Origin of the sequence: Olivibacter ginsenosidimutans (genome assembly GCF_039542865.1) — a bacterium.
GTDB classification, from domain to species: Bacteria; Bacteroidota; Bacteroidia; order Sphingobacteriales; family Sphingobacteriaceae; genus Olivibacter; species Olivibacter ginsenosidimutans.
On sequence record NZ_BAABIQ010000031.1, the window covers coordinates 1 to 57,671 of the forward strand.

At 38.8% G+C, this 57,671-nt stretch carries 58 protein-coding genes (1 of these 58 running past the window's edge); 31 read left to right on the top strand and 27 right to left on the bottom strand.

Annotated elements, in window-relative coordinates:
- Positions 1-347: 347 nt before the first annotated feature.
- From ABD930_RS09960 to ABD930_RS10015, 12 genes are all read left to right on the top strand, one after another.
- On the top strand, positions 348-818 hold the full coding sequence (locus ABD930_RS09960) for a GAF domain-containing protein (RefSeq protein WP_345231564.1): 471 nt from the start codon (positions 348-350) through the stop codon (positions 816-818).
- 51 nt (positions 819-869) lie between these two features.
- Positions 870-1,700: a hypothetical protein gene (locus ABD930_RS09965; protein ID WP_345231565.1), complete on the top strand. Its 831-nt coding sequence runs from the start codon at positions 870-872 to the stop codon at positions 1,698-1,700.
- Positions 1,701-1,823: 123 nt separating this feature from the next.
- Positions 1,824-2,726, top strand: coding sequence for a histone deacetylase family protein (locus tag ABD930_RS09970; RefSeq protein ID WP_345231566.1), 903 nt, complete (start codon positions 1,824-1,826; stop codon positions 2,724-2,726).
- A gap of 21 nt (positions 2,727-2,747) precedes the next feature.
- Positions 2,748-3,560 carry an alpha/beta hydrolase gene (locus ABD930_RS09975; protein WP_345231567.1) on the top strand — a complete coding sequence of 271 codons (813 nt, stop codon included), beginning with the start codon at positions 2,748-2,750 and terminating at the stop codon, positions 3,558-3,560.
- A 32-nt stretch (positions 3,561-3,592) separates the two neighbouring features.
- Positions 3,593-4,648 carry a nucleoid-associated protein gene (locus tag ABD930_RS09980; protein ID WP_345231568.1) on the top strand — a complete coding sequence of 352 codons (1,056 nt, stop codon included), beginning with the start codon at positions 3,593-3,595 and terminating at the stop codon, positions 4,646-4,648.
- Between the two features lie 12 nt (positions 4,649-4,660).
- Entirely contained in the window at positions 4,661-5,746 is a 1,086-nt protein-coding gene (locus tag ABD930_RS09985; protein WP_345231569.1) for a DUF3810 domain-containing protein, read from the top strand.
- A 255-nt stretch (positions 5,747-6,001) separates the two neighbouring features.
- Positions 6,002-6,250 (top strand): type B 50S ribosomal protein L31, encoded by a 249-nt coding sequence (locus ABD930_RS09990; RefSeq protein WP_345231570.1) that lies wholly within the window; start codon positions 6,002-6,004, stop codon positions 6,248-6,250.
- Positions 6,251-6,328: 78 nt separating this feature from the next.
- Positions 6,329-7,519, top strand: coding sequence for a putative sugar nucleotidyl transferase (locus tag ABD930_RS09995; protein ID WP_345231571.1), 1,191 nt, complete (start codon positions 6,329-6,331; stop codon positions 7,517-7,519).
- A gap of 13 nt (positions 7,520-7,532) precedes the next feature.
- Positions 7,533-8,297, top strand: coding sequence for a triose-phosphate isomerase (gene tpiA, locus ABD930_RS10000; protein ID WP_345231572.1), 765 nt, complete (start codon positions 7,533-7,535; stop codon positions 8,295-8,297).
- A 72-nt stretch (positions 8,298-8,369) separates the two neighbouring features.
- Positions 8,370-9,224, top strand: coding sequence for a 50S ribosomal protein L11 methyltransferase (prmA, locus tag ABD930_RS10005; RefSeq protein WP_345231573.1), 855 nt, complete (start codon positions 8,370-8,372; stop codon positions 9,222-9,224).
- Between the two features lie 3 nt (positions 9,225-9,227).
- A complete protein-coding gene (locus tag ABD930_RS10010; protein WP_345231574.1) occupies positions 9,228-10,586 on the top strand; it encodes a UDP-N-acetylmuramate--L-alanine ligase in 1,359 nt (452 codons plus the stop codon).
- 228 nt (positions 10,587-10,814) lie between these two features.
- Positions 10,815-11,159, top strand: coding sequence for a helix-turn-helix domain-containing protein (locus ABD930_RS10015; RefSeq protein WP_345231575.1), 345 nt, complete (start codon positions 10,815-10,817; stop codon positions 11,157-11,159).
- 26 nt (positions 11,160-11,185) lie between these two features.
- Here ABD930_RS10015 and ABD930_RS10020 read toward each other — a convergent pair whose 3' ends face one another.
- The 4 genes from ABD930_RS10020 to mqnC all read right to left on the bottom strand — a co-directional run bounded on the left by ABD930_RS10020 (position 11,186) and on the right by mqnC (position 14,675).
- Entirely contained in the window at positions 11,186-12,298 is a 1,113-nt protein-coding gene (locus ABD930_RS10020; protein WP_345231646.1) for a GNAT family N-acetyltransferase, read from the bottom strand.
- A gap of 98 nt (positions 12,299-12,396) precedes the next feature.
- Positions 12,397-12,591: a hypothetical protein gene (locus ABD930_RS10025; protein ID WP_345231576.1), complete on the bottom strand. Its 195-nt coding sequence runs from the start codon at positions 12,589-12,591 to the stop codon at positions 12,397-12,399.
- A 249-nt stretch (positions 12,592-12,840) separates the two neighbouring features.
- Positions 12,841-13,401, bottom strand: coding sequence for an SMC-Scp complex subunit ScpB (scpB, locus tag ABD930_RS10030; RefSeq protein ID WP_345231577.1), 561 nt, complete (start codon positions 13,399-13,401; stop codon positions 12,841-12,843).
- Between the two features lie 149 nt (positions 13,402-13,550).
- A complete protein-coding gene (gene mqnC, locus ABD930_RS10035) occupies positions 13,551-14,675 on the bottom strand; it encodes a cyclic dehypoxanthinyl futalosine synthase (protein ID WP_345231578.1) in 1,125 nt (374 codons plus the stop codon).
- A gap of 247 nt (positions 14,676-14,922) precedes the next feature.
- Here mqnC and mtaB point away from each other — a divergent pair, with 247 nt between their 5' ends.
- The 4 genes from mtaB (at position 14,923) to ABD930_RS10055 (ending at position 18,228) form a co-directional block, all read left to right on the top strand.
- Positions 14,923-16,245, top strand: coding sequence for a tRNA (N(6)-L-threonylcarbamoyladenosine(37)-C(2))-methylthiotransferase MtaB (mtaB, locus tag ABD930_RS10040; protein ID WP_345231579.1), 1,323 nt, complete (start codon positions 14,923-14,925; stop codon positions 16,243-16,245).
- A 28-nt stretch (positions 16,246-16,273) separates the two neighbouring features.
- Entirely contained in the window at positions 16,274-16,879 is a 606-nt protein-coding gene (locus ABD930_RS10045; protein WP_345231580.1) for a C40 family peptidase, read from the top strand.
- Between the two features lie 171 nt (positions 16,880-17,050).
- Positions 17,051-17,188: a hypothetical protein gene (locus ABD930_RS10050; protein ID WP_345231581.1), complete on the top strand. Its 138-nt coding sequence runs from the start codon at positions 17,051-17,053 to the stop codon at positions 17,186-17,188.
- Positions 17,189-17,241: 53 nt separating this feature from the next.
- The gene (locus tag ABD930_RS10055; protein ID WP_345231582.1) at positions 17,242-18,228 is read left to right on the top strand and encodes an exonuclease domain-containing protein; all 987 of its coding nucleotides are present in this window, start codon (positions 17,242-17,244) and stop codon (positions 18,226-18,228) included.
- A gap of 65 nt (positions 18,229-18,293) precedes the next feature.
- Here the strand turns inward: ABD930_RS10055 and dnaB are convergent, their stop codons facing one another.
- Positions 18,294-19,883, bottom strand: coding sequence for a replicative DNA helicase (gene dnaB, locus ABD930_RS10060; protein WP_345231583.1), 1,590 nt, complete (start codon positions 19,881-19,883; stop codon positions 18,294-18,296).
- 280 nt (positions 19,884-20,163) lie between these two features.
- Here dnaB and ABD930_RS10065 point away from each other — a divergent pair, with 280 nt between their 5' ends.
- Together ABD930_RS10065 and rlmB are read left to right on the top strand one after the other, a co-directional pair.
- Complete coding sequence (locus ABD930_RS10065; RefSeq protein WP_345231584.1) at positions 20,164-20,322, top strand: hypothetical protein; 159 nt, start codon at positions 20,164-20,166, stop codon at positions 20,320-20,322.
- 46 nt (positions 20,323-20,368) lie between these two features.
- Positions 20,369-21,133 carry a 23S rRNA (guanosine(2251)-2'-O)-methyltransferase RlmB gene (gene rlmB, locus ABD930_RS10070; protein WP_345231585.1) on the top strand — a complete coding sequence of 255 codons (765 nt, stop codon included), beginning with the start codon at positions 20,369-20,371 and terminating at the stop codon, positions 21,131-21,133.
- Between the two features lie 149 nt (positions 21,134-21,282).
- On the opposite strand, the gene ABD930_RS10075 is transcribed toward rlmB, so the two are convergent.
- The 5 genes from ABD930_RS10075 to ABD930_RS10095 form a co-directional block, all read right to left on the bottom strand.
- The gene (locus ABD930_RS10075) at positions 21,283-22,548 is read right to left on the bottom strand and encodes a nucleoside permease (protein WP_345231586.1); all 1,266 of its coding nucleotides are present in this window, start codon (positions 22,546-22,548) and stop codon (positions 21,283-21,285) included.
- Positions 22,549-22,590: 42 nt separating this feature from the next.
- Positions 22,591-23,196, bottom strand: coding sequence for a bifunctional nuclease family protein (locus ABD930_RS10080; protein WP_345231587.1), 606 nt, complete (start codon positions 23,194-23,196; stop codon positions 22,591-22,593).
- A 48-nt stretch (positions 23,197-23,244) separates the two neighbouring features.
- Complete coding sequence (locus ABD930_RS10085; RefSeq protein WP_345231588.1) at positions 23,245-23,580, bottom strand: hypothetical protein; 336 nt, start codon at positions 23,578-23,580, stop codon at positions 23,245-23,247.
- Between the two features lie 149 nt (positions 23,581-23,729).
- Positions 23,730-24,707, bottom strand: a complete 978-nt coding sequence (locus ABD930_RS10090; RefSeq protein WP_345231589.1) for an electron transfer flavoprotein subunit alpha/FixB family protein — start codon at positions 24,705-24,707, stop codon at positions 23,730-23,732.
- 57 nt (positions 24,708-24,764) lie between these two features.
- Complete coding sequence (locus ABD930_RS10095; protein ID WP_345231590.1) at positions 24,765-25,502, bottom strand: electron transfer flavoprotein subunit beta/FixA family protein; 738 nt, start codon at positions 25,500-25,502, stop codon at positions 24,765-24,767.
- Between the two features lie 372 nt (positions 25,503-25,874).
- Here ABD930_RS10095 and ABD930_RS10100 point away from each other — a divergent pair, with 372 nt between their 5' ends.
- On the top strand, positions 25,875-26,222 hold the full coding sequence (locus ABD930_RS10100; RefSeq protein ID WP_345231591.1) for a tetratricopeptide repeat protein: 348 nt from the start codon (positions 25,875-25,877) through the stop codon (positions 26,220-26,222).
- A 123-nt stretch (positions 26,223-26,345) separates the two neighbouring features.
- Positions 26,346-28,955: a DNA mismatch repair protein MutS gene (gene mutS, locus ABD930_RS10105; protein WP_345231592.1), complete on the top strand. Its 2,610-nt coding sequence runs from the start codon at positions 26,346-26,348 to the stop codon at positions 28,953-28,955.
- A 489-nt stretch (positions 28,956-29,444) separates the two neighbouring features.
- Here mutS and ABD930_RS10110 read toward each other — a convergent pair whose 3' ends face one another.
- From ABD930_RS10110 to ABD930_RS10120, 3 genes are read right to left on the bottom strand one after another with little or no spacing between them, the layout of a single operon-like run.
- Positions 29,445-30,152 carry a class I SAM-dependent methyltransferase gene (locus tag ABD930_RS10110; RefSeq protein WP_345231593.1) on the bottom strand — a complete coding sequence of 236 codons (708 nt, stop codon included), beginning with the start codon at positions 30,150-30,152 and terminating at the stop codon, positions 29,445-29,447.
- Positions 30,145-31,320, bottom strand: coding sequence for a nicotinate phosphoribosyltransferase (gene pncB, locus ABD930_RS10115; RefSeq protein ID WP_345231594.1), 1,176 nt, complete (start codon positions 31,318-31,320; stop codon positions 30,145-30,147). Before pncB ends, ABD930_RS10110 begins: the two co-directional genes overlap by 8 nt.
- Positions 31,321-31,351: 31 nt before the next feature.
- Complete coding sequence (locus ABD930_RS10120) at positions 31,352-32,107, bottom strand: SGNH/GDSL hydrolase family protein (RefSeq protein ID WP_345231595.1); 756 nt, start codon at positions 32,105-32,107, stop codon at positions 31,352-31,354.
- A 340-nt stretch (positions 32,108-32,447) separates the two neighbouring features.
- Here ABD930_RS10120 and ABD930_RS10125 point away from each other — a divergent pair, with 340 nt between their 5' ends.
- From ABD930_RS10125 to ABD930_RS10135, 3 genes are read left to right on the top strand one after another with little or no spacing between them, the layout of a single operon-like run.
- Positions 32,448-33,212 carry an MlaE family ABC transporter permease gene (locus ABD930_RS10125; protein ID WP_345231596.1) on the top strand — a complete coding sequence of 255 codons (765 nt, stop codon included), beginning with the start codon at positions 32,448-32,450 and terminating at the stop codon, positions 33,210-33,212.
- A gap of 3 nt (positions 33,213-33,215) precedes the next feature.
- Complete coding sequence (locus tag ABD930_RS10130) at positions 33,216-33,989, top strand: ABC transporter ATP-binding protein (protein WP_345231597.1); 774 nt, start codon at positions 33,216-33,218, stop codon at positions 33,987-33,989.
- 3 nt (positions 33,990-33,992) lie between these two features.
- A complete protein-coding gene (locus ABD930_RS10135) occupies positions 33,993-35,006 on the top strand; it encodes an MlaD family protein (RefSeq protein ID WP_345231598.1) in 1,014 nt (337 codons plus the stop codon).
- A gap of 144 nt (positions 35,007-35,150) precedes the next feature.
- Here the strand turns inward: ABD930_RS10135 and ABD930_RS10140 are convergent, their stop codons facing one another.
- From ABD930_RS10140 to ABD930_RS10155, 4 genes are all read right to left on the bottom strand, one after another.
- A complete protein-coding gene (locus ABD930_RS10140; RefSeq protein ID WP_345231599.1) occupies positions 35,151-36,155 on the bottom strand; it encodes a YihY/virulence factor BrkB family protein in 1,005 nt (334 codons plus the stop codon).
- Positions 36,152-36,568 carry an acyl-CoA thioesterase gene (locus ABD930_RS10145; RefSeq protein WP_345231600.1) on the bottom strand — a complete coding sequence of 139 codons (417 nt, stop codon included), beginning with the start codon at positions 36,566-36,568 and terminating at the stop codon, positions 36,152-36,154. The genes ABD930_RS10140 and ABD930_RS10145 overlap by 4 nt, the downstream gene beginning before the upstream one ends.
- A 1-nt stretch (position 36,569) precedes the next feature.
- The gene (mltG, locus tag ABD930_RS10150; protein WP_345231601.1) at positions 36,570-37,631 is read right to left on the bottom strand and encodes an endolytic transglycosylase MltG; all 1,062 of its coding nucleotides are present in this window, start codon (positions 37,629-37,631) and stop codon (positions 36,570-36,572) included.
- Positions 37,632-37,772: 141 nt separating this feature from the next.
- Positions 37,773-38,534, bottom strand: a complete 762-nt coding sequence (locus ABD930_RS10155) for a PASTA domain-containing protein (RefSeq protein ID WP_345231602.1) — start codon at positions 38,532-38,534, stop codon at positions 37,773-37,775.
- Between the two features lie 221 nt (positions 38,535-38,755).
- Here ABD930_RS10155 and ABD930_RS10160 point away from each other — a divergent pair, with 221 nt between their 5' ends.
- A complete protein-coding gene (locus tag ABD930_RS10160) occupies positions 38,756-39,760 on the top strand; it encodes a D-alanine--D-alanine ligase family protein (protein ID WP_345231603.1) in 1,005 nt (334 codons plus the stop codon).
- A 33-nt stretch (positions 39,761-39,793) separates the two neighbouring features.
- Here ABD930_RS10160 and ABD930_RS10165 read toward each other — a convergent pair whose 3' ends face one another.
- On the bottom strand, positions 39,794-40,210 hold the full coding sequence (locus ABD930_RS10165; RefSeq protein ID WP_345231604.1) for an acyl-CoA thioesterase: 417 nt from the start codon (positions 40,208-40,210) through the stop codon (positions 39,794-39,796).
- 511 nt (positions 40,211-40,721) lie between these two features.
- Here ABD930_RS10165 and rpsO point away from each other — a divergent pair.
- Positions 40,722-41,000 carry a 30S ribosomal protein S15 gene (gene rpsO / locus ABD930_RS10170; protein ID WP_345231605.1) on the top strand — a complete coding sequence of 93 codons (279 nt, stop codon included), beginning with the start codon at positions 40,722-40,724 and terminating at the stop codon, positions 40,998-41,000.
- A 54-nt stretch (positions 41,001-41,054) separates the two neighbouring features.
- On the opposite strand, the gene ABD930_RS10175 is transcribed toward rpsO, so the two are convergent.
- The 4 genes from ABD930_RS10175 to ABD930_RS10190 all read right to left on the bottom strand — a co-directional run bounded on the left by ABD930_RS10175 (position 41,055) and on the right by ABD930_RS10190 (position 44,816).
- Positions 41,055-42,623: a pectate lyase family protein gene (locus tag ABD930_RS10175; protein ID WP_345231606.1), complete on the bottom strand. Its 1,569-nt coding sequence runs from the start codon at positions 42,621-42,623 to the stop codon at positions 41,055-41,057.
- Positions 42,624-42,640: 17 nt separating this feature from the next.
- Positions 42,641-43,477, bottom strand: coding sequence for an SGNH/GDSL hydrolase family protein (locus tag ABD930_RS10180; RefSeq protein WP_345231607.1), 837 nt, complete (start codon positions 43,475-43,477; stop codon positions 42,641-42,643).
- A gap of 178 nt (positions 43,478-43,655) precedes the next feature.
- Positions 43,656-44,360: an alpha/beta hydrolase gene (locus tag ABD930_RS10185; RefSeq protein WP_345231608.1), complete on the bottom strand. Its 705-nt coding sequence runs from the start codon at positions 44,358-44,360 to the stop codon at positions 43,656-43,658.
- Between the two features lie 39 nt (positions 44,361-44,399).
- On the bottom strand, positions 44,400-44,816 hold the full coding sequence (locus ABD930_RS10190) for a VOC family protein (protein WP_345231609.1): 417 nt from the start codon (positions 44,814-44,816) through the stop codon (positions 44,400-44,402).
- A 255-nt stretch (positions 44,817-45,071) separates the two neighbouring features.
- On the opposite strand from ABD930_RS10190, the gene ABD930_RS10195 reads away from it, so the two are divergent.
- The 3 genes from ABD930_RS10195 to ABD930_RS10205 all read left to right on the top strand — a co-directional run bounded on the left by ABD930_RS10195 (position 45,072) and on the right by ABD930_RS10205 (position 49,391).
- Positions 45,072-46,052, top strand: a complete 981-nt coding sequence (locus tag ABD930_RS10195) for a GlxA family transcriptional regulator (RefSeq protein WP_345231610.1) — start codon at positions 45,072-45,074, stop codon at positions 46,050-46,052.
- 41 nt (positions 46,053-46,093) lie between these two features.
- Positions 46,094-46,636 carry an NADPH-dependent FMN reductase gene (locus tag ABD930_RS10200; protein WP_345231611.1) on the top strand — a complete coding sequence of 181 codons (543 nt, stop codon included), beginning with the start codon at positions 46,094-46,096 and terminating at the stop codon, positions 46,634-46,636.
- 193 nt (positions 46,637-46,829) lie between these two features.
- The gene (locus ABD930_RS10205; protein WP_345231612.1) at positions 46,830-49,391 is read left to right on the top strand and encodes a DUF3857 domain-containing protein; all 2,562 of its coding nucleotides are present in this window, start codon (positions 46,830-46,832) and stop codon (positions 49,389-49,391) included.
- A 72-nt stretch (positions 49,392-49,463) separates the two neighbouring features.
- Here the strand turns inward: ABD930_RS10205 and ABD930_RS10210 are convergent, their stop codons facing one another.
- From ABD930_RS10210 to ABD930_RS10230, 5 genes are all read right to left on the bottom strand, one after another.
- Positions 49,464-49,931, bottom strand: a complete 468-nt coding sequence (locus ABD930_RS10210; RefSeq protein WP_345231613.1) for a hypothetical protein — start codon at positions 49,929-49,931, stop codon at positions 49,464-49,466.
- A 219-nt stretch (positions 49,932-50,150) separates the two neighbouring features.
- Positions 50,151-50,960, bottom strand: coding sequence for a hypothetical protein (locus ABD930_RS10215; protein ID WP_345231614.1), 810 nt, complete (start codon positions 50,958-50,960; stop codon positions 50,151-50,153).
- A gap of 130 nt (positions 50,961-51,090) precedes the next feature.
- The gene (locus ABD930_RS10220) at positions 51,091-51,771 is read right to left on the bottom strand and encodes a LytR/AlgR family response regulator transcription factor (RefSeq protein ID WP_345231615.1); all 681 of its coding nucleotides are present in this window, start codon (positions 51,769-51,771) and stop codon (positions 51,091-51,093) included.
- Positions 51,768-53,282: a TlpA family protein disulfide reductase gene (locus ABD930_RS10225; RefSeq protein WP_345231616.1), complete on the bottom strand. Its 1,515-nt coding sequence runs from the start codon at positions 53,280-53,282 to the stop codon at positions 51,768-51,770. Before ABD930_RS10225 ends, ABD930_RS10220 begins: the two co-directional genes overlap by 4 nt.
- A 195-nt stretch (positions 53,283-53,477) precedes the next feature.
- On the bottom strand, positions 53,478-54,947 hold the full coding sequence (locus ABD930_RS10230) for a sensor histidine kinase (protein ID WP_345231617.1): 1,470 nt from the start codon (positions 54,945-54,947) through the stop codon (positions 53,478-53,480).
- 284 nt (positions 54,948-55,231) lie between these two features.
- Here ABD930_RS10230 and ABD930_RS10235 point away from each other — a divergent pair, with 284 nt between their 5' ends.
- The 3 genes from ABD930_RS10235 to ABD930_RS10245 form a co-directional block, all read left to right on the top strand.
- Positions 55,232-56,473 (top strand): thioredoxin family protein, encoded by a 1,242-nt coding sequence (locus ABD930_RS10235; protein ID WP_345231618.1) that lies wholly within the window; start codon positions 55,232-55,234, stop codon positions 56,471-56,473.
- Positions 56,474-56,744: 271 nt separating this feature from the next.
- Complete coding sequence (locus ABD930_RS10240) at positions 56,745-57,155, top strand: hypothetical protein (protein WP_345231619.1); 411 nt, start codon at positions 56,745-56,747, stop codon at positions 57,153-57,155.
- Positions 57,156-57,341: 186 nt separating this feature from the next.
- Positions 57,342-57,671, top strand: partial view of a hypothetical protein gene (locus tag ABD930_RS10245; RefSeq protein WP_345231620.1) — the 5' portion only. The gene runs 87 nt beyond the window's last position; the window shows 330 of its 417 coding nt (coding positions 1-330); the start codon lies at positions 57,342-57,344; its stop codon lies off the right edge, out of view.

The following is a 57,671-nucleotide window of genomic DNA, read 5'->3' on the forward strand; positions in this document are numbered from 1 at the left end:
CTTTCAGACATGACCATGCTATCGACATTAAACAGAAAAACAGCGATCAAGTGAAACCAAGCATGTTTTGTAAGAACATTGGGAATTTAACCGGACAACAATGAATTTTTATCACAGAGGGAAATGTAAATTTATTCACGGATTTTAAACATTTAATTGGTGTTCATGAGCCCTTCGGGGTTTAAACAAGGTAAGCTCTATCTGGCCGATGGATTAAAAACCGATTTGCGGTTCAGGAGTGCCAATAGTAAAAATAGCAATAGACGAATAATCATTTACAAATGAAAATTAATTAGGTAAATGTTAAATAGGTGCTTAAGTTTGAGTGATCAAAATTTAGTTATTCTATGGCGGAAAATTTAGTTGTTGGCACGGGAAGCAAAGAAAACCAATACCAATCGTTACTACCACAGATCGAAGCATTAACTTATGGTGAGCGTGATTTGATAGCCAATTTGGCTAATTTGGCTGCTGCCTTAAAAAGTCAATTTAATTTTTTTTGGGTAGGGTGGTATTTGGTAAAAGAAGATGAATTAGTTTTAGGACCTTTTCAAGGTCCGATAGCTTGTACACGAATTAAACGGGGAAATGGCGTTTGTGGCACTGCTTGGGAAAAAGAAGTACCTATAATAGTGCCCGATGTCGATCAATTTCCTGGACACATTGCCTGCAGTACAGCCTCAAAATCAGAAATTGTACTTCCTTTATGGAAAGAGGGCGAAATAATTGGCGTGTTGGATATTGATAGCGATCAATTAAACCATTTTGATGGGGTAGACCAACATTACCTTCAAGAGTTACTTGCTTTACTGTCCTGATAAGATTGAACTTTATGACTTTCTGTTTGTTATACCTTAAAGGGAGGTAGTATGCGTTACGTCAAGCAGTTAGCCATATTGAATTTGGTGACCTTTATCTTTGCTTTTGTTTTATCCATGTTAGGCCAGACAGCCGTTGTTGGGGTATATACGATGGCGGAGATGTCTGCAAAATATGAATCGGGGATAACGCCAGCTAATTTTGCCTTTTCCATTTGGCCGCTTATCTATTTAGCACTCGCAGCAATGCTCATTTACCACCTCGTTCAAGCTTTTAAACAGAATGAAACGTATATAACGAATAAGGAGATTGTGGTTATAGGACTTATGTTTGCTATTAATCAATTGGCTATTAGTGCCTGGATATACACTTGGTTAAATGATTTGCCCGGCGTCTCTTGCTTGCTCTTACTTGTTCAATGGTACACCCTATATTGTATTGATAGGCGATTGCAATTGCTAAATCCAAAAAAAGGAAAAACTTCTTTATTTATTACGCAATTACCACTTAGCCTTTATTTCGGCTGGATAACTGTTGCAACACTCACCAATTTCGCTGCTTGGTTAGTTAGTTTAGGTTGGTTAACCAATATCCAGATTAACTTATATGTGAGCTATACCTTGTTAATGGTTACAATTGGTATTGGTGCGGTAGTTGTTTATTTCAAACATAATATTTTTTACGGATTGGTTATTATCTGGGCTATCTATGGCGTCATTATGAAACAGTTGGAAATGGGTAATGAAGCGTTCCAATCCTTGGTTTATTTAGGTTCTTTTGGGATAATCATCGTTTTACTGGTGCTTATTAAAACGACAGTAGCCTATTCTTCCGTAGAAGAGAAGCCCTATCGGAAGAGAAAAAAAGCAATACCTTACTGATTTAAGGAATCCAATCCGTAAATTTAAGCCCGAATTCGCTTTAGGAATTTAAACGAAAAGGAATGCTCCAAAGCATTGATGATGCTGTTTGGATTCCTGGTTAAATCATCGAAATTTTCAATCTTGTTAAAAATAGCATTTGCCCCTCTCTATAATCATCCATTACCCATTGGGCACCGATTCCCGATGATGAAATACGAACTCATTCCAGAGCAACTTTTATACGAAGGCATTGTTGAAAAGGATAACTTCTTTGCCCCAAATGCTGTAGATGAACGATTTATTACCTTAGCACATCAAGCAGCTTACTGGGATCGGCTAAAATCAATGAAGTTAACCGCACAAGAAATAAGGCGTACTGGTTTCGCGTTGACCCAACAGCTTATTACACGCGAAATGTACATCGTTGGAGGAACGTTAACTGCCTGTGACTTTGCATTGGAAAATGGTGTTGCTTTCAATATCGCCGGAGGTACACATCATGCTGGTAGTTATTGGGGAGAAGGTTTTTGTTTATTGAATGATCAAGCAATAGGTGCATATTACCTTTTACATCAGCAAAAAGCGAAGCAGGTATTAATCGTTGATCTGGATGTTCATCAGGGAAATGGGACAGCAGAAATATGTAGACGCAAACCAGAAATATTTACATTTTCTATGCATGCCGAGCGAAATTTTCCTTTCAGAAAAGAGACGTCTGATTTGGATATCGGGCTGGCCGATGGTATAGGGGATGATGAATACCTGACAATATTAGAAAAGCAGCTAACATTAGTTATAGACCGTGTCAAACCAGACTTCATCTTTTATTTGGCGGGTGTAGATGTTTTGGCAACAGATAAATTGGGAAGGCTAAATTTAACGCAAAATGGATGTAAATTGCGGGATTATCTGGTGTTTAGCTGTTGTAAAAAAATAGGTGTACCAGTGCAAGTGAGTATGGGAGGGGGGTATTCCCCCGAAATCAAAAATATTGTCGATGCCCATTGTAATACTTTTAAAGTGGCGATAGAAACCTTAATTTAGTCAAAAAATCTTTTCAAGCAGATGAAGAAAATAATATTAGCCATGGGCTTTTTTTTACTGGGCTACCTGGCGCAGGCAGCTAAAGTAGATACGGTATTAACGAGAAGCAACGTAATGAGTAAACAAATCAAGGCTGTGGTGATTAGGCCGGATGCCTACGACGGAAAAACTGAACTCCCCGTCGTTTATCTGCTTCATGGCTATAGTGGTAACTATGCCGATTGGATTAAGCAGGTACCGGCTATTCAGCAAATGGCAGATCTTTACCAGTTTATGATTGTGTGTCCTGATGGGGGATTTGGAAGTTGGTACTTGGATAGTCCGGAAGATCCTAGCTTTCAATACGAAACATATGTTACCAAAGAACTGATTCCTTGGATTGATCAACACTATAAAACGATCAAAAATAGAAAAGGTAGGGCAATAACCGGCCTAAGCATGGGAGGCCATGGTGCACTATATTTAGCCTTTAGGCATCAGGATTTATTTGGCGCTGCTGGAAGTATATCAGGAGGAGTGGATATACGCCCTTTTCCCAATAATTGGGATTTGGCCAAACGCTTGGGAACCTATGCTGCGCACCCCGACAATTGGGAAAAAAATACCGTAACGAACCTTTTATATTTACTGGAACCTAATCAATTGGCATTAATGATAGACTGCGGAACGGAAGATTTTTTTTATGGAGTAAACCTGAAACTGCATCAGAAGCTTTTGAAACGCAATATTCCGCATGATTACATTGCCCGGCCAGGCGCACATACATGGACGTACTGGGCAAATAGTATACCTTATCAATTGTTATTCATGCACCGTTTCTTTACGGCCAAATAATTGCTAATTTAGTCGCCTTTATTGCATAAAACATGTTGTCATTTTTCGAAGCCTCTTTGGCAGAATTAGCCGTTCATCGAGTAGGTAATAAAATGCTGGATGAACATTATATATTATCTGATCATCCGTTGCAGCTGCAGGATGAGTTATTGCCCAAATTGCTGATGCAATACTTTCTATCCCCCTTTGAGAAAGTACAGGAAGTGTATCACCTTAGTCATAGCAGTGGTCATTTGGAGTTGAATGAATTATATCATTTTGCTAAGCTTTTTTTCGAGGGAGAAGCCGATTTCCATTATATAGGGCAGCAAATAACGAAGCACTTATATGAAAGTTCCAACCATCCAAAAATTAAGGCTGGTGAGGTTTATGTAGCGCATTTTGAACAGGTGCAATTAGAGGGTGAAGTAATTCAAGCGTTAGGCATTTTTAAATCGGAAACGAAGGAAACCTATTTGAAAGTTTACCCAGAACAGGGGGGATTTAAATTGGATTATGAGGAAAATGCGATTAACATTCAAAAGTTAGACAAAGGTTGCCTTATTTTAAATACGGCCAAAGAAGAAGGGTTTAACGTGTTGGCCATAGATCAAACCAATAAACAACAAGAAGCTGTTTATTGGAAAGATGATTTTATGCAGGTTCGTATTCGTAACGACAACTTTTACCAGACGGGAAACCTCATGCAGGTTTGCAAAAATTTTGTAAAAGAAAAATTAGAAGAGAACTATGAAATGGAGCGCGCCGATAGAATTGATCTGTTAAATCGTTCAATGACTTATTTTAAAGAAAAAGAAGTGTTTGAAGTGGATGATTTTTCAAACGAAGTTTTAGGTGATCCCAATGCCATAGCCTTATTTAAGGCTTATAAATCTGATTTTGAGGAGCAGCACGAAATTGCTATTGGCAATAACTTTCCGATTTCTGGAAAAGCGGTAAAAAAGGAGGCTAAAGGATTTAAGTCGGTTTTAAAACTAGACAAAAACTTCCACGTTTATATTCATGGGAAGCGGGATTTTGTCGAAAAAGGATTTGATGAAGATAAAGGAATGCATTTTTATAAACTGTATTTTGAACAAGAAAGTTAATTGGCTTTTCAGGTGAAAAAAGAGCTTTTTAAATCATTTAAAACGACCAGTATATTCCTTTTGATCTTGTTGGGTTTCTGGTGTTTTTCACAACAAGAAACGTTAGTAGAGCGCTTTTACAGCAATAAACTCTTTCCAGCATTTGCAATTATTGGGCAAACGCTTGGGGCGTGGATACCTTTTGATTTGGGTGATTGTTTTTATGGGGTTTGTATCTTATTCTTATTAGCGGCTTTTATCGTGCTCATTTTCTTGGCCTTTAAACGGAAATACAGACGGGCGGGTAAATTATTGCTACACCTGGTTAACGCTGGATTGTTAATAGCCATAGCGTTTTACCTTTTTTGGGGATTAAATTATTTCAGGGTGCCCTTAGAACGGCGAATAGGTTTAACTACGACGGTTAAAGAACCCTGTGAATTATTGGAAACTACCGTATTATGTATTGACAAAGCTAATGCTTATCGTGCGCGCCTAAGTAAACAGGATTTGCAACAAAGCAATCAAGAGATTTTTGATCAGGCACAAGACCTATTGAGCAACAATACCTTTTTAGCTTCCTATTTGTTTGTATTCCATCCAAAAGTAAAAGAGCCGCTAACTAATTTTCATGTCAACTATACCATGGTTGCCGGTTATTTCAATCCGTTTACACAGGAAGCACAGGTTAACACAGCAATGCCCACCTTAGCAAAACCCTTCACTGCCTGCCATGAATTAAGTCATCAGGCAGGTATTGGTTTTGAAGACGAGGCCAATCTTATCGGCTTCATCTTGTGTGCTTCTAGCGATAATAAACTGTTTAATTATTCTGCTTACTATCATGCATTATTTATGCTGTTAAACCAAGTTTTTCTGGAAGATAGGCAAAGTTATCAGAACTTATTAGCACAGTTAAGTCCTGCGGTTAGACAAGATGCCGAACAAGAAAATGCCTATTGGCAACAATTTGAAGGGATAGTGAATCATGCCAGCTCTAAATTTTATAATGAGTATCTGCAGCTAAATAATCAACCAGAGGGATTGAAGCGTTATAATCGCATGACTAAATTACTTATCGCATGGCTAAAGGATCACCCCATTTCAGAAGTACGCTAGTTTTAACTTTACAAACGATAATAATCGCGGCAAAATCGTTGGCAATCCGTTAAGGTACTTATCGTTGATATAAGGTAATGATAATGCTCCCTTAAAAATCGTTTAAATATTTTTTGATTGATATATTTTAATAACTATCTTTGCAGCCTTAAAAGAACGTAACAATTTAAAAATATATAGTTTTTTCGTAGCCGTACATGTCTTTCTAAGAAAAGAAGGGGGCATAACGAAAGGAACTGATAAAAGATTAGCACAATGAAGAAAGATTTGCATCCATCAAATTACAGATTAGTGGTGTTTAAAGACATGTCGAATGATTATGCATTTATCACCAAATCATGTATAGACACAAAAGAGACCATCCAGTGGGAAGATGGTCAGGAATATCCATTGGTTAAGTTAGAAATCTCACATACTTCACATCCGTTTTATACTGGTAAAATGAAGTTGGTGGATACAGCAGGACGTATTGACAAGTTCCGCAGCCGTTATACTAAAAAATAATTGGTGGCGATTTTAGCTATAGGGTCTCGGTAATTTATCGAGACTTTTTTATTTTTAGCCCCTATAAATTCGATACGAATGCATGTAGTAGTATATGACGACGAAAAACGCAGGGTTGATCTTTATCCATTAAGTTTGACCCGACCAATTGCTGATCTTCGCATAGGTATACTCACCATTGCGGACAAATGGACTAAATGGCTAGGTTTGCCCGTTTCCTATTCTACAGCTGATTATTTGCAACAAAAATATCCCTTAGCCTCAACAGACCATGATATCCTAGCTATTAATAGCAGTGTGTGCCCAGATGAGTTTTTGTGTGAGGCCTTAGGTAAGTTAAAATCCGGCGAACGATTGCTGGATATGGAACGTTGTATTGCTGCAAGAACATCGCTTGAAGAGTTAAAAATGCTAATTTCAACGGATTTTGCAGGATATAAATCGATTACTTATATAAACCAGTACATTAAAATTTCCTATCCGGAAGACATATTTAGTCAAAATGGGGTTGAACTCCGAAAGGATTTTGAATTATTGACCAAGGGTCGTACTTCTGCTTCCTTAGACAGTACCGTAACCGTGCTGGGAGAGGAACTATTCGTGGAGGAAGGAGCTACTGCTAGTTGCTGCACCATCAACACCTTACGAGGACCTGTTTACCTAGCCAAAGACAGCGAGATTTGGGAGGGGGCACTCATTAGAGGGCCATTTGCTTTAGGGGAGCAATCACAAGTAAAAATGGGAACAAAAATATACAGCAATGTAACCATTGGACCCGGATGTAGAGTGGGAGGAGAACTCAATACCTGTGTGGTGTGGGGTAATTCGTCAAAAGGACACGAAGGATATTTCGGCAGTGGCGTAATGGGGGAGTGGTGTAACTGGGGTGCCGACAGTAACAATTCTAATCTTAAGAATAATTACAAGCAGGTAAAGCTTTATCATTACGGTACGAAACAACTCCGAAATACCGGCCTCCAATTTTGCGGATTAATTATGGGGGATCATGCTAAATGCGCTATTAATACGGCCTTTAATACAGGAACAGTGGTAGGTGTTGCTGCAAGTATATTTGGCGGTGAGGTTCCGCCTACCTTCGTACCCGATTTTTCGTGGGGTATCGGTGAAAACGCAACGGTTTACACCTTACATAAAATGTTTGAAACAGCTGAGTTGGTTTTTGCTAGACGGAATCGTAAATTTGATGCCGTTGAACAACACCTTTTAGAAGCAGTTTATCAACAGACAAGAAATCAACAGAAACAATAATAAACAAGAAATCATGCGAAAAAAAATTGTAGCAGGTAACTGGAAGATGAATTTAGATTATCCAACTGGCGTAAGTCTTTTTTCTGAAATTGTCAATATGGTCAAAGACGAAATACACGGTGAGCAAATCGTGGTGGTATGTAGTCCTTTTATTCATCTTCATAGTATTTCCGCTTTAGCCAAAGACGTAACTAATGTGTTTATTGGTGCGCAAAACCTTCATCAGGAAGAAGCTGGAGCCTTTACCGGAGAAGTTTCTGCCAATCAAGTAAAGTCAACAGGAGCTTCTCACGTTATTTTGGGGCATTCTGAACGTAGGGCTTATTTTGGAGAATCCGATGAGTTATTGGCGAAGAAGGTAGACATCGCGTTGAAGCATGGTCTGACTCCTATTTTTTGTATAGGCGAGACGAAAGAGGAACGTGAATCGGGAGATTTTTTTCAAGTAATTAAAAGTCAGTTACAACAAGGCTTATTTCACCTTTCGGCAAGCGATTTTTCTGCTATCATTTTAGCCTATGAGCCTGTTTGGGCCATTGGAACAGGTTTAACAGCTAGCCCTGAACAGGCGCAGGAGGTACACGCCTTTATAAGAAAAGTAATTAGTGATCAATATGGCGCCGATGTAGCGGCAGAAACAAGTATTTTGTATGGTGGAAGCTGTAATCCCAAAAATGCCTCCGATTTATTTTCCCAAAAAGACATTGATGGCGGATTAATTGGTGGAGCATCTCTGAAGTCGAGAGACTTTTTGGATATAGCAAAGGTATTTAATTAATACACCATAATGGATAAAAAAGCAATCTATTGGCCATAATACCGATTAGATGGCTTTTTTACTTGTTGAACAATGGATTATAGTGAACTCACTTTTACCTGTATAGGTGGCGAAGATTGGCAACGTGATTTATTTATTCATGATCTTGCCGAGATGGGCTTTGACACCTTTGAAGATACTTCAACGGGGTTTAAAGCATATATAGCCACTGCTCAATTAGATTTTTCATCTATTGAGGCGCTTATACTTACTTTACCTGAAGATTTTCATGTTAGCTATGTAGCCAACACCATTGCGGCCAGGAATTGGAATGCGGTTTGGGAAAGTAACTTTGAACCCATAGTGGTTCATAATAGGTGCTATGTGCGAGCCACTTTTCATCAGCCAAGACCGGATATTCCCTATGAAATTATTATCGATCCTAAAATGTCTTTCGGCACTGGTCATCATCAAACCACTTCGTTAATGATAAGGTATATGCTGGAAACCACATTGATGGATAAAGCAGTCTTAGATATGGGGTGTGGCACAGGGATCTTGGCCATTCTGGCAGCAAAGATGGGCGCAAGCACTGTCACGGCGATAGATCTTGACCCAATATGCTATACAAGCGCCCAAGAAAATGTTGAACTTAACCAAGTTTCCGGCATCCGATTAGTGCATGGATCAAAAGAAGCTATACCGGAAGAGCCATATGATGTTATTCTGGCAAACATCAATAGAAATGTATTGTTAGATCAATTGGACGTTTATGCAGATGCGTTAAAGTCGCAGGGTAAGCTGCTGTTAAGTGGGTTCTATGATGGTGACGATTTGCAACAACTGGTGGAGGCTGGAAAAAAAGTGGGACTCTCTTATCACGATAAAAAAACACAGGATAATTGGGTGGCTGCTAAATTTGAGCGAAATAATAAAAGAAATTTTTAAGATATGCGTGTCCATTTTATAGCTATCGGTGGAAGTGTTATGCATAATTTGGCCATAGCATTAGCAAATAAAGGTTATTTAGTAAGTGGTTCGGATGATTACATTTATGAACCATCCAGAACCAATTTGGCTAATAACGGCTTGCTTCCTGAACGCTTGGGCTGGTATCCTGAGCGAATTACTGAAGATATCAATGCGGTCGTACTCGGCATGCATGCCAAGGCTGATAATCCCGAATTACTGAAAGCCCAAGAGTTAGGCCTTCAGATCTATTCTTATCCCGCTTATATCTATGAACAAGCCAAAGATAAAACCCGCGTAGTCATCGGCGGAAGTCATGGAAAGACAACCATTACTTCAATGATTATGCATGTGCTAAAATCCATTGGTAGAGATTTTGATTATGTCGTAGGGGCAAAATTAGAAGGCTTTGAAACGATGGTAAGCATTACGCAAGATGCGCCTTTAATGATTATTGAAGGGGATGAATACTTGGCGTCAGCTATTGATCGACGTCCGAAATTTCTCCTTTACCACGCGAATATTGCCTTGATTAGTGGTATTGCTTGGGACCACATTAATGTTTTTCCAACCTACCAGGAATACCTTGAACAGTTTGAGCACTTCATTGAAAGTATAGAAACCAAGGGAACATTAGTTTATAATAAGGAGGATAAAGAGGTACAAAAATTGGTATCCGACAATCATTCCAACATTAATAAGCACGGCTACAAATTACCTGACTTTACGATAAATAAGGGTATAAGCTATTTAAAAACAGCTAAGGGTGATGTACCCTTGCAGATTTTTGGAAAACATAATCTTTCGAATTTAGCTGGAGCTTTTACGGTTTGCGAATGGCTTGGTGTAAGTCGAGATGAATTTTACCAGGCTATCAGCACTTTTAAAGGAGCATCAAGGCGGTTGGAATATATTGCTGATCATGAAGGAAGCGTTGTATACAAAGATTTTGCACATTCTCCTTCCAAAGTTAGGGCTTCCATTAATGCAGTAAAGGAGCAATATCCTGAAAATAAATTGGTGGCCATTATTGAGTTGCATACATTTAGTAGCCTAAACGAAGCATTTTTGCAAGAATATAAACATACCATGGATGCTGCAGATGAAGCGATTGTTTTTATTGACCAGCATTCATTTAGACAAAAAAATATTAAGCCGATAGAAGCGGCGACTATTGCACATGCTTTTGGTAGAGAAGATATTCTTTACGTTAATGATGCCTTAATACTGGAAAGCCATATTGAAAAAATGAATCCTAAAGGTAAAAATTTACTTTTCATGAGTTCAGGAAATTTTGGCGGTCTTAATCTTGTTAACTTATCAGATAAGTTTTTTAATTGATTAAATTTATTGCTATATTTGATATGCAAGTGTCTGGAAAGGTAGCGTGATTGGCTGTGATACAAATAAGGTTTTTAAACGAACTTTTTATTTCAGTAAATGAGCACTTAACCTTTTAATGATAAAATGATATTCAAATGAAATCCATATGATTAACGTAGGTCATTAAAGGCTTGAAAATGATTAATCATGTGAGATGTTTGCGATTAAAGAACAAATTATTTTCGAATGAAATCTCTAGGAAAAAAAATACGATTATTACGCCACCAGAATGGATGGAGTCAAGAAGATGTGGCTAAGAAACTCGATATCTCTATCCCTGCTTTTTCCAAAATTGAAACGGGTATTACCGATATAAACCTCTCTAGGCTACAGCAAATAGCGAAGCTTTTTGATTTATCCGTTGTTCAATTGCTAAATTTTAATGATGCTGATGAACAAAAGAAATATAATTCGGATCTGGAATTGGCAAATAAAAAATTACAAGAGCGAAATAATGAAGTGATCGAACTACAAAAGAAGGTTATTGAGCTCTATGAAGAACTAAGAAAAACATACAAACATAATAGTTAGTTTTATCGAAGAAACAAGCCGTTTCCTTAAAATAGGTAGTCTAAGGTAGCATGTTTTTTCCCAAATTGTGCTCCTGTGGCTTTATGTATAGCCAGCATTTCTTTATTAAAATCACCAACCCAAGATAATTCTAGCAGTTCATATTTTTTTAAGGGGAGCACATATTCTTTCAGCTTAATAAATAAGGCGGATTCAATACCATGCTTTTGATAGGCTTTTTTTGTTCCCATAACAATAGCCCGCATTCGGTTAACTTTTTTGCGGCGATTCATGACAAATCGAAGAGCGTTCCAGATGTTCATCTTTCCGTTGAAATCTTTGATCAGCTGATTCGTATCGGGTAAAATCAAAATAAATGAAACTGGTTGATCATGAACGTAGGCGAACCAAATGAGCCGTTCGTCGAGGATGGGTTTCATTTTTTTAAACGACTCTAAGACGGTTTTCATTTGCATGGGATGAAAATTTTCAAAATCTTCCCACGCATCGTTGTAAATTTCAATAAAATCTTTTGCAAACTGCGTAAGTTTATCCTGTTGAAAATGCTTAAAGGTATATCCAGGCTTTTCCATGACCCATTTAGCGATGCGTGTGAAACGCTCCGGAAATGGTTTGTTTACATCAAGGTGATTGGTAATTTGTTCGTATGCTATTTTAAAACCGTAACGAAAAAAAAGATTTTGATAATAAGGCTTGTGGTAATTCATCCCATATGAGGGGCTACTAAAACCCTCTATGAGTAAACCCCAGAAACTATCGTTTTCACCAAAGTTGATCGGTCCCTCCATCGCCTGCATCCCTCGTTCTATCAGCCATGCTTTTGCTACGTTAAACAGCTCATTAGCAGCGTCTTGATCATCAATGCATTCAAAAAAGCCTATACCTCCTTTAGCAAGATCTTTCTTATATGCTTTCTTTTGGTCAATAAAAGCGGCTATACGGCCGATTGGTTCTTGATTGCTGTATAGTATCCACCGACAGCACTCTCCGTGTTGATGAAAATTATTTCTTTTGGGATCAAAAATCTGTCGGATATCATCATCTAACGGACATACCCAATGGTGATCGCCAGCGTATATCTTTTTTGGAACGGCTAAAAATTGCTTCTCTTGTTTTTTTGTAACCACCTCAACTATCATGTTCAAGTCCCATGCGCATAACAAAAAAGCACCCAGTATAAATACTAAGTGCTTTATATTCTTTCTATCTATAGAGCGATGACGTTTTGATAGAATGACTAATAATCGTCATCATCATCAAAATCATCAAAGTTGTCAAAATTATCCAAATCGTTAAAATCGAAATCGTCATCATCGTCATCATCAAAACGTCTCTTAGACTTTGAGTCTGCTGGATTGATTCCTGATTGGCCCGCTTTTTTTGCTGGATTGTTTGAACCTGTCTTTTTGTTTGTCTTCTTTGGCGTTTTCATTTTCCAATACTAAAATTACGCTTTTTATGTTGTTTGGTTTGTGTTGTTTAATCCAGAATCCGCATTAGCTCATGAGCTACTATAACGTGCTCCTTCACATTCAATCCCGGTATGGCTCAGTCAGTATTTCATGCCTGTTTTGCATTATGCCATTTCGTTTAAGTTCCTAACGTGGAATCTGCGTTAAAATTACAAAGATTTTAAAACAGACAAGAAATTTATTGAAAAATAAATTTAAATATGAATGGCCTATTCTGCCGATGTTCCAATGCTTTGTTCCTCCGTTAAGATGTCCTTTAATTTTGGAAGGTCGGCTGTTGAATTAATGCCAAAATAATCCATAAATAGCCTACTTGTACCGTACAAAAGTGGTTTGCCTATCGTTTCTGCCTTACCGTTAATTTGTATAAGATCTTTTTCGAGTAATTTTTGAATGGAATAGTCACAACTCACCCCCCGAATTTGTTCTATTTCTAATTTAGTGATGGGCTGCCGATAAGCGATGATTGCCAACGTTTCCAGGGCTGCCTGACTTAGCTTCTTTTTGGAGCGATGTACCTGAAGTTGATTAATTACGCTGTTATATGTTTTTTTTGTCAGAAATTGATAGCCACCATTTATATGACATAACTGTATAGCAAAAGCATCATCAGCATATTTTTGCTCAATGGTATGTAGGGCAGCATTTATTGCTTCGGTGGATAGTTCTTCATGGAAAGTTTCCCTGATCACTTGTTTAATATCAAAAATCTCTACGCTTTGCTCAGAGGCAAAAATCAAAGCCTCAATCTGTAGCGCTATATTTTCCATAATTACCAAACGAAATTTCTTCTTTTTACCATATCGAATGAACCCTGATTCCTTGAGAAAATCGAGACGTCTCCACTATGGTCGAAATGACGTATGGGAACGGTCGAGGAAATGTTTCCCATGCTTTTGGGCAGGTTTTCGATATCGGATTAATAATTAATTACTTGCTCCTGAATACCTTGGGGAATCTCTCTAAAATCGTACTTCTGCGTGCGTAACTGAGGTTCAAAACCGGCTTCCCGTATTGCATCTTGGATAGACCGTGACGTAAAACGATGGGGCGCACCTGCTGCTGATACGACATTTTCTTCGATCATGATGGATCCAAAATCGTTCGCACCTGCATGCAAGCAAAGTTGAGCCGTACGTTTTCCTACGGTTAGCCATGAAGCTTGTATATTTTTGATATTAGGTAGCATAATTCTACTCAAGGCAATCATGCGAATATATTCTTCCCCAGTAATAGTATTGGTAATGCCTCTAACTTTTTTCAATAAGGTGCCGTCATCTTGGAATGGCCAAGGAATGAATGCAATAAAGCCATAGGCATCTGCTGGTTTTTCGTTCTGTACTTCCCTAATCCAAACTAGATGCTCAAAACGCTCTTCAATAGTTTCGATATGGCCAAACATCATCGTAGCCGAGGTGGGTAGGTTAATCTTGTGGGCTGCCCGCATAATATCCAACCACTCTTTACCGCCACATTTTCCTTTGGAAATCAATCTTCTCACCCGATCATTCAATATTTCTGCTCCCGCTCCCGGAAGGGAGTCTAAACCGGCATCCTTTAAAGCTTGCAGCACTTCAAGATGTCCCATATTTTCCAGCTTAGCGATATGGGCAACTTCAGGTGGACCCAATGAATGCAGTTTAATCGTCGGGAACAGATCTTTTAACTGCTTAAATAAATTGGTATAGAAACTTAACCCTAAATCGGGATGGTGCCCACCTTGCAACAATAGCTGGTCTCCTCCATAACGTATGGTTTCCTCAATTTTGGTCTTATACGTTTCGATGTCGGTTATATAACTGTCTTCATGTCCCGGGCGCCGAAAGAAATTGCAAAACTTACAATTCGCAATACAAACGTTGGTTGTATTAACATTTCTGTCAATCTGCCATGTTACCTTACCATGCGGAACCTGTATTTTTCGTAATTCATTTGCAACGTAGCTCAATTCTGCGGTAGCGGCATTGTGGTATAAATGCACTCCTTCTTCTTTTGTTAGAAACTCAAAATTAAGCGCGCGTTGAAGTATTGTTGTTGTATTCATTCCATGTTCCTTTACCTTTGCAAACTTAGTTAAAGTTGAAAGGAAATCCAATGCTACCGTTATTACAGACAGTGAAATGACGAATTAGACATCAATACTATTCTAGAAGAACCTTAATTTTATGTCAAAAATATCGGCTTTTGAAGAAAAACTATGCTCATCATATCATAAGCTGTAGAAAAAACGTATTTTTGGCATCAAATACACAAATAGCTTTTTGCAGGGCAAAGACAATAAGTGCAGGCTAATGAAAAGAAAGAAAGTAGCATTTTACACACTCGGATGTAAATTGAATTTTTCTGAAACCTCATCTATCGGTAGATTGTTTCAAGACGCTGGTTATCAAACGGTCCCATTTCATGAACAAGCAGATGTTTATGTAATCAATACCTGTTCTGTAACCGATCATGCTGATAAAAAGTGCAGAAAGGTGGTCAAGGAGGCTTTGAAATATTCGCCTAAAGCCTACATTACCATCGTTGGCTGTTATGCACAATTGAAACCGAAGGAGATTGCAGAGATACCAGGTGTAGATATGGTTCTTGGAGCGGCAGAAAAATTTAACATTATTGCCCATATTAATGATTTAACCAAAGAAGAAAAGGCCATTATTCATAATGCGCCGATAGCTGATACCAATAGTTTCGTACCTGCATACTCTTTTGGTGATCGTACCAGAACTTTTCTTAAGGTACAGGATGGTTGTGATTATTCTTGTACCTTTTGTACAATCCCGCTTGCCCGTGGGGCTAGTAGAAGTGGTACCATTCCGGATATTATACGACAAGCTACTGAAATTGCTGCGTCAGGGGTGAAGGAAATTGTGTTGACAGGAGTTAATATCGGCGATTTCGGTATACGGTCCGGAAAGCGGGAAGATAAATTTTTAGATTTGATAAAAGCACTAGATACGGTTGATGGGATAGAGCGTTTTCGTATTTCTTCTATTGAGCCTAATCTTTTAAGCGATGAGATCATCGCCTTTGTGGCATCTTCAAAGCGATTTGTTCCCCATTTCCATATGCCGCTACAATCCGGATCTGACAAAGTTTTGAGCCTAATGCGACGTAGATATAAACGAGGCTTATACGCTGAACGGGTGAAACGGATTAAGCAACTGATGCCTGATTGCTGTATCGGCGTCGATGTGATTGTTGGTTTTCCCGGTGAAACACGTCAGGACTTTTTAGATACTTATGAGTTTTTAAACAGTTTGGATATCTCCTATTTACACGTATTTACGTATTCAGAAAGAGAAAATACCATCGCGGCACAAATGGAGGGTTCTGTTCCGGGTGCTGCTCGTTCTGATCGTAGTAAGATGCTGCATATATTATCAGATAAAAAGCGAAGATCGTTTTACGAAAGTCAGTTGGGAAAAACAGTTGACGTATTATTTGAAAGTGATATAAAGGACGGTTACATGCATGGATTCTCTAAGAACTATGTAAAGACGCGAATTTTATACGATCCTTTGTTGGTGAACGAAATAAAACCTGTAACGTTACTTGAAGTGAATACACCCAACGCTGTTGATGTTACCGAAGCGGAAACATGCTTGATTTCTTAAATTAGATTGATGCTGAAAACGGCTTTGAATGAATAGTGCTTATAAAAATACCTGTTTTCTATGGCTGATGCTAAGTTTACTTTGTACGCTCACCGGCTGTTTAAGTAAACGACGGGGACCCGCACCTATTCTTAGCAACGCGAATTATAATAAAGGAGATCATAATGGTATTCCAACAGACGTTTTGGGCTCTTCCGGTTTTTTCAACCGATCGGGTAATCTAATGCAAGATTATGCTGATTTAATGGAAGTGAATGTTCATGAATTGAAGAACGAACGGTTATATCAATTTATCAATAACTGGATGGGTACACCATATGCATATGGTGGCACGTCTAAACACGGAATTGATTGTTCTGGTTTTGCCGGCTTGGTCATGGATGAAGTATATGGCAAATCACTGCCCAGAAGTTCAGAAGAACAAGCCACGGTGATCAAGCGCAAATATGAAAGGCAATTGAAAGAAGGTGATTTGGTTTTCTTTAGTTTCGGCAGTTCAAAAATAAATCATGTTGGTATTTATTTGCATAACGGTCGATTTGTGCATGCTTCAACAACAAAAGGGATTATTATCAGCAACTTAAAGGATACCTGGTATTATAAAGCTTTTAAACGAGCCGGTACTGTAAAATAGTGAATATGCATACCGTACGCATCACCAACCGTCCCCCTATTTAAAATTTCATTTTATGATTGGGAAATGTAAATTATTTACGGCGTTTGACTATTAAATTGGTGTTTATAAACACTTCGGACTTTGGACATGAGTGCCAATTATAATAAATAGACGAATAATTATTTACAGATGAAAAAGGGAAAAAACAAAGAAGATTTCAGTTTCTGGACCCAATATAAGCAATATGCAGGCAATGAAATTTTATTATATGTCATTATGGTGGTGGGTATTTTACTGGGGATCGTTATTGTTGGGTATTTTTATTAATATTGCCCCCTTTAGCCCATACAATTAATAGAAGTAAATCAATAAAAAAAGAAATGATGTTAAACCTAAAACGCCCATTGGCATTTTTTGATCTGGAAACTACTGGTGTGAATGTAGCATCTGATAGAATAGTAGAAATTTCTATACTTAAAGCTATGCCTGATGGAAGTGAGGAGGTAAAAACGCTCCGGATTAATCCGGAAATGCCTATTCCGCTAACCTCGTCCCTGATTCATGGTATTTATGACGAAGATATAAAGGATGCACCTACTTTTAAAGAGGTGGGACAGGAAATTGCTGATTTTCTTGAACATGCCGACTTAGCCGGATACAACTCCAATAAGTTTGATATACCGGTCTTGATGGAAGAATTTTTACGAGCCGGAGTTGATTTCGATATTGAAAATAAAAAATTTGTAGATGTCCAGAATATTTTTCACCAAATGGAGCAGCGAACGCTAAAAGCCGCTTATAAATTTTACTGTGATAAGGTATTAGAGCAAGCTCATAGTGCTGAAGCAGATGTACGCGCTACCTATCACGTATTGTTGGCTCAGGTGGATCGCTATGCTGGAGTAGAGTGGGAGGATAAGAGTGGTAATAGATCAATACCGGTTAAAAATGATATAGATGCCTTACACCAGTTTACGAATATCAATAAACCAGTGGACTTTGCAGGGCGTATTTTATATGACGAAAATGGAATCGAGGTATTTAGTTTCGGTAAACATAAGGGGAAGAGCGTCTCTGAGGTCTTCCGTTCGGAACCGAGCTATTATTCTTGGATGATGCAGGGGGATTTTCCTTTGTATACCAAACGTTGTATTGAGCGGATCTGGACGGATCTGCGTAGCGATAATCAACACAATAGAGGTGCATCTATTAAACCATCAACTGCTGCTGACGTTTCAATACAACCGAAAACAAAACCCCACCAACATCAGCAATCGTATACGAAGCAACAGTCAAAACCAAAGGAAAAGGGTGGACCTATTACGAGCGATATGCTGAAGAGCTTGCAGGATAAGTTTAAGAAGTAATTATCATTTAGCTAATAGGCGCTAAATTGATAATCAGCTAATGTTTATTATAAAGTGTATACGCATTAAAAGGGAGCTTCATCATCCATATCGTTCATGCGTGATGGACGTGTAATAATGCCCCCCATTCCAAATTCAGAAGAAGGCATCATGCCTGCAGAAAAGGGATTATCATTGCCCAGTCCTGAATCTCCTCCAAAGGAATGGCCGCCGAAGTCTTCTTCAAGGTCTTGAAACTTAACATATTTACCCACAAACTTAAGGGGTACAATGTTTGTTTCCCCATGTCTATTTTTAGCAATAATAACTTCACCTACGCCCGCTGTTGGCCGTCCCTCTTCATCTTCTGTCATTCCGTAGTATTCTGGTCGATATAAAAATAGCACCATATCGGCATCTTGTTCAATAGATCCTGATTCACGCAAATCCGACAGCATTGGTCGTTTAGAAGCGCCAGGCCTACTTTCCACCGCTCTACTTAATTGGGAGAGTGCTAAAACGGGAATATTTAACTCTTTCGCAACTGATTTAAGCGCCCTAGAGATACTACCGATTTCCTGCTCTCGGTTTCCACCACCTTTACCCTCTGCCTTACCATGCATTAACTGCAGGTAATCTACGATGACCATCTGGATGTCATATTGTGCTTTTAATCGTCTACATTTTGCCCTAAATTCAAAAACATTAAGTGCGGGGGTGTCATCAATTAAAAGGGGAGCTTCCGTTAGTTTTCCAATGCGCGAATGAAGCTGCGTCCATTCATGATCGGCCAATGTTCCTTTCTTCAGTTTTTCCTGCTCAATTTCCGTTTCCCCTGAAATAAGGCGATTAACTAATTGAACAGATGACATTTCCAAAGAGAATACGGCCACAGGTTTATCATGTAACACCGCCGCATTTCTTGCACAGGTGAGTACAAATGCTGTTTTACCCATTGCGGGCCTAGCGGCAATAATAACTAGGTCGGAGGGTTGCCAGCCCGAGGTAATGCGATCTAAGGCCGTAAAACCAGAAGGTACCCCCGTTAACGCGTCTGTACGATCACGCAGTTGCTCTAAGTTGTTCACCGCCTCCCGCATAATGTCATCCATTTTACGTGTATCCCTACGGAGGTTATTTTGAGCAATGTCAAACAGGCTTTTCTCTGCGGTATCTAAGAGGTCAAAAATATCGGAAGTATCTTCATAAGCATTGTTGATGATCTCTGTGGAGATTTTAATCAATTCCCGTTGAATATATTTTTGCGATATAATGCGTGCATGATATTCAATATTGGCAGCAGATACGACACGATCGGTCAGCTGGGTAATATAATAGGCGCCACCAACCATTTCCAGTGCGCCCATTTTTCGGAGTTCCGCAGTAACCGTCAATAAATCAATGGGTGAAGATTTTTGAAACAGGTTAACGATAGCTTCAAAAATTTTTTGATGAGCGTCTTTGTAAAACGTATCTACTTTTAAAATGTCGATTACGGTAGATAAAGCATCCTTTTCCACCATAAGGGCTCCTAAAACGGCCTCTTCTAAATCTACAGCCTGAGGCGGTAGTTTGCCAAGGCCACTTATGGTGTTGCCCAGTCTATTTTTACGATCGGCAAATGACCCTTTTCTAACTGTATTTTTTGACGAATGGTTTTCGTTTTCGGAGTTCATGTCACAAATGTAATTAATTTATCATCCTTCGTCAGGTCGAGTTTCTCACAATGGTGGATAATAAAAAATGTTAAGCACTGAAATTACTTTGATTAGAAACGGATAAATTCCACATTTCGTGTGGATAAGTTGTTGATAGAGGGGATATCTGATTTATTATCAATGATTTTAAAATAGTGTTTATAACTTTTTGCTTGTTTATATCAGCTGCTTAATAGTAGATTTTCAACTATAAATTAGGGGGATAAAAACTTTCTTAGCTTGTAAAAAAATAGCTAATATGCAGCTGTTCCGTATCGATGGCGTTGCTTATACGGTACCGTTACCATTGGAGGAAGTTAAAGTTGTTGGTATAGGTTATTTCTTTAAAGGCATAGGCGCTGTTCGAAAAGTTCTTCTTGAAAATGATGGTAAAATTGAATTCAAAGATTTTTCGTAGGAAAAGAGACTGATTTAATTGGTAACTTGCACCACAATTTTGAAGCATGCACCATTTCTCAAAGACAGTAAAAAAAGAAGCAAATCAGCAAGTGTTCGGCATACGGGCAGTTATGGAAGCCATAGATAGTGGTAAAGAAATTGAATCATTATTTATCCAAAGAGGTTTGAGTGGAGAATTACTTAAGCAACTTAAAGCATTGCTCAAAGAACGGGACATAAACTATCAACAGGTTCCGGTAGAGAAGTTGGATCGTATGACGCGAAAAAACCATCAAGGGGTAATCGCTATCATATCGCCTATAAGCTATCAAAAAATAGAAGATCTAATTCCGGTGATTTATGAAAAGGGTAGGGTTCCTCTTTTTTTAATATTAGATGGTATTACTGATGTGCGTAATTTTGGTGCTATTGCAAGAACAGCGGCTTGTGCAGGGGTTGATGCGCTCGTTGTACCCAGCCGTGGATCAGCAGAAATTAATCCAGATGCCATCAAAACCTCGGCAGGTGCGTTATATAAAATACCCGTTTGCAGGCATGACAATTTAGCGCAAGTGGTCAAGTTTATGCAGGATTCTGGAATCCAAATCATTGCCTGTACCGAAAAGACAGATAAATCAATATATATTCCTGATTTCAAGCTACCTACAGCTTTTGTTATGGGAGCTGAGGATAAAGGAATTTCTGATCAACTGATCCGAAATGCAGATCATTTGGCGAAGATACCGATGTTTGGTGAAATCGATTCCTTAAATGTATCCGTTAGTGCCGGAGTGATTGTTTATGAAGCTATTAGGCAGCGCTTGGGGTAAGTTATGTGTTATGAGTTGCGAGTTATGCGTTGCCAGTTGTTAGTGCTGCATATAGTTGTTGAGTTATTGAGTCTACAGCTTACTGCTTATAGCCTATTGCCTATGGCTTACTCCCTATTCCCTTATTCCTAACTCCCAATAAAAAACACTTAGGCACCCGCTTCTTTGATCTCCTGAAGGGCGCTGGGATCATGCTTGTGTTTAAAGAGAAAAGAAAATAAAAAGGCAATAACGAGCGCATACGCGGCAAAACAAATCCAAATTTCTTGCCATTGCATTTGCCCCTGTCTACTGGTAAAATAATGTTCGATAATATAACCACTTACAGAGCTACCCAATATCGCGCCTAAGCCATTGGTCATCATCATAAATAAACCCTGAGCAGAAGAGCGGATATGGGCACTGGTACTGGTTTCTACAAAAAGGGAACCGGATATGTTGAAAAAATCAAATGCCATGCCGTAAACGATGCAGGATAGTATAATCATCCAAAGTCCATTAATGGGATTTGCATAAGCCAGCAATCCGAAGCGAAGTACCCAAGCCAACATACTAATGAGCATGACTTGTTTAATGCCAAAGCGTCGTAAAAAGAAAGGAATAGCTAATATAAATATGGTTTCCGATATTTGAGAAATGGATAATATAATCGTAGAATGCCGTACCACCAGAGAATCGGCATATGCGGCCTGTTTACCAAAATCTGACAGATAGGCATCTCCATACATGTTGGTTAACTGTAGTGCGCCTCCTAAAAATATTGAAAAAATGAAAAACAATGCCATCTTAGAATTACGGAATAACTTAAATGCATTTAATCCCAGTCGGCCGCCGAAAGACGCATTTTCAGCCTTTGATTTTAGTGGAGGGCATGGTGGTAGAAAAAAGGAATAAATGCCTAAGCCGATGGCGGCTATGGCGGCAATATAAAATTGGCCTACAGATGCTTTATTATGGGTAAGATCCGTCACCCACATGGCCGCAATAAATCCAACAGTGCCCCAAACGCGAATAGGAGGAAAGTCTTTGATAATATCGTATTGATGTTTTTTTAATAGGGTATAAGCGATAGAATTGGATAAGGCAATAGTGGGCATATAACAGAGCATAGCCAACAGGATAATCCAAAAAAAAGTATGTGGGTCTTGTACCTGTGGTAGGTAGAGAAAAATACAGCCAAATAAGATGTGTAGAATCGCATATAATAATTCAACATTGATCCACTTATCAGCAATGATGCCTGTTAATGCCGGCATGAGCAGTGAGGAGATACCTAAGGTAGAAAAGATAGCACCAAATTCGCTGCCAGACCAATGTTTGGTTTGAAACCAATATACACCAATGGTAATCATCCATGCTCCCCATACGAAGAATTGCAGGAAGCTCATGATGGTTAATCTGATTTTTATAGCCATATGAATTAGAATTCCAGGTTGTATAACAGATAAAGTAAATGGCTACGATGATTTCCTTCTTGAGATTTCGTCACGTATTTTGGCAGCTTTTTCATAGGCCTCATCATTAAGCGCTTGTTGAAGTGCACTTTTCAGTTCGTCATCGGTATAGGAAGCATAGGCGGTTTTTGATCCTTCTACATTTGGCTGCTGTTCTTCACGGGGTGTATCTATGTTTTCTAGAAAAACAAAATCGTTTCCTTCAATCACAATACCTGCCGAGCCTAGAATAAATTCATACGTGTAAATGGGGCAATCAAACCGAATGGCTAAAGCGATGGCATCAGATGTACGTGCATCGATTTCAATGTCTTTTTTACCATTATTACAGATTAACTTGGCATAAAAAATTCCATCCACCAAATTGTAGATAATCACTTCATGGATGGCAATATTAAAAGTAGATGCGAATGTTTTAAATAAATCGTGCGTGAGGGGCCTGCTCGGCGTTAATTTCTCAATTTCAATGGCAATTGCTTGCGCCTCAAAACCTCCAATGATAATGGGAAGCCTTCTCCGGCCATTCACTTCTCCTAATACCAATGCGTACGCACCCGATTGCGTTTGGCTGTACGATAATCCAACTATTTCTAACTTGATTTTATTCATTTTTCGCAGGCAAATATGCAAAAACCATTTGGTATACCCATGAGTTATTCAAACATAGACAAAATTGTTTTTATACACAATGCTTCCTTCGAGTTTATTCGAAGCAATTGCATGTAAGGTATCTTGTTGAAGATAATAAAGGAAGGATTTTATTAACACCTTTTGTCTTGACACAAAAGGTGACAAAAAGTCAAGGCTGTGGATGCTACGTTGCATCTGTTTGCAAAGCATCCATGGCGCAGATTGGAGCCGCCTTGCTTCCTCAATCCGCTTGGATAAAGCAAAATGAACGATTCTACCCATGCTTTGCTGCTCGCTGCTACCGTATCCTCCAAGGCCGTCGTTCTCACGCTCAAAGGCCAATTCATAATCGGTATCACCCATGTGTTATTCGCAACAGCTCTCCGTTCTGCTTAAAAACCGCCTTAGAGTTTGCGGTTTGCACTGGGAAGCACTACAGTTGTAGCAAAATCTACAGCGGGAGCTTTCTTTGGTTCTTTCTTTCGCGGAGAAAGAAAGAACATAAAAAGGTTCTATTTATTTTTATACGCCTTAACCGCTGCGGTAAGCTTGGGTACTAGTTCAAAAGCATCACCAACAATACCATAATCTGCTACTTTGAAAAAAGGAGCTTCGGGATCCTTATTAATAACTACAATAACTTTTGAGGAGCTAACGCCTGCCAAGTGCTGAATGGCTCCAGAAATACCTACCGCGAAATAGAGCTTGGGACTAATCGTAATACCCGTTTGTCCGACATGTTCCGAATGGGGACGCCATCCGGCATCTGATACAGGTTTCGAACAAGCAACAGCTGCACCCAGTGCTTCAGCCAAATCTTCAATAATATTCCAATTTTCAGGCCCCTTTAAACCCCGTCCACCAGAAACGACAATTTCAGCTTCTGGAAGCGCAACTTTATCGGTTGTTTGGATTAGTTCCTTTATCATCGCTTTAAAATCAGCCATATCAATAGCAGCAGGTTCTAAGGCAACGATGTTTGTGGTTGTGGGATCCTCTTTGCTTTCGATAGTATTGGCATTAACCGCTAATACTTTGACCGGTGAATGTAACGTTATATAAGCAAAAGCTTTGCCTGAAAACGCGGTTGTTTTCACGGTTAGCTGATCACCGTCGATCTCAGGAAGCGCTACGACATTACTGGCTAAGCCAGCCTGGAGTTTTGCCGCAAGGCGTGGAGCCAAATCTTTACCACTAAAAGAATTGGACAATACCATAAATTCCACACCTTCTTCCCGTACGGTATGGGCAATTACGGATGCATAACCCTGATTGATGAAGGAAGCTAATTTGTGGTGGTTTACGTGTAATATTTTACTCGCACCATATCTTCCTAAACGCTGTAATTCTTCGGTTGTGATGTTGCCTATTGCTAAAGCTGTTAATGGTTGATGAAGGTGCTTGGCAATTGCCTTTGCATAAGAAACCACCTCATAAGCCGATTTTTTAAATTGGCCTTCTGTATGTTCTACAAATACTAATACGGACATTTTTTTGTTTTAATAGTGTTAAATTGCCTGATCTACTTTTTAACCCGAAGCACGGTATTAAATGACACGAGCTTCTTGGTGAAGTAGTTCCACTAATTTTTCGGGTTCTGAGGCATCTATTAGCTTCACTGATCCACGCGGCACAGGAGCTTCATAATATGTAATTCTTCCTAGCTGGGGTACCTCGATAGGCTCTATAACCGTTAAAGGTTTGGTGCGCGCAGACATGATGCCTCGCATATTGGGTATCCGTGCCTCAGCAACTCCTTCAGCGGTGCCAATAACAAGAGGTAGGGGGATGTCCATTACTTCTTTCCCGCCCTCGATTTCACGTTCCACTGTAGCACGGTTCCCCTGTAATTCAACCTTTTTTGCAATAGCTACAGAGGGTAGGTGTAGTAGCTCGCCTAAATAGCTTGCAACCTGTGCGCTGTTATAATCAATCGATTCTCTACCCGTCAGGATTAAATCAATCTCTTTATCCTGTACATAAGCGGTTAATTGATTGGCCACAAACCAAGCATCTTGTGGATACGCATTGATCCGGATGGCATCATCGGCACCAATAGCTAATGCTTTCCGCAATGTTGGTTCCGTAACAGGCTCCCCAACGGTAATGACCGTGACCGTCCCCTTACCACCTTCAACTAAAGCTAGCGCCTTTGAAAGGGCTATCTCGTCATAAGGGTTAATGATATATTGTAGGCCAGTGGTATTAAAAGTGGTTTTGTCTTCAGAAAATGTAATTTTTGAAGTGGTGTCTGGTACATGGCTAATGCAAACAAGTATTCTCATATGAATTGTTTTTATTCGTGAATGACCATTTTTTTAACGTCTTAATAGCTAAAGTGTTTTTCCATAAAACATTTTTCTATTTTTAAGGAACACCTAATTAAATTCTTATTTGCGTAAAAGGGTAACTTTTATATAAAAGAAAGTTTATCTAAGTTTGAAAACGAAAGTGTTAGAGCTTGTATAAATTTGTGTGGTTACATTTTTTATAAGTTGTTTTTGAGCGAACCGAGGTAAATTATCTTCGGTGAGCACACTCCATTCGGTTTTGCAGTCCAAAAAAGACATAAAAAATGAATGGGTAAATTTTAAACAAGCTCTTAAAGGTAAAGATAAAAAAAAGCATTTAATTCGTAAACTTTAGCGGTACTGTATATGAGCACTAATCGTTTAGATCAACTGTTGAATTTTCTGGAAACTACTCCTGATGATCCCTTTATTCTTTATGCTGTTGCTTCCGAATATATGAAGCAAAAAAACTTTCCTAAAGCGTTGGATTATTTCCGAGAATTAGTAGGCAAAAGGCCTGATTATGTCGGAACGTATTATCACTATGGTAAATTACAGGAGCAATTAGGTAATGAAGACGAAGCGATCGCCATTTATCGGCAGGGCATGCACGTCGCCACTAAGGCTAACGATCTTCATGCATTAGCAGAACTCCAAGCCGTATATAATGCGGTTCTGGGAATAGAGCCTGATGATGAAGAGGATGAGTGGTGATTTGTTAAGTGGAAATAGTAGTTGAGTAGTAAAATAGCGTGCTCGCAACACGCAACCAGTAACGGACAACCAATACTAATAACGAATTTTATTTTATTTTTACGCCCCTAAAACAAGTGAATTTTGGCAAAGACAGCAAAGAAAGAAACCCCTTTAATGCAACAATACAATAGTATTAAAGTAAAATATCCAGGTGCTTTACTATTATTCAGGGTTGGCGACTTTTACGAAACATTTGGTAGCGATGCGATAAAGACGGCAGAGATTCTTGGTATTGTATTGACTAAACGAGGGAATGGTACGGCTTCCGAAACAGCTTTGGCTGGATTTCCACATCACTCGCTGGAAACGTATCTTCCCAAATTAGTGAGAGCTGGGCAACGGGTTGCTATTTGTGACCAATTGGAAGATCCTAAAACGGTAAAAACCATTGTTAAACGCGGTGTTACCGAATTGGTTACGCCTGGTGTTTCTTACAATGACCATATTGTTCAACAAAAATCTAATAACTACCTGGCTTCGTTGTTTTTTGATAAAGGCGTAACAGGCGTTTCTTTTTTGGACATCTCTACCGGTGAATTTTTAGTGGCTCAAGGAAGTAATTCGTATATTGATAAGTTATTGCAGGGATTCAAACCTAGTGAGATCATTTTTCCCCGCCGTGACCAGAACGACTTCCGTACACATTTTGGTGATCGTTTTTACACCTATATGCTGGATGAATGGCCTTATAGTGGCGATTATGCGAAGGAAAACCTGCTTAGACATTTTGAAGTAAATTCCCTAAAAGGTTTTGGCATAGACCGCATGGGCGCGGCTATTGTGGCGGCCGGTGTAGCCTTACACTACCTTAACGAAACAGAACATCGTAACCTACAGCACATATCGCAAATTGCTCGAATCGAAGAAGATCGCTATATGTGGCTAGATAGATTTACCATACGGAATCTGGAATTGATCGGATCAGCTAATGAAAATGCCTTAACCTTGGTAGATGTTTTAGATCAAACGGCCTCACCAATGGGTGCACGTTTATTGAAGCGTTGGATGGTTATGCCATTGAAAGATAAGCAACCCATCGTTGAACGTTTGGCTATTGTCGAGTACCTGGTCAATCAACCAGAACTTAGCGAATCACTTGTTCATGAACTCAAACAGATTGGTGATCTGGAGCGACTGATCAGTAAAATAGGTCTGCAAAAAGCGAATCCACGCGAGCTGGTTCAACTCAAAAGAGCGCTACTGGCTATCGAACAGCTTAAGCGATTAACGGCAGATGCAGAAGCTGAGGCCTTGAAAGTTATTGCTGAACAATTAAATCCTTGCAAATTAATGGTAGAACGCATTGCTAAGGAATTGCAGGCAGAACCACCGGTCCTGTTAGCTAAAGGTAATGTTATTGCGGAGGGTGTAGATGAAGAGTTGGACCGGTTGAGAAAAGTAGCCTTTGGTGGGAAAGATTACCTCTTGGAAATCCAAAAAAGAGAAGCAGCGCTAACCGGCATTCCCTCTTTAAAGATTTCTTTTAATAACGTGTTTGGTTATTATTTAGAAGTAACCAATGCACATAAAGACAAGGTACCATCCGATTGGATCCGAAAACAGACGTTGGTTAATGCCGAACGCTATATTACGAATGAGCTAAAGGAATATGAAGAACAGATTTTAGGCGCTGAGGATAAAATTCAGGTCATTGAAAATCGAATTTATAATGCGTTATTGATGGCACTGTTGGATTATATTAAACCCGTACAACAAAATGCCCAATTGATCGCTCAATTAGACGTGCTGCTAAATTTTGCCCATATCGCTAAGAAAAACCACTACGTTAAACCCATCATTAACGAGGGTAAGTTAATCGACATAAAAGGTGGTCGGCATCCCGTAATTGAGAAAACCCTTCCAATGGGTGAAGAGTATATTACCAATGATGTCTATCTGGATAGTGATGGGCAACAGATTATCATTATTACCGGGCCCAATATGGCGGGTAAATCTGCCTTACTTCGACAAACTGGATTAATTGTATTAATGGCACAGATGGGATGTTTTGTTCCTGCTAAGCATGCGGAAGTGGGTTTGGTTGATAAAATTTTTACCCGTGTAGGTGCATCTGATAACTTGTCGTCAGGCGAATCTACGTTTATGGTGGAAATGAATGAAACAGCAAGTATTCTGAATAATTTATCAGATAGAAGTTTAATACTTTTAGATGAAATCGGTCGTGGTACCAGTACTTACGACGGTATTTCGATTGCTTGGGCTATTGCTGAATATTTACATAACCACCCTTCAGCTAGAGCTAAAACCCTATTTGCTACCCATTACCATGAACTTAATGAGTTAACGAATACCTTTAGCCGTATAAAGAACTATAACGTTTCTGTTAAGGAAGTCGGAAATAAGGTCATCTTCTTGCGTAAATTGGTGCCTGGGGGGAGTGAGCATAGCTTTGGGATTCATGTGGCAAAGATGGCCGGTATGCCGGCTAAATTGATCGTACGGGCAAATGAAATTTTGAAACGCCTGGAGCAGGAACGAACGGGAGGGGAGCATATCAAAGATAGTATGAAGAAAATTCAGAAGCAAGCTTATCAATTGCAGATGTTCTCTATTGATGATCCCATTTTGGTGAAAATTCGTGATATGTTGAATAATTTGGATGTCAATGCATTGACTCCAGTTGAGGCTTTGATGAAATTAGATGAGATTCAGCGGTTATTAAAGAATTAATATTTTTCTTTAATAATGTTGTTTTAACAAGGTATGTGTTGAAATAAATAGAACCTTTATTTGTTACTTTCTTTATTCGTGTATCATTTGTTATAAAGGTACTCATGCTACTTCGTGGTTTCCGCAAAAGAAAGGTAACCAAAGAAAACTCTTCGCTTCAAAATTTACAGGAACGGCAGTGCATCCCATTGCAACATGTAAATTTTGGAGGCGAAATTTTCGGCGAACAACAGTAAGTGCTTTTAACCGTGCGTTCCACTTTTACCTATTTTCGCTATGTTACAGCATATTATGCTCGCTCTCCGGTTGCTTGGCAGGAAATCTCCGTTCTACTAAAATCCGCCTTAGAGTTTGCGGTTTGCATTGGGAGGCACTACCATTGTAGCAAAATCTACAGCGGGAGCTTTTTTGTTACTTTTTTCGCGGAGAAAAAAGTAAAATTAAAAGGTTCACTAAATTAACAGTATACTATACTGATAAGCAGTACCACTATGAACTCGTTAAGGATAAACGGACAAGATATTGGTCATTTTCATCCTCGTATAAAATCTGCACAACCCAACCATCTTCCCGCGCTATGCGGATCAGTGTTTCTTGATCGATGTAAAGCCAACCGAAAGGTGCGCCCGTCTCGTTTTTATAGGCATATTGAAATTTTACTTCGCCATAGTAGGTTGAAGGTAAGGGAGTTTCTCCTTCATAAAGGTATCGGATATCAGATGAATCAAATAATAACTGTCCGCCCTTCCGTAAAATTCGTTTACAATGTGCTAACAATTTTTTAAGTCCAGATAGATTTTCAGTCAGCCCAATACCATTCATCAAAAAGAGTAGGGTATCAAATTGCTCCTCTTTGTAATCAAAAATATCCGCATGCACCACTTTTTTCACTCCACGTTCCCGCATCACTTGACAAGCTAAAGGTGAAATTTCCAAAGCGGTTACATCAAAACCTTTTTCCTGTAGATAGAGACAGTGGCTTCCAGCGCCGGCGCCTACATCCAATACTTTCCCATCACATAAGGCCAATGCGATAAATTCCAGTTCGGGTAAATCGTCTGCCGTTCTGAAGAAAATATCCACAGGCATTTCTTCGTCCTCACCATAATTATTATGCAATACCAACGGTGCATTTTGTAATCCCTGGTAGTGAGCGAGCAAGACTTTGCCGAAAATATCGGAAGAAGTGTTAATCATGAATGCCCAAAATTATTTTACTCAATTCGATCATTTCTGCATTTCCTGTATACTTTCCTTTGACATCTGAAAGCTTCACTACCGGAATCCAATAGGCTTCATCCGGATGGGCCTCGGTCATCTTAATAACAATGTTCATGGGGGGTAAACCAACATCATTGGTGAAGTTAGTACCAATACCGAAAGAAATTCCGATTTTTCCTTTACAATGTTCGGCGATACGCGCTACTTTTTGATAGTCTAGCCCATCAGAAAATATAATCGTCTTGGACAGCGGGTCGATTCCTTTCTTTCGATAATGTGCAATGGTTTTGTCTGCAAATAAAAGTGGGTCACCACTATCATGCCGGACACCATCAAAAAGTTTCGTGAACATTTTGTCAAATTGGGAAAAGAAAACATCCGTTGTGTAGGTATCAGAAAGTGCAATACCTAAATCTCCCCGATACACATTTACCCAATGCTCTAAGCCAAGGCTATTAGCCATTTTAAATCCATATTTCGCCGCGTGGAACATAAACCATTCGTGGGCATGTGTTCCGATGGGCTTGGTTTGATTCAACATGGCCATATGTACATTGCTGGTTCCAATAAAGCTTCCTGTGCCAAATTGCTTTAATGTCTGAACAACCAATCGATGCGTATGGTACGAATGCCTTCTTCGGGTACCAAATTCCGCTATGGTGACACCCAATTGATTGTACTTTTCGATCTTGTTTTTAGCTGTGGCAACTACCTGTTCATCGGTATCACCCTGTAATTGATTTAACTTATAATAAAGTTCTGATATTAAAGACATTAATGGTACTTCCCATAGAATTGTACGATACCAATAACCCTGTATGGTTACGGATATTTTATTTCCCTGTTGCAAAATCGTGACCTCTTCGGGATCATAACGATAACCTTGCAGAAAATCCAAATATGTTGGATCTAAATAAGGGCAGGTTTCTTTGAGGTATTTTTTCTCTTCCCGTGTTAATTGCAAGCTAGGCATGTGATTAATGGCCTGTCGAAGCGCTTCGGCAAAACCCATAGGGAAATGATGGTTTCCACGATTAATGAAGGCGTACTTTGCCTGAGCTTTTGGGAATAATTTAAATACAGCATGTTGCATCGTGAACTTATAAAAGTCATTATCCAACATGGAATTAAGAAATGTATCCATTGAAGTTATGTAAATTTCTTTGGTCTATTTGCTAAATGCCTACTGCTTTAAGCCACGCTTGTGCCATTAGAGCAGCGCCAGCAAGTGAAGGATGTACACCATCGCCTGTCCAATAATTGGCAGGAGCATATTTTAGTGCTTCATCATACACTTGTTGATAAGGTACAAAAATAGCGTTGAACGTTTTGGCGAGTTCTCTGGCAGCGGCCCTATAACCGTCAAAGGTTGGATACCATTCATCCGTAACTGCCCGTACATGATTTACTGCATAGGGTTCTCCAATGACAAGCTGTACATTAGGTAATTCTTTTAAGGTATTATTCAATAGAGTTTTATAATCATTTTTATACGTCTCTAAAGTGCCTTTATAAGGATTTTCTTTGGCTAAAGTATGCCAATAATCATTCACCCCAACCAAAATACTTAACACATTTGGTTTAATAGCTAGGCAGTCTTCATTCCACCGTTCTGCTAGTTGATAAACCTTATTTCCGCTGATGCCTTTATTATAGATTTTTAGGTTAAGTGAAGGTTTACGTACGAGCAGTTGTGCCGCTGTTATGACGGGGTAACCGTGTCCGAGCGTTGCGGTATCATTGGGTTGATTTTTATTCCGATCTCTGCCGGCATCCGTGATGGAATCTCCCTGAAATAGAACAATATCGTCTGTTTTTAGTTTAATACCTTGTTTGACTTTTATTCCACTGGCAGAAACGATTTCTGGAATGCTGATGGCCATTGTAGTACCTAAGGCTAAGGTTTGAATAAAATTTCTTCTATTAGTCATGAATGTTTAAAATTAGTTTATGAAGATTTTGATGATAAACATAACCCATACGGTGTTTAAGGAGTATTTTATCAAATCTTTGCTAAATGTAAAAGTTTTACCTTGAAGAATAAAATCCATTATAACGATCTATGTCATACTTTTTTTTATTAAAAAGCCAAAATACATGATTCATAAAAGTAACATTAAAATTCATACCAATCTCATATTAACGGCAAAATGAACAAAGATTTAACTTTTATGTTATCAAGTCGGGAATTTAGGCAGGAAAAATTTACTTTTGCAAAAAAAAATCTGGCACTGGATATCGTAAGTGCTTTATCGCTGATTATTAGAACAAATGATCTCTAAAAAAATAGACCAGAAGCTTATTCAGCTGGGTAACGTACATCACTTCATCATGCGATTTTTTAAAGAGCTATTTATGCCGCCTTATGAATTTAAGGAAATTATCAATCAATGTTACGAAGTAGGCGTTAAATCTTTACCACTTATATCACTTACCGGATTTATTACCGGTATTGTATTTACCAACCAATCCAGGCCTTCATTAACAGACTTCGGTGCGACAGCAATGCTGCCTTCGCTGATTGCCATCGCGATTATACGGGCGCTGGCACCCTTAGTAACAGCGCTTATTGCGGCGGGTAAAGTAGGATCCAATATTGGCGCTGAATTAGGTTCCATGAAAGTAACGGAACAAATTGATGCCATGGAGGTTTCGGGTACAAATCCCTTTAAATTCCTGGTTGTAAGCCGAGTATTGGCTACAACCATTATGATTCCTATCTTGAGTTGTTATACGGGTTTTGTCGGACTGATGGGCTCTTTTCTGAACGTTTACCAGCATGAGTCGGTTAGCTTTGTCAGTTTCTTTGATGAGGTCTTTAATACCATCACCTTTCTGGATATTTTTCAAGCGATCATTAAAGCAGGTTTTTTTGGCTTCACCATCGGTATCGTAGGTTGTTTTCATGGATACAACTCCTCTAAAGGTACAGAAGGGGTAGGGAGGGCAGCCAACGCTGCAGTAGTAACATCTATGTTTCTTATTTTTATAGAAGAACAGCTGGTGGTTATGATCGTACAAAGCATAAGAGGGTAGGTTATGGAAAAAAAGTTGTCGCATATCAATTATCAAAATGCCGTTATTGATATAAAAGGCTTGCGTAAATCCTTTGGTGAACTTCATGTATTAAGAGGAGTGGATTTGCAACTTTTTGAAGGCGAGAATTTAGTTGTTTTAGGGCGTTCGGGTACCGGTAAGTCGGTGTTGATCAAAGTTATATCTGGGTTACTTTATCCTGATGAGGGATCCGTTAATGTGTTAGGACAAGAAGTGGAGGAATTGGATGAGAAGGCGCTTATGGCCTTACGGCTCCGAATCGGTTTTTCTTTCCAAAACAGTGCTTTATACGATAGTATGACGGTACGTGAAAATTTGGAGTTCCCCTTGGTGAGAAATAAACGGACGTTATCCCGAGCGGAGATTGATAAAGAGGTTGAGGAAGTATTGGATTCTGTTGGTCTGTTACAGGCCTTGAATCAAATGCCGTCTGAATTATCGGGCGGACAGCGTAAGCGGATCGGCATTGCCCGTACGTTAATCTTGAGGCCAGACATCATGTTGTATGACGAACCTACGGCAGGTCTTGACCCGATTACGTGTACAGAGATTAATAGTTTGATCAACGAAGTTCAGGAACGATATAAAACATCGTCTATCATCATCACCCACGACTTAACCTGTGCCAAGGAAACAGGTGATCGCATTGTCATGTTGTTAGATGGTAAATTTGAACGGCAAGGCCGGTTTAACGATATTTTTAACTCGGAAGACAGTCGGGTTAAAGCATTTTATGATTATAATTTTATTGCATAGTATATGGCTAATCACTCAGATAATAGAAAATCGGTTATTGTAGGATTGTTTACCTTTTTGGGAATTGTATTTTTTGTTGCGGCTATTTTTGTTTTAGGAGGTAATCAGAAGCGGTTTACCAAAACCATCACCCTAAAAACCGTTATGGATGATGCGGGAGGCTTAAAAGCAGGAAATAATGTTTATTTTTCTGGTGTTAAAATCGGGACTATAAAAAAAATTCGGTTAGTCGAGAATTCGCATGTAGAGATTGATTTCAATATCGAAGAAAAGTCACAAGATTATATTCGCAAAGATGCCGAGGTGCGGGTAAGCTCGGAAGGGTTTATTGGTAATAAAATCATCGTTATCCAAGGAGGGAGTTCTAATGTGGCTGTGGTAGAAGAAGGTGATTTATTACAATCGGTAAAAAGTATTGATACGGAAGAGATGATGGCTACCTTACAGGTCAACAATCAGAATTTGGTATCCATTACCAACGATGTTAAGAAATTAAGCGAAAAGATAGCCAATGGTGAAGGCACAATTGGTGCGGTATTGACAGATTCTGTGATGGCTTTGCAGGTGAAAGCAATTATGGCTAGTTTGACCCAAACGGCCGCCAATACGGCAAAGGTTTCGAGTGCACTAAATGCCTTTACGAATAAATTGAATACCAAGGGTTCCTTGGCTAATGAGCTATTGACCGATACGACTGTTTTCCAGAGTTTACGTACTTCGGCAGCACAACTACAGGGCGTTACCCAAAGCGCCAGCGCATTGACGGCTAATCTTTCACAAGCCAGTGAGAAGATGAATAGCACGGACAACACACTAGGCGCCTTATTGAATGATGGTGAAATGGCCGCTACCATGAAACAAACCATGGTAAACTTGGAAGAAAGTAGCGACAAACTCAATCAGAATATGGAAGCCCTGCAGCATAATTTTTTATTGAGGGGCTTCTTTAGGAAACAAGCCAAACAAAAAGAAAAGGAAGCAAAAGAAGCCGCCAAAGCAGCGGAAGGTAAAGAATAAATAGGAGGCACTGCCCTTGTAGCAAAATCTACAGCGGGAGTTTATTCACTACTTATCCGTTTTAAAAGGTGTTTATGAACTCCCTTTGGTCGGTTTTGTTTCTTTTTGCGGGAAAAAGAAAAAATAACGCCTTAATAATAATCGTTACTTTAACGTGTTTTTTATCGTTTCCTGATTACGTTTAGCTTCGGGTTTAAAACTATTAAATCGGGGTTTTACGATTTTTATACTTTGTTTGGAAAGCGCAATACTAGCATTTAACTCAAATCCAATCAGCAGAATCAAGGAATTCAGATAAAGCCAAATCATAATGACAATTAATGTACCGATTGATCCGTATAACTTATTATAGGTATTGAAACTATTGATATAATAGGTAAATCCCCAGAACGTAAATGCAGCGAGAATGGTCGCTAAAGTGGCACCCGGACTAAAAAAGCTCCATTTTTTTGAAGAAGAAGGGCCGTATTTATATAACATACTCAACGTAAAAAAGTAAATAGCCAACAGGATAATCCAACGTGTGACGTCAATTAGCCATGTCCAGAAGCTTTTGGTAATTTCCAGGGTGTTTCGTATATGGTTGATTACGAAAGAGGCTGCCGTAATAATACCCATGCCCACGGTTAAGGCCAAAATGATCATTAAGGCCAAAGCCAAGGCAACTAAACGTTGTTTAATGAAACTCCGGCTCTCTAGTACTAAAGAAGATTTATTAAAAGCACGCATTAAACTATGGATACCATTGGTAGCAAAAATCATGGCCATCAAAAAACCTAAGGAAAGCAAGCGGCTATTTTGATTGGTTACAATATCCAATAAAGTCGATTCAATGGTTTGATAGGCATTTGCAGGAAGAATCATCTGCATAAACTCCAACAGTTGTTCCTGAAAATCGTCTACAAAAAATTTAATATAAGGAATAAGGGTAAAAAGAAATATAATTCCCGGAAATATAGCCAACATAAATGAATATGCTAACGAGGAAGCTTTGTTCAGTAAGGATTCGCGTGCGATTTCCTGAAAGAAGAAAAGTGCAACAGTATAGAGTGGGAGTTTACCGAAACCGGGTAAAACAATAACTTTGGTCCATTCGATAAACAAATAGTAGGGTTTTATGTGCAGTAATTTCTTGTGTAACCAACTCATTCCTTCTCCTCAAAATAGGGGGCCAATCTGTTTAAAAAATCCTTTGGTGGTAAACATGGTTTGTTCTTGTCCATGTTGATAAACACTAGGGTTGTCTCTCCTATATTAATCAGCTCCTGCTGTTCATTGAATAACTCATATTCAAACTTGATACGAATGGTAGGTTTGACAGGAATGCTAACCTTGATTGTGATCAGTTCATCATATCTCGCGGGTTTTATGTAGTTGCTTTTCAACTCCAAAACGGGAAGCATAATCCTACCTTCCTCCATCGCTTTATAGGAAGTGCCCAAGCTACGAAGCATTTCCACACGTGCTACCTCATAATAGGAAGCATAATTACCATAATAAACATATCCCATTTGATCTGTCTCGCCATATCGTACCCTAATTTGTGTTTCAAATGTAAACATTTTATTTTTTGATGTTTCGTTCGTTCAGAGCCTGTTGAAATTTCCGTGCGTTGACTAAGTGTTCGGCCACATTGGTAGAGAAATTATGATAGCCAGAAAAATCCTCTTTGGCACACATGTATAGATAATCATGTTTTTCGTAGTTCAATACGGCATCAATAGCAGCAATACTCGGCATCATAATCGGTCCAGGAGGTAACCCTTTATAAATATAGGTATTGTATGGTGAGTTTACCCGTAAATGTTTATTAAGTACTCTGCGGATGGTAAAATCGTTGGTGGCAAATATTACTGTTGGATCTGCCTGTAATAAAATTCCTTTTTGCAGACGGTTGAGGTATAGGCCGGCAATTTTAGGCATTTCGTCTGTATGTAAAGCTTCTCCTTTTACAATAGATGCGAGAATACTAACGTCGATCGGACTCAAATGAATAGCTTCTGCCTTTTCCTTACGTTCAGCTGTCCAAAATTTTTCATATTCGGTATGCATGCGAGCAAAAAAGTCATTTGCAGAGATATTCCAATACATTTCATAGGTATTAGGAATAAACATTACGAAAAAGTTTTCTGTATTAAAGCCATATTTGGCGGCTAAGGTATCGCTGTTGATTAGGGAAATTAACGTTGTAGAATCGGGCTCTAGCTGGGTAGCGATATATCCCGCAAACTGGTCTTTTAAACGGATGTTCTGAAAGCGCAGTTTTACCGGTTCCTGAAATCCACCGCCCAGCATATTAATTAACGTACGGTTATTCATGCCTTTTTGTAAACGGTATTTACCAGGCTTCATGCGGCTGGGGTATTCCATTTGTTCTGCTGCCCATCTAAAACTGGCGGTATCTCTTACGATATTTTGATCGCCCAAATTTTGCATAAGTTCATCAAATGTAGCGCCAGTATGGACATATAGATACGTTTCTACATCGGTTACATTCGGTGCAAAATATCGTTTATAATAAGTGTAGGCAATCACGGCACCAGCGAATAGGAGCACTAATAGTATCGTACTCACCCATCGTTTGGCTGACGATTTCTTTTTCATTTCCGGGATAGTTTCTTCCATGCGGGTTAAGTAAAAATTAAAAAGTAAAAAATTAAAAAAGCCATATGGCTATAGGCTGTAAGCTATAAGCAGCACCAGCAATTTGCCAATAGGTGGACAGGCCCACAACTGGCAACGCATAACTCACAACGCACAACTCATTTAATTACTTAGCGCTAAATTTACCGGTGTTCCTATACTTACTTTGGCACCAGTACTATCTGCTATTGGTGTTTGACTCACTACCCGTGCACTGGCACTATCTACCACAGGCCCCATATATTTTACAGTACCTAAGGTCAACGAAGCACCTTTTATTGAAAAAATAGCTTCATCTAAGGTATAACCTACCAGATTGGGTACTGTAACTTCACTTTCGCCCATGCCGTTTCCTAATACTAAATCTATTTTACTTCCTTTTGGGATGGGTTGTCCAGCGTTTATTTTCTGCCCACCGTATTTAATGTCTAATACACGGTCACGGGCAATGTCGGGGATATAGATCGTGTCGCCCAGTTTCAAACCATAATTATTTAAGGTCGACACCGCTTCTAATAAAGCCATTTCAGTCAAGTCAGGCAATTGTACTTCAGGGGCATTTTTCGTGATGATGGTTAAATAAAGTGTTCGGTTTTGTTTCACTTTAGTACCTTCATCAGGATCTTGCTCGATTACTAGACCGGGTTGCTTATCGGCTTGATAAACCGAATCAACTTGATATCTGAAACCCTGACTCTCTAATTTTTTAACTGCATTGTCTATCGTGATACCCCTCAGCGCTGGTACTTCCATAAATTCTCCATGTCGGGTGTAAAAGCGTAAACTGTAAAAAAGTAATAAGAGAAAGACTACTCCAGATATGATGGCAATAATGAGATTTTTCCTAAACGTCTGCGTTCCTAGATATTGAAATAATTTGTTCATTGATGTGCTTTGCTTATTAAATGCTTTACGTTAACACCAAGCCTGTAAAAAGTATGCCAATCTTAGCGTTTGTTTAAAATTTACCGCATTAAGTTTTTATGCCTTTTTGGCTGCACTTTCGTTCGATCAAGATATTAACCATACCATATAAACTGTCTCTTAAAAATAGATCGCTAAAGATAAAGATATTCGATTATCTTTGCTCAGCTCAATGTTTATTTATGAAGGCAAAAATAGCATTAATTACCGGTGGATTTACAGGCGAGGCAGAAGTTTCCTTAAAAAGTGCCGCTTTTGTAACAGAAAAATTAGATACAACTCGTTTTGAGGTTTATAAAATAATATTGACACCACAGAGTTGGTATTATGTGGATGATGCTGGTATTAAACGTGAAATAGATCGTAAGGATTTTTCGCTTCCCCTTAAAGATCAATTGATCAGATTTGATCTAGCCTTTATTATGCTGCACGGTTCGCCGGGAGAAGATGGTCGCTTACAAGGTTATTTAGATATGGTTGGACTGGGCTATACGAGCTGCGATACCTTAACCTCAGCGCTTACCATGAATAAAGCATATACAAAAACGTTACTTGGTGATATAGAAAACCTATATTTGGCTAAATCGGTATGTTTATCGGCCGATGATCGGGCAGAAAAAGAGCAACAGCTAAAGCACCTATTAAAGTTACCTTATTTTGTGAAGCCAAATGGTGGTGGAAGCAGCATCGGCATGACAAAAGTAAAAAAGATCGAAGCATTGGCTGATGCTATCGATCGGGCATTACATACAGAAAATGCAAATAAACAGGTGCTCATTGAAGAGTTTGTTCGTGGCCGGGAATTCTCCATCGGGGTTTATATGGGTAAACAGAGCTTGCAGGTACTTCCCGCTACAGAAGTTGTTACTACACGGGAGTTTTTTGATTTTGAGGCCAAATATATACCCGGGCTTACGGATGAAATTACACCCGCAGATTTAACTATTGCACAACGGGACCGCGTAAAAGGTCTGGTAAAAGAAATTTATAAACGCTTAAACTGTAAAGGTCTGGTTCGAATCGATTTCTTTCTTGAGGAGAATACCGACCATTTTTATTTTATTGAGATTAATACCATACCCGGGCAAACCGAACAAAGTTTTATTCCGCAGCAGGTACGGGCTGCCGGAATGAATGAAACCGATTTTTATAGTGAATTGATTGACGTCGCTCTCGCAGGAAAGTAGTAAGGGGAGGAAGGATGTTGTCGCTTGAGTCGACTAAATCGAGTATTTCTCGAACATCTCCTCGGTTATAAATGTCGATTTTCCGGATTTTAAATCAATTAACGCATAATCAAACCAACCATCGCAGGAAACTTTTCCGGAGTCTTTAAATCGTATTTCAAAGGTTACGACACAGCCTTTGTCTTTCATTTCTTCCACACCTGTTTCTACAATAAAATACTGCCCAAGTTTAAGTGGTCTTTTATAATTAACATGCGCCGTGCGGACTACCCATCCAAAACCTTGCTTCATAAATTCTTCCATAGTCATGTCATAGCACAACTCCATTTGCTCGTATCTTGCCGCTAAGACGTAATCAAAATATTTGCTGTTGTGGACATGCTGAAACATGTCTATATCATCGGGGCGGACTTTAAATTCGCTTTCAAAGCGCGTATAGTTATTCATCATTCTCAGCTAAGATAAGTAAAATTTTGCATAGGTAAAGACAAATTCTTTTTCTAAATTCGATGTGTGATACCATTAAACTGGATTCCTTTTTAACGTTTCCTCTTACTAATTTCGTATTAACGTCATGCCAAGCTTACACCAACTTCATACTTTCTTCGACATAATAGTAGGATATTTACAGACTTTATCCGGGGTGAGTCCAGGTTTTTATAGTAAAAACCTGGACTCACCCCGGATGGAATGCGGACTCACCCCGGACTCACTACAAAGAAGGTATGAAGAAAATAGAAGAATGGTGCGAACAGTATACGAAGTGTTAACAAATCGGATGGAACGGACGAATGATGTTGCAAGATAAAATTTTAGTGATCAAAAACAATACACACAGAGGAATCATTGACGTCTTAAGATGCTTTAAATAATTTTAGGCACTACTTTGAACACGTATATAAAAAAGCTACCTTTGCATACAATTAATAAAATTTTTTAACGCTTTAATATTATTCACGTAATGTATTTAAGTAAAGAGTACAAAGCAGATATTTTTGCTGAATTTGCAGGAGATGCAAAGAACACCGGTTCTACCGAAGGTCAAGTAGCTTTATTCACTAAACGTATTGCCCATTTAACTGAACATTTGAAGAAAAATCGTAAAGATTTTGGTACACAGTTGGCTTTACAGAAATTGGTAGGTAAACGTCGGGCATTATTGTCTTATTTATATAAGAAGGATATTGAAAGATACCGTGCAATTATCAAAGCTTTACAACTGAGAGATATTATTAAATAACTTTTAGTCAAACAACGAAAAGCCATTTGTTAAGAGCAAATGGCTTTTTTTTGCTTATGGTTTTTTAATAAAACCATAGAAATGCTCTTCTTTTCCGGAATATGAAGAGTGAATAATTTTGGAGTGTCCAGCAACATCAGTAATAACGACTTGAAGAAACCTCGGCCGCTTAAAGGGTAAATGGTAATACCATAAAAGATCATGAGCAAAATTACTGTTCTTGTCTTGTAATAAGCTCGTACCTATTATTTTGGTGGTTTTGCTGTCTAAAAAAGTTACTTGGGCGATTGAGAGTCTGCTGCGTACCCAAAGCGTATCTCGTTTGATCCCTGCTTCGATAAGACTCGAAGTAAGCTGTTTATCTCCATATGGAGAGGCTTGGACAGTGACATAATTAAAAGCGGTGTCGTTATTTGTTGGCCCTCCATCGGCTCCTTGTATAATCTTACTGTTGGGTCCGCAAACGATGTTCATGGTTAGGTAACCTTGATATAATCGATCAGTTCCAATAGCAGCACCCCATCCGGTGCTATTGTTTATTTTTTCTACAGTAGAGATAACAACGTTACCTTGAACCAATACACGGTATCCGCTTACTTCAAGCCCATAACCCAAATGTCCCTTTTGGTAGGTGCAGCATGGTATATTATCAATTACGGTATTGTTTATATATATTCCTTCCTTATTCTGATCGATGGGCCAGCTGAATCCAAAAGTTGCTGCATTGGCATACCAAAAATCATGTGCATAGTTGTTGGCCAGATAGGGTGCGATAACCGAACTTCCCTCTTGACCTTTTAATAAACAGCCATTGTCATTATTACTACAATGCTGAAATTCGGATGCTATACGGTGAATCCAAGCAAATTCATTGTTGGTACTCTTAAAATCATGACTGATATCGGGGCCATTAAAAAAACCTTTAATCCCATTGAAACCCATATGTTCAAAATAGTTGAAACTGATATCGATGTGATCACCAAAACCATATGCCCAAAATCCACTTCCATTTGGATTCCAAGGTACTCCCCGATAGTTGCGCCATCCGCCCTCTTGTTCAATGATGTCAATAAACTGGTTCCCTCTTAATGTAAGATCCGCAACATACTTGAACGTTACTCCGTTAGATCCATCCCAAATATGTCGAAAAACATTTCCTACGAGCTGTACGTGCCTATTATATCCATTGATGTCTCCCTTAAAATCGATTCCTTTTCCTTCAAAGGTTATCCCATAAGAGCCTATATTGTTTGCACTTTCGGCAGTAATACCGTTGCGTCCTGTCATTTTTAATATCGGCTTTCCAACCCCATATAAAATAAAACCGTCGGAAAACTGGAAAGGCGTTGTGATGAGGTAAGTTCCTGAAGTAACCTGAATCGGTTTGCCTGTTTTCGCTGCACGAATAAAGGCTTGGCTATCATCGCTAATGCCATCACCTTTTGCACCGAAGGCCTGACGAATATCTAATGCGTTAGCAGGTGCTTGTGGCACCGGTATGTCTCTCCAAGTCGCCGGACCATCGAATGCAAAATTTCTGATACTTATACTTAAGCAAAGGATTACAGTAAAGCAAATACAGCTTTGGATGCTGTTTGTTAACCCTGTTAAGCAGTTGTTCATGAGTAAAAGTGAAACGGTTAATGTCTCAAATGCATATTTTTTAAACTTTTTACTAAGAGACTGGCGATAACCTGATTGCCTTTATCGGAAGGATGCAAGCCATCATAAGTCAGGGCAATTGCTTCTTTCGGATAAGGGTATTCATCTGTATCTGGATGGAAAGGAATAGTTGTATAGGCCGGGTAGGTATAGTTTTTATAATTTTCAGTCCCTGGCTCCTTTAAGCGTTTATATTTAATTAATTTTTCCAACGCTAAGCGTTCCTCATGATAAAGATCGATAACCTCCAACTGTTCTAACTGGCCAATGGTTTTTACAGCTTCCGCAAACTGTGCCAAAGACTGTCCATTTTTTTCCCGGTATGATCCCCAAGCATTATTATGTGCATCATTAATGTATACAAAGTCGGCGCGTTGCATAGGCGTAATGAGTATAATTTTTGCTGTGCCGTTTAAATTTCGGATTTTGTTAATAATAGTGCGAAAGGCTCCATATACCGTTCCATTTCCGGTGTTTTGTTGGTAGTCTTTTATCCAACCTAAGGGTAGACCGGCCCACCAATCGTTGGTTCCTAAAAAAACGGTGTAAACATCTGCTTTAATAAGATGAAGGTTTTCAATTTCCTGTGCAATACGCACGGCTGTCCAACCATTATGTCCTTGATTAATATAGTGCATCTGCGGAAATTTTTCGGTGACCCTTGTTAAGTAACCTTTGGTAACCCGATGTCCAGTTTCATCCAGATGGTCGTTTAGATAAGTAATGGAGTCACCCAAAGCAAGCCAAGTCGTTTCTTTTGGCGCAAACGAGCTTAATATAAAAAATAGAGCAGCAATTAAGGCGGTTCTCTTCATAAAATGGTTTGATTTAAGTTATAAATTTATGCAAAATAATTTAGTACTTGACAAAAAAAGTTTTTCGTCATTGCTCCTCGCAATGCGTTTTTTATGTTGTTTTTAATTTTATGGCTATCAGAAAAAATAACCAGTATAAATCCGTCATCTCTACCGAAGTGGAGAAATCGTGTTCTTATCAAATAGACCTCTTAATTACATCCGATTCCGAGCACTTGGGAGGGTAGACCGTTGGAAAGAAATGGACTATAGCATGGCGAATAGCTTTCGATACTTCTTTCGCTTTGTTGATGGTCATTAAATGTTCTCCGCCATCGATAATGATGTCTGCATTCACAAAACGAAGTGGTAAGAGGCGGTCTTTAGTGCCATGAATATGAATCAATCTGTTTGGAATCTCGGTGTTTTTCCAGGATAAAATGACGTCAAGTGCCCAAGTTAAGAAAGGTATATCTGTATCCTTTAAAATGGTAGCCATTAGTTTTTTTTCAGCCTTAGTCTTGGCACCAAAAATCCAAGCACTCCAAAAGTGGGGTTTGGCGAGCCAAGATGTTGGTACAAGGTGGTGTAATCTCAATTTCCCAATCCATCGGTAATAAAAGGGAAGTTCGGAATAATTTTTAATAGACGCTAATAAAATAATACCGTGTACAGCGACCTGCTTAGCTACTTCAATGGCGAGGATACCTCCAAAAGATAAACCAATGAGAATAGCGTTAGGTGCGGTAATGGGTGCAGACAATCTTTTAGCATAGCTTTCGATGTGCTCATGTGCCAAGGGGGTGATCCAGGGGATATGCACGACATGGAATCCCGAAAGATCAAGGTATCGAAAAGCTCGATAATCGGCGCCTAAGCCGCTGAAAAGATATACCGTTATCATAAAAAGTACCAAAAAAGGAAAGATGATCCTTTCGCAAAACTAATCTTTTTTGTTTAGTTTATCCTGATAATACAACAACCAATTATTACCATATTTATCGGTTAAACTACCAAATAAGGCATTCCAGTAAGTTGGCCCAAGAGGACGGAGACTAGTAGCTCCATCTGCGAGTTTCCGATAACAATTCTTTAATTCATGGATATTTTGACAATTTAGCATAATCGATACAGCATTTCCTCTTTGTAAGCCCATTTCGTCTACCAAGTCAGACGCCATGATCGTTAAGCCGTCATGAATAAGGGTAGCATTAACGATAAGATTTTCTATAGGACATATAGTTGACGACCATAAAGAATCAAGCGTTTGCAAATGGAGCTTTCCACCTAAACAATACTGATAAAAAGTCATTGCTTCCCTGCAATTTCCATTAAATGTGAGGTATATATTGATTGTCATAGATATGTTTTTCTTGTTAACCTGGTTTTAATTTGCTACCGAACGATCCTATAAAGATGCGGTAGTTAAAGGGAATTCGCAGCGTATAAAAGTGCCTATTTTGCTGGTCAATTATGACAAGTGCTTTCGTAAGGAAGGGCAGTCATTCACATTAAAAATTATTGTTAGTATTCGCGAATACCGGGCATTTTACATAAGTTTGTTAGGCAATTAAACAGAAATTCCATAAACCAATTAAAAATAGATTGTTTACGAATGAAGCGTATATCCATATTTGTTCCACAGTGCGCGGTGATCGAATCGATTACGCCGCCATACCGCTTGTTTAAGACTGCAAATGAGCTGCTTATTGCCTCAGGAGAAAAAGCTTTATTTCAGGTAGAATACGTGGGAATAAAAAAAAATATTGCTGCAAATGATGGGGAATACGTGATCAAGATTGACCGACTCTTGGATGAAGTGGACCATACGGATCTAGTCATTATTCCCGCTTTATATGGTAGGATGCGCGATGCCGTAAAAGCGAATGAAGAAGCCATTCCGTGGTTCATAAAAATGCACCGTATTGGAACAGAGATCGCTAGTTTATGTTTAGGCGCCTTTCTATTGGGAGCTACGGGCCTGGTAAATAATAAAAAGTGTTCTACGCATTGGGCTTATTACCACGAATTTAAGGAAACTTATCCAGACATACACTTAGTTGAAGGTACGATCATCACTGATGAGGGAAATATTTATTCTAGTGGGGGTGCCAATTCTATCTGGAACTTGCTACTATATTTACTAGAAAAATATACTGATCGTAATATTGCTATTATGGCGGCAAAATATTTTGCCATAGATATTGATCGGAACAGTCAGGGAGCATTCACTATTTTTTCGGGTCAAAAAGATCATAAAGACGAAGAAATCTTGCTGGCACAGGAATTCATTGAGCAAAATTACGCCAATAAACACACTATTGAAGACCTAGCCGCAAAAGTGAATATAAGTAGAAGAAGCTTTGAACGGCGCTTTAAACATGCCACCAATAATACAGTGACGGAATATATTCAGCGCGTGCGTATTGAATCGGCTAAGCGTAGCTTTGAAGCCTCCAGAAAAAACGTATCTGAAGTGATGTATGATGTTGGGTATACGGATACGAAAGCATTTAGGGATGTATTTAAGAAGGTAACCGGACTTACACCTATCGAATATCGAAATAAATACAGCAAAATGAACGTGAAGGTTTAGAGCCTGTTTAATTTGTATTGTTAAATTTTTAGCTCTTAACGGTGAAAAGGAATATCGTAGCGATCATAGGAAGTTTGTGTAAAGATTCTTCCAACATCAAATTGGTTAACAGAATTGCCGAACTTACAGAGGCTTTTTTTACGATTACGCTTTTTCAGGATTTGGCTGATTTACCTCACTTTAATCCGGATATCGATCAGGATAATCCACCTGCATCGATTGCAAGCTTCCGAACGTTAATTGCCCATGCTGACGGTGTGCTCATTTGTACGCCTGAATATATTTTCAGTTTGCCAAGTGGCTTAAAAAACGCATTGGAATGGTGTGTTTCTACTACAATATTCACAGAAAAAATTGTTGGATTAATCACCGCATCGGCATCGGGTGAAAAAGCCCATGAAGAACTCGGCTTAATTATGCATACTCTGGGCGCTCGTTTTAATCCAGAAACAACCTTACTCATTAAGGGAATTAAAGGGAAACTAAATGCCACCGGAGAGCTTCTGGATACCGGAATACAATATGAAATCGAATGTTTTATACAAGCATTTGCTAAAGCACTAAATGTGCAAAATTTGTTATGATAAAAATTTCAGGTGTCTGCTTGTCATCTGTTTTATAAGCTTGTTCTTTCTCGTGAGATAGCCATTAATAGGTAGTTGATGGAATGAAAGTTTGGGTGGGAAATACCTACAGAGAAAATGAGCAAAATAAAGTAAATTGTCTTTGTAAAAATTCATTCAATCATTTATATTTGGAAATATAACTTAAACCTTAATGAAATTAACTTTAATCAACCTTTTAACTTTTCTTTCCTTTATAATAGCTCCAAAATTTATATGTGCAGCACATGCCTTGCCCAAACTAACAAAAGCTATCGTTCCAGATTGGGTAAAGGAGGCCAAATCTACTAATACAAAGCCTGCTAACAGGGAAATAAGAGATGGATATTATATTAGTTACTATGATTACGAAGTAGCCGTAGAACAACAAGTGGCCTATACCAAAATAGTAAAAAACATTGTTTCAGAAAGTGGCATTCAAAATACCGGTGAAATTTATATTAATTTCAATCCATCCTATCAGCGTTTAGTCCTACATAGTGTTAATATTCTACGCAATGGCCAAATAAAAGATAAGTTGGATTTGGCGGCATTTAAAGTCATGGCTGATGAGCAAGAACTTGCTCGTTCCATTTACAAAGGAAGTTATCTGGCATACTTAATTTTAGAAGATTTGAGGGTAGGTGATCAAGTTGAATATTCGTATTCCCTTATCGGGCGAAACCCTATTTTTGGGAATCGTTATGGTGACGATTATTACCTGCAATCTGGAGCACCGCTAGGTCAAATCCAAGTTCGTGTGTTAGCGAACAAAAATCGTCGCTTACATTTTAAAGGTTTTAATGGCGTTGGCTTACCCACAAAAACGGAAGAAGGAAATCAAATCAGTTATGAATGGCATGCAACAGGAGTTCCAGCTTTAGATTACGAAGACTATCAGCCTTCTTGGTACGATAATTATCGCCATGTGCAATGTACTGAATGGAGCAGTTGGGAAGAAGTGGCCTCTTGGGCTGCGAAAGTAAATCCGGTAAAAGCAAACTTATCAGGCGACCTACTGGACAAAGTCAATGAGCTGTTAACCTTGAGTAAGGGGAATCTTTACCAATTTCTTGCATCGGCGATAAGACTTGTCCAAGATGATATTCGTTATATGGGAGTAGAAGTTGGTGAATATTCTCATCGAAGTAATGCGCCTGAAAAAGTTTTTAATCAACGTTACGGTGATTGTAAAGACAAATCCTTATTGTTAGCTAGTATTTTAAGATACGGCGGGTTGAAGGCTAATTTGGTATTAGCCAGCACGCAGTTAGGTAGATCCTTAAAAAATTACCTGCCTACACCTGACGTTTTTAATCATATGATTGTATATGTGGAAATAGATCAACGAGGTCAATATGTTGATCCTACGATTTCCGGCCAAGGAGGGAATGTAAAGGAGCTGTATGTGCCAGATTATGGTACATGTTTACTGGTTTCTGACGAAAAAACTGGTCTAATGAGAGAAATCGGTTCGAGTGTTAGTGGCAAAGTCTGTATTGAAGAGACCTATAAAATATTGGGTCGAGATAGTACATCAGCTATTTTAAACGTTTGTACACGTTATACTGGCTCTCAAGCTGATGCCAATAGATCCTCGTTTACCGATATGGGATACGCTCAACTGGAAAAAAAATACCAAGAGTACTACGGTAAATTATACTCCTTTGTTAGACAGGAGGATTCTTTACAGATTAAAGATGATCGGGAAAAGAATGAATTAACTGTTGTCGAAAAGTATTACGTCAGTGGTTTTTTAAAAAGAAATGAAGACACAAAAGTTCATCAAGCATCTTTTTTTGCTAATCTGATTTCCGAGCAATTACCTGCAATTACTGGGAATAGAAGAGTTCCGGTGGCAACGAACTATCCTTTGGATATGTCTTACACGATTAAGGTTATCTCACCCATTGGTTGGAATATTCGAGAAGAAAAGACATTCTTTGATCGTAAAGATTACCTTTTTGGATCTCGAACCGCAGTTATCGGTGATACGCTTATGTTGGATTACCAATTTGCTTACCATTCTCCAGTTGTAGGATTAAAGGAGTTGCCACAATTCGCATCAGACTTGAGGGAACTTAATGACCGATCGTTAAGTTATTCTTTTTATATCCCCCCTTCCCATGAGGTGTCTGGAATAAGTTTCCTTGCTGTTCTTTATAGTATCGTTGTGCTGATTATTACGGTTTACTGGTGCTGGAAACGGTATAAACATAAAATAGAACGCACGCTAGAAGACCATTTTGTATATGAAAAATTAGGCGGATGGTTGGTATTACTCGCTATTTCCATTTTATTTACGGCATTAGGTCAATTGGTAAGTCTCTTTACCACAGGTTACTTTTCTTCAAGCTTATGGGAAGCAATGAATTTAAAGGGACCGGAAATGGCCATGGCCTATAAAATAATGGTAGTGCTTGAATTTACCGTTACAATTTTCACAGGACTATTGGCAGCTTTCACTTTTTATTTAATGTTAAAGAAGAGGGATATTTTTCCCAAAACAGCCTTGCTGCTTTACGGGATACTAATTGTTTTTAATATTGTAGAGATTTTTGCGATGTATGGTTTTGAATCTTTGGCTGCAAATATCTCCCAATTGATCAAAAACGTTATCATAAGCAGCATTTGGTTTATCTATTTGTTGAAATCGACGCGGGTTAAAGAAACTTTTGTCGTAGGTTATGAAGAAAGTGAAAAGCGAATGGAAAGCTTTGATGCACGCTCCATATAATTAAAAGGCTATTCTGGTTTTTTACCCATGTAGCCTTTTAATAGGGGTTCCTAAATAAGGTTTTTGCTTTTGTTAGTTATCTGCTGTATAACTGAAACCTTTCGTGTAAATCTCATCCTCCGCTTTTATGGCTACATTTTCTTCACTGTTTTCGACCTTACCATCGATCTCAATTTTGTAGCTGATGTGAAAGGTAGAACCATTAGTGGAACCTCCCAGTGTTATCGCTAATCCATAAAAAGGCTCATCGGCTTGAATGACATAGGTGGCGCCTCCCTCAAAATCGTCGGTGTCTAGTTCAACATTCTGATTCTTTAGCGTTTCATCATTAACTTTCCATTGGGAAATATTCCCCGTGATATTACTTGCAACAACAGATGTGTTAAAAAAGTCACCATCCGCTTTTCTAAAATCGTCTGATACCGTTATGGTTATTTTTGCCTTTTTAAATGTTCCAACGCTCGGTGTTTCATCATCTTTATCAGAGCAAGATGAGAACAGTAATACACCAGCTAACAGTCCGTAAAATAATTTCTTCATAGTAATATGTTTTTTAATTCAAAGGTAAGTTGGTCCTACCTTTCGGACAATCGGACAAAACCTGTAATTTTTTCTACTGGTTTATGGGGAGCTTAACGAGGTGATCCGGTGTTGACGTATGGGCCACGGGTTTAGCTCAGAAAGCTTGGATGAATAAACGAATTGGTATCGCTTGGTTAAAGCTATAAGGTTTTTCAGTTAAAAACGATATTGATGCCCTTATTTTTTGTATAATGGTGTACGCTTAGCCAAATAGTCGATGGTTTTTTGATAACCGTCAGAAGTATGCCAAATAGAGGTACGGTCCTTGCCAAACAACCGTTTGCCATCCCGGTCAAATATATTGAGCATAATATTCGTGTCATAGTCTGTTGCTCCTTTGCTAACTTGGGTTATCGATTTAACATCGTCTTTATGGCTTGCTTCAGCATGTGCATAGAAACCTGCATTGGTATTGATTGTCGCAACCGTTTGGACAAGGTAATTTACACCTAATAGCTGGCAGAGTTCTTCCATGGTATAACGATTGATTTCGCTTCCGCTAATCCCTTGTTTAAGCAGTAAAGCATTTGTTGTGTTCGGAGAGACAAAGATGAGATCTTTTGATTTTTCTGACAAGGCATTAAAACAAGCTAATTGAATTCTATTGGAAATCTCGCCATCAACCGTCTGAAAATCGGTAATTACGCTGGCAGGTAATATGGCCACTTTGTTTTGATAATCTGTCGGTGGCGCGTTGTCGGATCGTGTTTTAGGTGAGTTGTCACCAACTGGACTGATGATTTCTGTACGGCCGTTGGCAAAAGTAATTTTTTGAATGCCGGTTTTTTTTACGGTGTAAAGTACGGTTTCTTCAGGATAACAGAATTTAACTGCTTCATCGGTTATTTCCGTAATCGTACCCTTCATTTCCTGACCATCATGCTTTAAAATGATGTCATACTTTTTATGGTCATCCGCTTGTGCCAAACTGATATGGCTCCAAAAAAGAATCGAGACTATCCAAAAAGAATAAAATGTGTTGCTCATAAATGGAATGCTTAGTATAGTATATGACATCAAAATACAGTCAAGGTTTAACAGGGTTTCTACATTTAGCAAGGAAGGATTATAGGGCTATACTTCAATCGAATTTAGGTGAGATTTGGTTGAATAGAGGCTATAAGCTATTTAAGAATTCTTTTCGATAGGACCCCGCAAGAGGTAATATATGGCCCTGAACGGTAACCTGGTGACGTTCTAATTTATCTAAGGCATTTCGGTTAATAATGAATGAACGATGAATCCGTATAAATTGGGATTTTGGTAGCAGTGCCAAACATTCTACAAGTGTCATTCTGCTATTAACATGTTGATTTTTAGTAACGAAAGTTACGTAATTACCGGTAGCTTCCAGGTAATAGATATCATTTAGCACGATCTTAATGAGATCATAACCGCATTTAACAAATAGAAAATCTTCTTCCTGTTGTTTCGCATTTCTTATTTCCAAAACTTCGCCTACTTTGTTGCAAGCTTTTAAGAAACGTGCAAAGGAAAAGGGTTTAAGGAGATAATCAACTGCATCTAACTCAAATCCGGTTAGTGCGTGTTCGGCATAAGCTGTTGTGAAAATAACGAGCGGTTTAATGGGTAGACTATTAAAAAAATCGATGCCCGAAATATCAGGCATCTTAATATCTAAGAATAAGAGGTCAACACGTTCGTTTCGGAGAAAGTCCATCGCATCGAAGGCATTCGTAAACGTTTGCTTCAATTGCAAAAAAGATACTTTTTCTGCCAGTTTCTCTATAACTTCCAGTGCAAAAGGTTCGTCATCTATAGCAATTGCTTTTATCATTTAAGGTATAGGGCTAATTGTTGGTATAACGTTTCTTGATCGCTTGGTCGTTTTGCCTTCCCTTTAACCAAATTCCCTTGCTTATCAAAAATGAAATAACTAGGATATTGACCTCGCAGTTCTACCTGATCAGGTAGCAGTTCATTCCATACCGATTGGATTGCCTTATTATTCATACGTAGGTGTATACCCGTTATATTATTGACATAGATAAAATCACGCCATAACTGATCGCGTGCATCGTCATCCATGTCTAGGTATACAAATATAAGATCTTGGCCGTTGAATTTATCCTTTAATTGTGGGAGATAGGTTAATTCTTCTTTGCACGGGCCACACCAGGTACCCCAAATGTCCAAGTATACTACTTTTCCTTTGAATTGACGGAGAACTTTCGTAATTGACTTTATTGAATCAGGGCTTAGTAGAATTTCAATTGCCGCATTGCCTTGATTGGTGGATAGTTTATAGTTGAGCGTATCCGCATATTGTTTTAACCACTTGCCTTGTACACTATGAGGAAAATGGTGTTCAAACGTTTTGAATAAAAAGGTGAAGTCATGATAGTTACCATCAATATATTGATCCGATACCTGCTGGGCCAAATAGTGTTCAGCGGTACCCTGATCAAAGGTATGGTATATAGCCAGCCAGGCAAGATAGTTTTCTCCATGAGCCTTGGCAAGTACCATTGCGCTATCCATAGGGATGTTAAGATAAGGCAGCGGCCTGCTCTTTTGCGTAGTGTCTTGTTGATATTGTGCAAGTGCCTGTCCCAGTAAGTAACGGGTATAGCGTTCTACAAAAAGGTAATATTGAAAACCCGTGGCCCGCTTTGTTTGTGCAATGTCTACTGTGTCATATAATTGCGTTAGAAACTGGCTCCAATCGGCGCGTTTCCATCGTGCGATCGATAAAGCAAAATCAGAAAGATAATTCAAGGTGTTGTATTGAACTTCTGCAGTTAAGATAGACTGATCGTTTTTGCTCAGGTTACTTTGACGAATCAACTGGAATTTTTCTTCCCGTTCGGCAAGCCAGGGCCGGACAATACTATCTTGCGCACCTGCAAAGGTAATTGCAGCATAGGGATAGTGTTCATTCTCCCTTTTCATAAAAAAGGGGGAAGCGGTAAAGTTTAGGGATTGCAGCAATCTGTTTTCTGTTGCGGCACTTCCTTGAAACAGGTCCACATGATTACGACGACCATCGATGGTCAAGTCGAGTTCTTTATTCGGTTTCAACCATAATAGGTATTTTTGATCACCGATAAACAGGTAAGCAAAATGAGGTTCATCCAACGGGGTCTGCCATGTAAACGAACCATCAGATTTAATGGAAATTTCCTGATTTGCATTGGTGCGGCTCGGCACAGCATATACTAAGGGAATGCTAATAGATAATGATAATGGTGTTTGTTGATAGGCATTTATCTTACCACTGAGTTTAAAATGGGCTAGGCAAATAATGCTGGTGCACGATAGGAGTAAGGTGGTCAGTAATACTTTCATCTGTAAATAATTTGTCGTCTATTATTGTTTTTTTATTGGTACTCATGAAACGCAAAGCGTTTTTTAATCCATCAGTCAGATGGAGCTTACCATGTTCAAACCCCGGAGCTCATGGACACCAATTGAATGTTTAAAATCCGTGAATAAATTTACATTTCCCTGTGTGATAAAAATGAAATTTTAAACATGAACGGTTCATAATACTAGCGTTAAATGGATAAAATATTCCTCATTGGTTTGACGGATGGTTAACTCGTGTTTAGCAGGATATAATTGTTGCAAACGTTGTTGTACAATCTCGAGACCAATACCATTCCGATCTTTCTCCGGATCATGAATTGCTTTTTCGTGGATGCTGTTATAGACGTCAAAGTACAGGATACCGTCTTTTACATAGAGATTAATCTTAATCCACGAACGTTCCTTTAAGCTGATACCGTGTTTAAAAGCATTTTCTACAAAAGGAATAAGCAACATGGGTGCTATTTGGTAATTACCATCGACCTCTTGCAACTGATGTTCCACTACAATGTTATTCGATAAAGCTGTGCGTAGCTTTTGCAGGTCGATATAGTGTTGTACATAGGCTAACTCACGTATTAAAAGAATGCGGTCTTGCATGTTTTCATGTAGCATAAAGCGCATCATGTCGCCTAATTTTTGTATGCCTGATGCAGTCATTTCTGCTTCTTCTACCAAGGCTGTACCATATAAGGTATTTAATATATTGAAGAGGAAATGTGGATTGATCTGGGAGCGTAAGAATGATAAATCAGCAGTACTTTTGCCCAATGCTGTTTCCAGATTCAGTAATTTTGCAAGATGCCCGATTTGTCGCTTGTAAATATGGCGTACCGTTGGAATTAATAAAATATTCAGGCAAAGCCAAATGACAAGAAAACCACCGAAATTTATTCCAGCGGGAAGAGCAAATAGCAGACCGAAGGGTATATAGAGGATTAAAGATAATGGAATTCGGATGAATAAGTAGTTTGTTAACGGATAGTTTCTCCGTGTGCAATAAGGAAGTAGCAGATAAATATCCAGACAATATACCAAAAACGTATAAAGAGAAATGATTAGCCAAAATATGGCGAAAAAGGGGCGGACGGTCATTAATAGAAGAGCTATTGCTGCGATAATAGCAGCGGCAATTAGACTTTCGCGAACAATACGTGATGTTAAGTTGCCTTTTTGCCTCAATAAATAGATCACGCCATATTTTAATAAGCTATAGACCGTCAAGGTAATCATAATAATGAAAACAGACCCATACGTTTTGCCGTTCCCAAGATAAGACCATAAGGTATGTCTTTCGTAACGGTTTTGTGCCCACTCACAGTAAGCAAAACTTACCCATAGTGCAAATAAAGTTATTAACGAAATAATTAACCCTTTTTCATAGCGCTTTTCTTTTAAGAGATAGGTTGGAATAATCCAGTTATTAACTAATAGAAAAGCAATATAGTATAAACTGAAATAAATGATGACAGGTATTAAATGGTTCGTGTAAAAACTGAAAGACACCCCTTGCTCGTTAAAGGGTTTCATTAAAAAAAAGCTAGTTTTTTCTTCCCAATTTTTCATCTGCTGTCCATAAACCATTGTGATGATGAAGAGGTAAATGGCAGTAGCTGCAATAGCTTCTATGCGTCTTAGTTTCATGTTGCGTGATGTATTATTTCCTGCAAGCTTAGCCAATTGTTGATAAAGCTGCAATAAAATGGGATGAATGCATTGTTTTTTGGGATGAGTCTAGTTGTTGATCACTAAACCTATCTACATTTATTACCGAATAAAATTATAATAGCTTGATAGCCATTAAAAAAATATACAGGCATAAGTAAAATATTTTATCTTTAAAAAGAAATTTAGGATCAATACGAAAGAAGTATCCTTGGAGATGACGATATCGTCATACAGATGGTTGTACCCAAATGATTAACCACATGAAAAATCTATTCGTTTTATTATTGATGTTGCCCTTATTGGTGGTAGCACAAGAAGAAGGGGCTCATTTTGAGCATGGCCTTAACTGGCAGCAAGTTAAAGAGAAAGCCAAGAAAGAAAACAAATATTTATTTGTTGATTGCTTTACGACTTGGTGTGGTCCGTGTAAATATATGACCAGCACGATCTTTCCCCAAGAAAAAGTAGGGACATTCATGAACAAGAACTTTGTGAATCTCAAAATACAAATGGATAAAACAAAAGACGATAGTGAAGAGGTGAAGAGCTGGTATGCTGATGCAGATGCTATCGCAAAAGAATACAGTGTAAAGGCCTATCCAACATACCTTATTTTTGCACCTAACGGCGATATTGTTCATCGTATGGTGGGTAGCGATGAAGCAGATAGTTTTATCGCTCGTTTAGGAGAGTCGTTAGATCCCGATAAGCAGTATTATACCTTATTGCGTAAGTATGAAGCAGGGAATAAAGAGCCAGAATTTTTAAGACGCGTGGCCTTGGCCGCAAATTCCTCTTATGATCAGGCCACAGCCAGCAAAATTTCTGAGGAGTATCTGAATACCCAACAGGATCTATTCACCAAAGAGAATCTGGAATTTTTAGGTGAGTTTACTAGAAGCTCAACAAGTAAGGGGTTTCAGTTGATGTTGAATGAACCGGAAAAAGTTGATGCGGTGTTGGGAAAAGGGAAAGCTGCAGATAAGGTCGCTTCCATTATCCTAAGGGAAGAAGTTTTTTCAAAGGTGAATCCCAAAACAACGACAAACTTGGATTCCTTTAAAACCGTAATCAAAGAAAAATACCCAAAGATTAACGTTGACAAGCAACTGGCGATGGCCGAGATTCAATTGATGCAGTATCGGAAGGACTGGAATGCGTTTCAGCCAGCAATACGCAGTTATATGCAGCAGTATGGTTCTGAAGTGAAGCCAGAACAACTCAATTCTTTTGCCTGGGCAGTTTTTGAAAATTGTGAAGATCCAGACTGCGTAGTAGAGGCATTGGCATGGAGTAAACGTAGCATTGATGAAACGGAGGAAAAATCACCTGCATTTTTGGATACCTACGCGAATTTGCTATATAAAACGGGAAAAACCGACGAAGCATTGGTTTGGCAGCAAAAGGCTGTTGATCTAGCATCGGAAGGGGAAAAAACGGCTTTAAGGACGACGCTCGAAAAGATGAAAAAGGGCGAAAAGACGTGGAGAGAAGCCGACTAGTAGACCTCACACCTTGCCACAAATAGCAATAGGCGGATGTTGTCACAACAGCATCCGCTTTTTTATTGGATACTTGTGATCTCCGGGGCATAGATAATTAATTCCTGTCCGGGATCATTTCTTATGAGCCAAACCATTCCTTAATTTTTTAAAAAGTTGTTTCCATAAACCTTCTTCATGACGACTAATTTATAAAGCACGTATAAAAGCGACTGCTGGACGTTGAAACTCATCGTCTATTAACATATATATCGTCTTAAATTAAATCATTATGAAAACTAAATTCATCTTATTAAGCCTATTATGCTTAGGTATCGTTTATCAAAGTTGGGCACAATCCCCTGTAAAAAGTACTGCGAAAAGTCAGGTTCGCCCACTAACCGGAGTCTCTAAAGCAGATCAAGAAGCGATTAAACAATTAGCTGGCGACCAGTTTAATGTCAGTTTTACCGGTAATACAGCCATTTTTACGGAAAAGGTGAAATTGACTGATGTACGTGTATCGGGTGGAAAACAGCTAGGTGGAATTGGAAATGTAGCTGTGGTTGTACTAGATACTGATGTAGCCTCTATTGGTAGCCTTGTCAAAGGTAGCGGCAGTATCAACATGGGCGTTTTAAGCAGTCGTCTTAAGGCACAGAATATTCGGCAGATTTCCGCCATTATGCAGAAATATCAGTAGTCATTTAAAGGATAAGCTTTGGGATTTAAGGCCGTATGCTGATAGTCATTTTATTTTCTAAAAGTTGTTTCCATAAGCCTTCTTCATGACGACTAAAATATAAAGCGGTCGCATAAAAGTGACAGTATAGATTTTGAAACTCATCATCTATTAACATATTAATTAATCATTTTAAATTAAATCATTATGAAAACTAAATTCATCTTATTAAGCCTATTATTTTTAGGTATCGTTTATCAAGGTTGGGCACAATCCCCTGTAAAAAGTACTGCGAAAAGTCAGGTTCGCCAACTAACCGGAGTCTCTAAAGCGGACCAAGAAGCGATTAAGCAGTTAGCTGGCGACCAGTTTAATGTTAGTTTTACTGGCAATACGGCGATTTTCACAGAGAAAGTAAAATTGAATGATGTACGTGTATCTGGTGGGAAACAGTTAGGTGGAATCGGGGATGTGGCCATTATTGTAGTAGATGTGGCCAATCAGGGTACTAATAACACCAACAACACCAAGAACAGC

Excerpts from the sequence above, each read along its gene's own strand:
- ABD930_RS09960 (WP_345231564.1), top strand. The coding sequence starts at position 348 with ATGGCGGAAAATTTAGTTGTTGGCACGGGAAGCAAAGAAAACCAATAC.
- ABD930_RS09965 (WP_345231565.1), top strand. The coding sequence starts at position 870 with ATGCGTTACGTCAAGCAGTTAGCCATATTGAATTTGGTGACCTTTATC.
- ABD930_RS09975 (WP_345231567.1), top strand. The coding sequence starts at position 2,748 with ATGAAGAAAATAATATTAGCCATGGGCTTTTTTTTACTGGGCTACCTG.
- ABD930_RS09980 (WP_345231568.1), top strand. The coding sequence starts at position 3,593 with ATGTTGTCATTTTTCGAAGCCTCTTTGGCAGAATTAGCCGTTCATCGA.
- ABD930_RS09990 (WP_345231570.1), top strand. The coding sequence starts at position 6,002 with ATGAAGAAAGATTTGCATCCATCAAATTACAGATTAGTGGTGTTTAAA.
- ABD930_RS09995 (WP_345231571.1), top strand. The coding sequence starts at position 6,329 with ATGCATGTAGTAGTATATGACGACGAAAAACGCAGGGTTGATCTTTAT.
- tpiA (WP_345231572.1), top strand. The coding sequence starts at position 7,533 with ATGCGAAAAAAAATTGTAGCAGGTAACTGGAAGATGAATTTAGATTAT.
- prmA (WP_345231573.1), top strand. The coding sequence starts at position 8,370 with ATGGATTATAGTGAACTCACTTTTACCTGTATAGGTGGCGAAGATTGG.
- ABD930_RS10010 (WP_345231574.1), top strand. The coding sequence starts at position 9,228 with ATGCGTGTCCATTTTATAGCTATCGGTGGAAGTGTTATGCATAATTTG.
- ABD930_RS10015 (WP_345231575.1), top strand. The coding sequence starts at position 10,815 with ATGAAATCTCTAGGAAAAAAAATACGATTATTACGCCACCAGAATGGA.
- ABD930_RS10020 (WP_345231646.1), bottom strand. The coding sequence starts at position 12,298 with ATGATAGTTGAGGTGGTTACAAAAAAACAAGAGAAGCAATTTTTAGCC.
- ABD930_RS10025 (WP_345231576.1), bottom strand. The coding sequence starts at position 12,591 with ATGAAAACGCCAAAGAAGACAAACAAAAAGACAGGTTCAAACAATCCA.
- scpB (WP_345231577.1), bottom strand. The coding sequence starts at position 13,401 with ATGGAAAATATAGCGCTACAGATTGAGGCTTTGATTTTTGCCTCTGAG.
- mqnC (WP_345231578.1), bottom strand. The coding sequence starts at position 14,675 with ATGAATACAACAACAATACTTCAACGCGCGCTTAATTTTGAGTTTCTA.
- mtaB (WP_345231579.1), top strand. The coding sequence starts at position 14,923 with ATGAAAAGAAAGAAAGTAGCATTTTACACACTCGGATGTAAATTGAAT.
- ABD930_RS10045 (WP_345231580.1), top strand. The coding sequence starts at position 16,274 with ATGAATAGTGCTTATAAAAATACCTGTTTTCTATGGCTGATGCTAAGT.
- ABD930_RS10050 (WP_345231581.1), top strand. The coding sequence starts at position 17,051 with ATGAAAAAGGGAAAAAACAAAGAAGATTTCAGTTTCTGGACCCAATAT.
- ABD930_RS10055 (WP_345231582.1), top strand. The coding sequence starts at position 17,242 with ATGATGTTAAACCTAAAACGCCCATTGGCATTTTTTGATCTGGAAACT.
- dnaB (WP_345231583.1), bottom strand. The coding sequence starts at position 19,883 with ATGAACTCCGAAAACGAAAACCATTCGTCAAAAAATACAGTTAGAAAA.
- ABD930_RS10065 (WP_345231584.1), top strand. The coding sequence starts at position 20,164 with ATGCAGCTGTTCCGTATCGATGGCGTTGCTTATACGGTACCGTTACCA.
- rlmB (WP_345231585.1), top strand. The coding sequence starts at position 20,369 with ATGCACCATTTCTCAAAGACAGTAAAAAAAGAAGCAAATCAGCAAGTG.
- ABD930_RS10075 (WP_345231586.1), bottom strand. The coding sequence starts at position 22,548 with ATGGCTATAAAAATCAGATTAACCATCATGAGCTTCCTGCAATTCTTC.
- ABD930_RS10080 (WP_345231587.1), bottom strand. The coding sequence starts at position 23,196 with ATGAATAAAATCAAGTTAGAAATAGTTGGATTATCGTACAGCCAAACG.
- ABD930_RS10085 (WP_345231588.1), bottom strand. The coding sequence starts at position 23,580 with ATGGGTGATACCGATTATGAATTGGCCTTTGAGCGTGAGAACGACGGC.
- ABD930_RS10090 (WP_345231589.1), bottom strand. The coding sequence starts at position 24,707 with ATGTCCGTATTAGTATTTGTAGAACATACAGAAGGCCAATTTAAAAAA.
- ABD930_RS10095 (WP_345231590.1), bottom strand. The coding sequence starts at position 25,502 with ATGAGAATACTTGTTTGCATTAGCCATGTACCAGACACCACTTCAAAA.
- ABD930_RS10100 (WP_345231591.1), top strand. The coding sequence starts at position 25,875 with ATGAGCACTAATCGTTTAGATCAACTGTTGAATTTTCTGGAAACTACT.
- ABD930_RS10110 (WP_345231593.1), bottom strand. The coding sequence starts at position 30,152 with ATGATTAACACTTCTTCCGATATTTTCGGCAAAGTCTTGCTCGCTCAC.
- pncB (WP_345231594.1), bottom strand. The coding sequence starts at position 31,320 with ATGGATACATTTCTTAATTCCATGTTGGATAATGACTTTTATAAGTTC.
- ABD930_RS10120 (WP_345231595.1), bottom strand. The coding sequence starts at position 32,107 with ATGACTAATAGAAGAAATTTTATTCAAACCTTAGCCTTAGGTACTACA.
- ABD930_RS10125 (WP_345231596.1), top strand. The coding sequence starts at position 32,448 with ATGATCTCTAAAAAAATAGACCAGAAGCTTATTCAGCTGGGTAACGTA.
- ABD930_RS10130 (WP_345231597.1), top strand. The coding sequence starts at position 33,216 with ATGGAAAAAAAGTTGTCGCATATCAATTATCAAAATGCCGTTATTGAT.
- ABD930_RS10135 (WP_345231598.1), top strand. The coding sequence starts at position 33,993 with ATGGCTAATCACTCAGATAATAGAAAATCGGTTATTGTAGGATTGTTT.
- ABD930_RS10140 (WP_345231599.1), bottom strand. The coding sequence starts at position 36,155 with ATGAGTTGGTTACACAAGAAATTACTGCACATAAAACCCTACTATTTG.
- ABD930_RS10145 (WP_345231600.1), bottom strand. The coding sequence starts at position 36,568 with ATGTTTACATTTGAAACACAAATTAGGGTACGATATGGCGAGACAGAT.
- mltG (WP_345231601.1), bottom strand. The coding sequence starts at position 37,631 with ATGGAAGAAACTATCCCGGAAATGAAAAAGAAATCGTCAGCCAAACGA.
- ABD930_RS10155 (WP_345231602.1), bottom strand. The coding sequence starts at position 38,534 with ATGAACAAATTATTTCAATATCTAGGAACGCAGACGTTTAGGAAAAAT.
- ABD930_RS10160 (WP_345231603.1), top strand. The coding sequence starts at position 38,756 with ATGAAGGCAAAAATAGCATTAATTACCGGTGGATTTACAGGCGAGGCA.
- ABD930_RS10165 (WP_345231604.1), bottom strand. The coding sequence starts at position 40,210 with ATGATGAATAACTATACGCGCTTTGAAAGCGAATTTAAAGTCCGCCCC.
- rpsO (WP_345231605.1), top strand. The coding sequence starts at position 40,722 with ATGTATTTAAGTAAAGAGTACAAAGCAGATATTTTTGCTGAATTTGCA.
- ABD930_RS10175 (WP_345231606.1), bottom strand. The coding sequence starts at position 42,623 with ATGAACAACTGCTTAACAGGGTTAACAAACAGCATCCAAAGCTGTATT.
- ABD930_RS10180 (WP_345231607.1), bottom strand. The coding sequence starts at position 43,477 with ATGAAGAGAACCGCCTTAATTGCTGCTCTATTTTTTATATTAAGCTCG.
- ABD930_RS10185 (WP_345231608.1), bottom strand. The coding sequence starts at position 44,360 with ATGATAACGGTATATCTTTTCAGCGGCTTAGGCGCCGATTATCGAGCT.
- ABD930_RS10190 (WP_345231609.1), bottom strand. The coding sequence starts at position 44,816 with ATGACAATCAATATATACCTCACATTTAATGGAAATTGCAGGGAAGCA.
- ABD930_RS10195 (WP_345231610.1), top strand. The coding sequence starts at position 45,072 with ATGAAGCGTATATCCATATTTGTTCCACAGTGCGCGGTGATCGAATCG.
- ABD930_RS10205 (WP_345231612.1), top strand. The coding sequence starts at position 46,830 with ATGAAATTAACTTTAATCAACCTTTTAACTTTTCTTTCCTTTATAATA.
- ABD930_RS10210 (WP_345231613.1), bottom strand. The coding sequence starts at position 49,931 with ATGAAGAAATTATTTTACGGACTGTTAGCTGGTGTATTACTGTTCTCA.
- ABD930_RS10215 (WP_345231614.1), bottom strand. The coding sequence starts at position 50,960 with ATGAGCAACACATTTTATTCTTTTTGGATAGTCTCGATTCTTTTTTGG.
- ABD930_RS10220 (WP_345231615.1), bottom strand. The coding sequence starts at position 51,771 with ATGATAAAAGCAATTGCTATAGATGACGAACCTTTTGCACTGGAAGTT.
- ABD930_RS10225 (WP_345231616.1), bottom strand. The coding sequence starts at position 53,282 with ATGAAAGTATTACTGACCACCTTACTCCTATCGTGCACCAGCATTATT.
- ABD930_RS10230 (WP_345231617.1), bottom strand. The coding sequence starts at position 54,947 with ATGAAACTAAGACGCATAGAAGCTATTGCAGCTACTGCCATTTACCTC.
- ABD930_RS10235 (WP_345231618.1), top strand. The coding sequence starts at position 55,232 with ATGAAAAATCTATTCGTTTTATTATTGATGTTGCCCTTATTGGTGGTA.
- ABD930_RS10240 (WP_345231619.1), top strand. The coding sequence starts at position 56,745 with ATGAAAACTAAATTCATCTTATTAAGCCTATTATGCTTAGGTATCGTT.